The 55,619-nt window shown below is 75.6% G+C and carries 54 protein-coding genes and 1 tRNA gene; 25 read left to right on the forward strand and 30 right to left on the reverse strand.

The window, feature by feature from the left end:
• Window positions 1-173 precede the first annotated feature (173 nt).
• From Cph01nite_RS14160 to Cph01nite_RS14170, 3 genes are read left to right on the forward strand one after another with little or no spacing between them, the layout of a single operon-like run.
• Entirely contained in the window at window positions 174-1,520 is a 1,347-nt protein-coding gene (locus tag Cph01nite_RS14160) for a sensor histidine kinase (protein WP_203675271.1), read from the forward strand.
• Window positions 1,508-2,179 (forward strand): response regulator, encoded by a 672-nt coding sequence (locus Cph01nite_RS14165; protein ID WP_203675273.1) that lies wholly within the window; start codon window positions 1,508-1,510, stop codon window positions 2,177-2,179. Before Cph01nite_RS14160 ends, Cph01nite_RS14165 begins: the two co-directional genes overlap by 13 nt.
• Entirely contained in the window at window positions 2,176-3,147 is a 972-nt protein-coding gene (locus Cph01nite_RS14170; protein ID WP_203675275.1) for a DUF4097 family beta strand repeat-containing protein, read from the forward strand. Before Cph01nite_RS14165 ends, Cph01nite_RS14170 begins: the two co-directional genes overlap by 4 nt.
• 72 nt (window positions 3,148-3,219) lie before the next feature.
• On the opposite strand, the gene Cph01nite_RS14175 is transcribed toward Cph01nite_RS14170, so the two are convergent.
• The 3 genes from Cph01nite_RS14175 to Cph01nite_RS14185 form a co-directional block, all read right to left on the reverse strand.
• Window positions 3,220-3,293 (reverse strand) — tRNA-Pro (locus tag Cph01nite_RS14175).
• A gap of 47 nt (window positions 3,294-3,340) precedes the next feature.
• Window positions 3,341-4,327: a metallophosphoesterase gene (locus tag Cph01nite_RS14180; protein ID WP_239069272.1), complete on the reverse strand. Its 987-nt coding sequence runs from the start codon at window positions 4,325-4,327 to the stop codon at window positions 3,341-3,343.
• Window positions 4,324-6,828, reverse strand: coding sequence for a penicillin-binding protein (locus tag Cph01nite_RS14185; protein WP_203675277.1), 2,505 nt, complete (start codon window positions 6,826-6,828; stop codon window positions 4,324-4,326). The genes Cph01nite_RS14180 and Cph01nite_RS14185 overlap by 4 nt, the downstream gene beginning before the upstream one ends.
• Before the next feature lie 235 nt (window positions 6,829-7,063).
• On the opposite strand from Cph01nite_RS14185, the gene Cph01nite_RS14190 reads away from it, so the two are divergent.
• The 3 genes from Cph01nite_RS14190 to Cph01nite_RS14200 are packed head-to-tail and all read left to right on the forward strand — an operon-like array spanning window position 7,064 to window position 8,038.
• Window positions 7,064-7,336, forward strand: a complete 273-nt coding sequence (locus Cph01nite_RS14190) for a WhiB family transcriptional regulator (RefSeq protein ID WP_203675390.1) — start codon at window positions 7,064-7,066, stop codon at window positions 7,334-7,336.
• A 37-nt stretch (window positions 7,337-7,373) separates the two neighbouring features.
• A complete protein-coding gene (gene sp36 / locus Cph01nite_RS14195) occupies window positions 7,374-7,532 on the forward strand; it encodes a Sp36 family protein (RefSeq protein ID WP_203675279.1) in 159 nt (52 codons plus the stop codon).
• Entirely contained in the window at window positions 7,532-8,038 is a 507-nt protein-coding gene (locus Cph01nite_RS14200) for a RidA family protein (protein WP_203675281.1), read from the forward strand. Before sp36 ends, Cph01nite_RS14200 begins: the two co-directional genes overlap by 1 nt.
• A gap of 8 nt (window positions 8,039-8,046) precedes the next feature.
• Here Cph01nite_RS14200 and Cph01nite_RS14205 read toward each other — a convergent pair whose 3' ends face one another.
• The gene (locus tag Cph01nite_RS14205) at window positions 8,047-8,724 is read right to left on the reverse strand and encodes a Crp/Fnr family transcriptional regulator (protein ID WP_275407406.1); all 678 of its coding nucleotides are present in this window, start codon (window positions 8,722-8,724) and stop codon (window positions 8,047-8,049) included.
• Between the two features lie 173 nt (window positions 8,725-8,897).
• A complete protein-coding gene (locus Cph01nite_RS14210) occupies window positions 8,898-9,311 on the reverse strand; it encodes a hypothetical protein (protein ID WP_203675283.1) in 414 nt (137 codons plus the stop codon).
• Window positions 9,312-9,439: 128 nt separating this feature from the next.
• Here Cph01nite_RS14210 and nth point away from each other — a divergent pair, with 128 nt between their 5' ends.
• Window positions 9,440-10,138, forward strand: a complete 699-nt coding sequence (nth, locus tag Cph01nite_RS14215; RefSeq protein WP_239069273.1) for an endonuclease III — start codon at window positions 9,440-9,442, stop codon at window positions 10,136-10,138.
• Here nth and Cph01nite_RS14220 read toward each other — a convergent pair.
• The 3 genes from Cph01nite_RS14220 to Cph01nite_RS14230 form a co-directional block, all read right to left on the reverse strand.
• Window positions 10,128-11,057, reverse strand: a complete 930-nt coding sequence (locus tag Cph01nite_RS14220; RefSeq protein WP_203675285.1) for an alpha/beta fold hydrolase — start codon at window positions 11,055-11,057, stop codon at window positions 10,128-10,130. The two genes, nth and Cph01nite_RS14220, sit on opposite strands and share 11 nt — an antisense overlap.
• Before the next feature lie 10 nt (window positions 11,058-11,067).
• Window positions 11,068-12,474: a Na+/H+ antiporter NhaA gene (gene nhaA / locus Cph01nite_RS14225; RefSeq protein ID WP_203675287.1), complete on the reverse strand. Its 1,407-nt coding sequence runs from the start codon at window positions 12,472-12,474 to the stop codon at window positions 11,068-11,070.
• Window positions 12,475-12,564: 90 nt separating this feature from the next.
• Complete coding sequence (locus tag Cph01nite_RS14230) at window positions 12,565-13,290, reverse strand: winged helix-turn-helix transcriptional regulator (RefSeq protein ID WP_203675289.1); 726 nt, start codon at window positions 13,288-13,290, stop codon at window positions 12,565-12,567.
• Window positions 13,291-13,496: 206 nt separating this feature from the next.
• Between Cph01nite_RS14230 and Cph01nite_RS14235 the strand changes: the two genes are divergently transcribed.
• From Cph01nite_RS14235 to Cph01nite_RS14270, 8 genes are all read left to right on the forward strand, one after another.
• Window positions 13,497-14,231: a hypothetical protein gene (locus Cph01nite_RS14235; RefSeq protein ID WP_203675291.1), complete on the forward strand. Its 735-nt coding sequence runs from the start codon at window positions 13,497-13,499 to the stop codon at window positions 14,229-14,231.
• Between the two features lie 257 nt (window positions 14,232-14,488).
• A complete protein-coding gene (locus Cph01nite_RS14240) occupies window positions 14,489-15,088 on the forward strand; it encodes a heme-binding beta-barrel domain-containing protein (protein WP_203675293.1) in 600 nt (199 codons plus the stop codon).
• A 1-nt stretch (window position 15,089) separates the two neighbouring features.
• The gene (gene ygfZ / locus Cph01nite_RS14245; protein WP_203675295.1) at window positions 15,090-16,292 is read left to right on the forward strand and encodes a CAF17-like 4Fe-4S cluster assembly/insertion protein YgfZ; all 1,203 of its coding nucleotides are present in this window, start codon (window positions 15,090-15,092) and stop codon (window positions 16,290-16,292) included.
• Between the two features lie 19 nt (window positions 16,293-16,311).
• Entirely contained in the window at window positions 16,312-17,427 is a 1,116-nt protein-coding gene (locus tag Cph01nite_RS14250; protein ID WP_239069274.1) for an FUSC family protein, read from the forward strand.
• A gap of 61 nt (window positions 17,428-17,488) precedes the next feature.
• Entirely contained in the window at window positions 17,489-17,830 is a 342-nt protein-coding gene (locus Cph01nite_RS14255) for a DUF2516 family protein (protein ID WP_203675312.1), read from the forward strand.
• Window positions 17,827-18,810 carry an asparaginase gene (locus Cph01nite_RS14260; RefSeq protein ID WP_203675314.1) on the forward strand — a complete coding sequence of 328 codons (984 nt, stop codon included), beginning with the start codon at window positions 17,827-17,829 and terminating at the stop codon, window positions 18,808-18,810. Before Cph01nite_RS14255 ends, Cph01nite_RS14260 begins: the two co-directional genes overlap by 4 nt.
• A gap of 13 nt (window positions 18,811-18,823) precedes the next feature.
• On the forward strand, window positions 18,824-19,261 hold the full coding sequence (gene dtd, locus Cph01nite_RS14265) for a D-aminoacyl-tRNA deacylase (RefSeq protein ID WP_203675316.1): 438 nt from the start codon (window positions 18,824-18,826) through the stop codon (window positions 19,259-19,261).
• Window positions 19,262-19,603: 342 nt separating this feature from the next.
• Window positions 19,604-20,365 (forward strand): PIG-L deacetylase family protein, encoded by a 762-nt coding sequence (locus tag Cph01nite_RS14270; RefSeq protein WP_203675318.1) that lies wholly within the window; start codon window positions 19,604-19,606, stop codon window positions 20,363-20,365.
• Between the two features lie 27 nt (window positions 20,366-20,392).
• On the opposite strand, the gene Cph01nite_RS14275 is transcribed toward Cph01nite_RS14270, so the two are convergent.
• On the reverse strand, window positions 20,393-21,226 hold the full coding sequence (locus tag Cph01nite_RS14275) for a Cof-type HAD-IIB family hydrolase (protein WP_275407407.1): 834 nt from the start codon (window positions 21,224-21,226) through the stop codon (window positions 20,393-20,395).
• Between the two features lie 136 nt (window positions 21,227-21,362).
• Here Cph01nite_RS14275 and Cph01nite_RS14280 point away from each other — a divergent pair, with 136 nt between their 5' ends.
• Complete coding sequence (locus Cph01nite_RS14280) at window positions 21,363-21,932, forward strand: alpha/beta hydrolase family protein (protein ID WP_203675320.1); 570 nt, start codon at window positions 21,363-21,365, stop codon at window positions 21,930-21,932.
• 30 nt (window positions 21,933-21,962) lie between these two features.
• Here Cph01nite_RS14280 and Cph01nite_RS14285 read toward each other — a convergent pair whose 3' ends face one another.
• From Cph01nite_RS14285 to Cph01nite_RS14295, 3 genes are all read right to left on the reverse strand, one after another.
• Complete coding sequence (locus tag Cph01nite_RS14285; RefSeq protein WP_203675322.1) at window positions 21,963-22,421, reverse strand: VOC family protein; 459 nt, start codon at window positions 22,419-22,421, stop codon at window positions 21,963-21,965.
• A 21-nt stretch (window positions 22,422-22,442) separates the two neighbouring features.
• Window positions 22,443-23,183, reverse strand: coding sequence for an SIR2 family NAD-dependent protein deacylase (locus tag Cph01nite_RS14290; protein WP_239069275.1), 741 nt, complete (start codon window positions 23,181-23,183; stop codon window positions 22,443-22,445).
• 86 nt (window positions 23,184-23,269) lie between these two features.
• Window positions 23,270-24,352 (reverse strand): aminotransferase class V-fold PLP-dependent enzyme, encoded by a 1,083-nt coding sequence (locus Cph01nite_RS14295; RefSeq protein ID WP_203675324.1) that lies wholly within the window; start codon window positions 24,350-24,352, stop codon window positions 23,270-23,272.
• A gap of 82 nt (window positions 24,353-24,434) precedes the next feature.
• Here Cph01nite_RS14295 and Cph01nite_RS14300 point away from each other — a divergent pair, with 82 nt between their 5' ends.
• Window positions 24,435-25,469, forward strand: coding sequence for a LysR family transcriptional regulator (locus tag Cph01nite_RS14300; RefSeq protein ID WP_239069276.1), 1,035 nt, complete (start codon window positions 24,435-24,437; stop codon window positions 25,467-25,469).
• A 53-nt stretch (window positions 25,470-25,522) separates the two neighbouring features.
• Window positions 25,523-26,008: an acyl-CoA thioesterase gene (locus tag Cph01nite_RS14305; RefSeq protein WP_203675326.1), complete on the forward strand. Its 486-nt coding sequence runs from the start codon at window positions 25,523-25,525 to the stop codon at window positions 26,006-26,008.
• 116 nt (window positions 26,009-26,124) lie between these two features.
• Here Cph01nite_RS14305 and Cph01nite_RS14310 read toward each other — a convergent pair whose 3' ends face one another.
• Both Cph01nite_RS14310 and Cph01nite_RS14315 read right to left on the reverse strand, forming a co-directional pair.
• A complete protein-coding gene (locus Cph01nite_RS14310) occupies window positions 26,125-26,907 on the reverse strand; it encodes an aspartate/glutamate racemase family protein (protein WP_239069277.1) in 783 nt (260 codons plus the stop codon).
• Window positions 26,904-28,562 carry an NCS1 family nucleobase:cation symporter-1 gene (locus Cph01nite_RS14315; RefSeq protein ID WP_203675328.1) on the reverse strand — a complete coding sequence of 553 codons (1,659 nt, stop codon included), beginning with the start codon at window positions 28,560-28,562 and terminating at the stop codon, window positions 26,904-26,906. The genes Cph01nite_RS14310 and Cph01nite_RS14315 overlap by 4 nt, the downstream gene beginning before the upstream one ends.
• Before the next feature lie 257 nt (window positions 28,563-28,819).
• Between Cph01nite_RS14315 and Cph01nite_RS14320 the strand changes: the two genes are divergently transcribed.
• Window positions 28,820-29,452 carry a helix-turn-helix domain-containing protein gene (locus Cph01nite_RS14320; protein WP_203675330.1) on the forward strand — a complete coding sequence of 211 codons (633 nt, stop codon included), beginning with the start codon at window positions 28,820-28,822 and terminating at the stop codon, window positions 29,450-29,452.
• 28 nt (window positions 29,453-29,480) lie between these two features.
• On the opposite strand, the gene Cph01nite_RS14325 is transcribed toward Cph01nite_RS14320, so the two are convergent.
• The gene (locus Cph01nite_RS14325; protein ID WP_203675332.1) at window positions 29,481-29,963 is read right to left on the reverse strand and encodes a PPOX class F420-dependent oxidoreductase; all 483 of its coding nucleotides are present in this window, start codon (window positions 29,961-29,963) and stop codon (window positions 29,481-29,483) included.
• Window positions 29,964-30,162: 199 nt separating this feature from the next.
• Between Cph01nite_RS14325 and Cph01nite_RS14330 the strand changes: the two genes are divergently transcribed.
• Window positions 30,163-32,115, forward strand: coding sequence for a S16 family serine protease (locus tag Cph01nite_RS14330; RefSeq protein WP_203675334.1), 1,953 nt, complete (start codon window positions 30,163-30,165; stop codon window positions 32,113-32,115).
• Here Cph01nite_RS14330 and Cph01nite_RS14335 read toward each other — a convergent pair.
• The gene (locus tag Cph01nite_RS14335) at window positions 32,105-34,540 is read right to left on the reverse strand and encodes a tetratricopeptide repeat protein (protein WP_203675336.1); all 2,436 of its coding nucleotides are present in this window, start codon (window positions 34,538-34,540) and stop codon (window positions 32,105-32,107) included. The two genes, Cph01nite_RS14330 and Cph01nite_RS14335, sit on opposite strands and share 11 nt — an antisense overlap.
• A gap of 340 nt (window positions 34,541-34,880) precedes the next feature.
• Here Cph01nite_RS14335 and Cph01nite_RS14340 point away from each other — a divergent pair, with 340 nt between their 5' ends.
• Complete coding sequence (locus Cph01nite_RS14340; protein ID WP_203675338.1) at window positions 34,881-35,255, forward strand: VOC family protein; 375 nt, start codon at window positions 34,881-34,883, stop codon at window positions 35,253-35,255.
• A gap of 261 nt (window positions 35,256-35,516) precedes the next feature.
• Here Cph01nite_RS14340 and Cph01nite_RS14345 read toward each other — a convergent pair whose 3' ends face one another.
• Window positions 35,517-36,455, reverse strand: coding sequence for a hypothetical protein (locus Cph01nite_RS14345; RefSeq protein WP_239069278.1), 939 nt, complete (start codon window positions 36,453-36,455; stop codon window positions 35,517-35,519).
• Window positions 36,456-36,591: 136 nt separating this feature from the next.
• Between Cph01nite_RS14345 and Cph01nite_RS14350 the strand changes: the two genes are divergently transcribed.
• Window positions 36,592-37,170, forward strand: a complete 579-nt coding sequence (locus Cph01nite_RS14350) for a DUF4240 domain-containing protein (RefSeq protein ID WP_203675340.1) — start codon at window positions 36,592-36,594, stop codon at window positions 37,168-37,170.
• Window positions 37,171-37,202: 32 nt separating this feature from the next.
• Here the strand turns inward: Cph01nite_RS14350 and Cph01nite_RS14355 are convergent, their stop codons facing one another.
• The 12 genes from Cph01nite_RS14355 to map all read right to left on the reverse strand — a co-directional run bounded on the left by Cph01nite_RS14355 (window position 37,203) and on the right by map (window position 51,069).
• Window positions 37,203-37,808 carry a SanA/YdcF family protein gene (locus tag Cph01nite_RS14355; protein ID WP_239069279.1) on the reverse strand — a complete coding sequence of 202 codons (606 nt, stop codon included), beginning with the start codon at window positions 37,806-37,808 and terminating at the stop codon, window positions 37,203-37,205.
• A gap of 50 nt (window positions 37,809-37,858) precedes the next feature.
• Window positions 37,859-38,677 carry a double zinc ribbon and FHA domain-containing protein gene (locus tag Cph01nite_RS14360; RefSeq protein WP_203675343.1) on the reverse strand — a complete coding sequence of 273 codons (819 nt, stop codon included), beginning with the start codon at window positions 38,675-38,677 and terminating at the stop codon, window positions 37,859-37,861.
• Window positions 38,674-39,951: a VWA domain-containing protein gene (locus Cph01nite_RS14365; RefSeq protein WP_203675345.1), complete on the reverse strand. Its 1,278-nt coding sequence runs from the start codon at window positions 39,949-39,951 to the stop codon at window positions 38,674-38,676. The genes Cph01nite_RS14360 and Cph01nite_RS14365 overlap by 4 nt, the downstream gene beginning before the upstream one ends.
• Window positions 39,952-40,046: 95 nt before the next feature.
• Complete coding sequence (locus tag Cph01nite_RS14370; protein WP_239069280.1) at window positions 40,047-41,222, reverse strand: PP2C family protein-serine/threonine phosphatase; 1,176 nt, start codon at window positions 41,220-41,222, stop codon at window positions 40,047-40,049.
• The gene (locus tag Cph01nite_RS14375; protein WP_203675349.1) at window positions 41,219-43,576 is read right to left on the reverse strand and encodes a serine/threonine-protein kinase; all 2,358 of its coding nucleotides are present in this window, start codon (window positions 43,574-43,576) and stop codon (window positions 41,219-41,221) included. The genes Cph01nite_RS14370 and Cph01nite_RS14375 overlap by 4 nt, the downstream gene beginning before the upstream one ends.
• Window positions 43,573-44,706, reverse strand: a complete 1,134-nt coding sequence (locus Cph01nite_RS14380; protein WP_203675351.1) for a hypothetical protein — start codon at window positions 44,704-44,706, stop codon at window positions 43,573-43,575. The genes Cph01nite_RS14375 and Cph01nite_RS14380 overlap by 4 nt, the downstream gene beginning before the upstream one ends.
• Window positions 44,703-45,659 carry a glutamate ABC transporter substrate-binding protein gene (locus Cph01nite_RS14385; RefSeq protein WP_203675352.1) on the reverse strand — a complete coding sequence of 319 codons (957 nt, stop codon included), beginning with the start codon at window positions 45,657-45,659 and terminating at the stop codon, window positions 44,703-44,705. The genes Cph01nite_RS14380 and Cph01nite_RS14385 overlap by 4 nt, the downstream gene beginning before the upstream one ends.
• A complete protein-coding gene (locus Cph01nite_RS14390; RefSeq protein WP_203675354.1) occupies window positions 45,656-46,942 on the reverse strand; it encodes a GlnX family signal transduction membrane protein in 1,287 nt (428 codons plus the stop codon). The genes Cph01nite_RS14385 and Cph01nite_RS14390 overlap by 4 nt, the downstream gene beginning before the upstream one ends.
• Window positions 46,939-48,378, reverse strand: a complete 1,440-nt coding sequence (locus tag Cph01nite_RS14395; protein WP_203675356.1) for an AAA family ATPase — start codon at window positions 48,376-48,378, stop codon at window positions 46,939-46,941. Before Cph01nite_RS14395 ends, Cph01nite_RS14390 begins: the two co-directional genes overlap by 4 nt.
• On the reverse strand, window positions 48,375-48,890 hold the full coding sequence (locus Cph01nite_RS14400) for a hypothetical protein (RefSeq protein ID WP_203675358.1): 516 nt from the start codon (window positions 48,888-48,890) through the stop codon (window positions 48,375-48,377). Before Cph01nite_RS14400 ends, Cph01nite_RS14395 begins: the two co-directional genes overlap by 4 nt.
• Window positions 48,891-48,930: 40 nt before the next feature.
• On the reverse strand, window positions 48,931-50,148 hold the full coding sequence (locus Cph01nite_RS14405) for a toxic anion resistance protein (RefSeq protein WP_203675360.1): 1,218 nt from the start codon (window positions 50,146-50,148) through the stop codon (window positions 48,931-48,933).
• Window positions 50,149-50,298: 150 nt separating this feature from the next.
• Entirely contained in the window at window positions 50,299-51,069 is a 771-nt protein-coding gene (gene map, locus Cph01nite_RS14410; RefSeq protein ID WP_203675399.1) for a type I methionyl aminopeptidase, read from the reverse strand.
• Window positions 51,070-51,226: 157 nt separating this feature from the next.
• On the opposite strand from map, the gene Cph01nite_RS19255 reads away from it, so the two are divergent.
• Complete coding sequence (locus tag Cph01nite_RS19255) at window positions 51,227-51,349, forward strand: hypothetical protein (RefSeq protein ID WP_275407408.1); 123 nt, start codon at window positions 51,227-51,229, stop codon at window positions 51,347-51,349.
• Entirely contained in the window at window positions 51,346-52,224 is an 879-nt protein-coding gene (locus tag Cph01nite_RS14415; protein ID WP_203675362.1) for a potassium channel family protein, read from the forward strand. The genes Cph01nite_RS19255 and Cph01nite_RS14415 overlap by 4 nt, the downstream gene beginning before the upstream one ends.
• A gap of 76 nt (window positions 52,225-52,300) precedes the next feature.
• Here the strand turns inward: Cph01nite_RS14415 and Cph01nite_RS14420 are convergent, their stop codons facing one another.
• Entirely contained in the window at window positions 52,301-52,519 is a 219-nt protein-coding gene (locus tag Cph01nite_RS14420; protein ID WP_203675364.1) for a hypothetical protein, read from the reverse strand.
• 326 nt (window positions 52,520-52,845) lie between these two features.
• Between Cph01nite_RS14420 and Cph01nite_RS14425 the strand changes: the two genes are divergently transcribed.
• Window positions 52,846-55,425, forward strand: coding sequence for an ATP-dependent Clp protease ATP-binding subunit (locus Cph01nite_RS14425; protein ID WP_203675366.1), 2,580 nt, complete (start codon window positions 52,846-52,848; stop codon window positions 55,423-55,425).
• Window positions 55,426-55,619: the final 194 nt, after the last annotated feature.

Genomic DNA, 55,619 nt, shown 5'->3' on the forward strand with positions numbered 1-55,619 from the left:
ATCGGCTGACAGGTCGACCCATCCCGTCGTGACCCCATGCGCGACGGGTGAGGGGCCGGTTTCGGGCACCTGCCCGGGGCCGGCCCCTCGTCGTGGGGGTAGGGCCACCCCCACCCCCGCGACGTGGGCACGCACCGCTGCGGGCGGCCTCGCGCGCGCCCTACCGTCGAGGCATGACCTCACCACCCCTGGACGTCCCGCTGACGGACCCGCACGACGTGCCGCTGGCCGTCGACGTGCGGCACGTCGCACCTGCTCTGACCGGCGGACGCGCCCTCGCGCTGGCGCCCGTCTCGGCCGCGACGTGGACCGCGGTCGGGCAGCTCGCGATCGCCGCGGTGGCCGGCCTCGCCGCGGCCGTCGTCCTGATGACCGGCGTCGCGCTCGGCGCGGGCCTGCTCGTGGTCGTCGTCGGCGTGCCCGTCCTCGTGCTCACCCTCGCCCTCGCCCGCGGCTACGGGACGGGGGAGAGGTCGCGCCTGGACGCCCAGCTCGGGGTCGTCGTGCCGCCCCCGGCGCCCGGCCCCGGCCCGGTGTACCGGCCCTCGACGTGGTGGGCGTGGCTGCGCGACGGCCGGGCGTGGGCCGCGGTCGCGCACGCCCTCGTCACGTGGCTGCTCACGTGGACGGCCGCGTCGGTCGCGCTGTCGCTCGCCGTGGGGGCGCTCGTGGTGCCCGTGGCGCCGCTCACCGGTCGCGTCTCGTGGCCGCACCTCGCGATCCTCGCGCCGGTCGCGGTGCTCGCGGTGTGGCTCGCGGCGGTCCTGCTGCAGCTCGCCTGCCTGGCCCAGGTGCGCCTGGGCCGGGTGCTGCTCGGCGGTCGGTCACGTGCCGAGGCGGAGCGCGCGGCCCGTGCCGCGGAGCAGCGGGCGTCGGTCGCCGAGGGGCGCGCCGAGCACCTGCACGAGACGCGGACGGCGGCCGTGGTGGCCGCCGACGAGGAGCGCCGCCGGATCGAGCGGGACCTGCACGACGGCGCCCAGCAGCGTCTGGTCGCCCTCGGGGTCGAGCTCGGCGTGGCCCGACGCGCCGCGGCCCAGGACCCCGCCGTCGCGGTCGCGGCCGTCGACGCCGCGCACGGCGAGATCAAGGAGGTGCTGGCCGAGCTGCGCGACCTCGTCCGGGGCGTCCACCCGGCCGTCCTCACCGACCGCGGCCTGGACGCCGCGCTCTCCGCGCTCGCCGCCCGCAGCCCGGTCCCGGTCGACGTCGAGGCCGACGGTCTCGGGGCGGACGTCGGTGCGCAGGCGCAGGCCGCCGCGTACTTCGTCGTCGCCGAGGCGCTCACCAACGTCGCCAAGCACGCCACCGCCACCCGGGCGACCGTGCGCGCGGGCGTCCACGGCGACCGGCTGCGGATCGAGGTGGCCGACGACGGCGCGGGTGCCGCGCACGCCGCACCCGGGGGCGGGCTCGACGGCCTGCGCCGCCGCGTCGAGGCGCTCGACGGCACGTTCGACCTCGTCAGCCCCGCCGGTCGGGGCACCGTGCTCACCGTGGAGGTGCCATGCGCATCGTGATCGCCGAGGACTCCGTCCTCCTGCTCGACGGGCTCACCCGTCTGCTCACCGCCGAGGGGCACACCGTCACCGGGTACCGCACGGCCGACGAGCTCGTCGCCGTCCTCGGCGACCCGGCCGCGGACCTGCCCGACGTCCTCGTCACCGACGTCCGCATGCCCCCCACGCACACCGACGAGGGCCTGCGCGCCGCCGTCCACCTGCGGGGCCTGCACCCGGGCCTGCCCGTGCTCGTGCTCTCGCAGTACGTCGAGCAGCGCTACGCCCGCGAGCTGTTCGCCTCCGACGCCCGCGGCCTGGGGTACGTGCTCAAGGACCGGGTGGCCGACGTCGACGACTTCCTCGCCGCGCTCGCCCGCGTCGCCACCGGCGGCACCGCCCTGGACCCCGAGGTCGTCGCCCAGGTGCTCGCCCGGTCCCGGCGCAGCCTGTCCGACGTGCTCTCGCCCCGGGAGCGCGAGGTCATCGCGCTCATGGCCGAGGGACGCTCCAACGCGGCGATCGCCGACCGGCTCGTCGTCGGCGCCGCCGCCGTCGAGAAGCACGTGACGTCGATCCTCACCAAGCTCGACCTGCCCCCCGACTCCGACGACCACCGCCGCGTCCTCGCGGTCCTGCGGTGGCTCGAGGACACCCCGACGAACGGAGCACGACCGTGACCGCCACCCAGCCCCTCCCGCCGCAGGTGACCACGCCGCCCGTGGCGCGGCGACCGCGCAGCACCGCGGGGCGCGCCCTGACGGTCGTCGGCGTGACCCTGGCGGTGCTCGTGCTGCTGCAGGGCGCCGTCCAGCTGCTCGGGCGGCTGTCTGTGACGACGTCGTCCGCGTCCGCGACGCTGGCCGCCACCGACGTGGTCGAGCTGGTCGCCGACGGCGGGGTCGAGGTCGTGGCGGCCGACGTCGACGAGGTCGTCGTCGACCGCAGCGCCACGTACGCCTGGGCGGGCCCGCGCTACGACGTCACGACGACGCAGGGGCGCACGGTCGTCCGGTACGAGTGCCGGGTGCTGCCCGTGTCGCTGCCCTGCTCGGCGAGCCTGACGGCCGAGGTCCCGCAGGGCACGCACGTCGTGGTCCGCGCGAGCGACGGGACGGTCCGCGTGCAGGGTGCGGTCGGCGACGTCGAGCTGCGGGCCGGAGACGGCGACGTGCACGTCGACGGGGTCGCCGGCGACGTGCGGCTGCGCACCTCCGACGGCCGCGTGGTCGTGGACGGCGTGGGCGGTGACCTGGACGTCGAGGTCACCGACGGTGAGCTGCGCGTCACCGACGTGGTCGGGGACGTGCGGGTCGGTACCCGGGACGGTGCGACCACCGTCGCGGGCGTGGGCGGCGACGTCGACGTGCGCACGTCGGACGGGCGCCTGGAGGTGCGCGACGTGCGGGGCACGCTGACCGCACGCGCCTCCGACGGCGACGTGCGGGTCGCCGCGGTGCGGGGCGACGTCGAGGTCCGCACGGTCGACGCCGGCATCACCGTGCACGGGCGCGGCGAGCCGGTCGCGCTGACGGTGCGGACGGACGGGCGCCAGCGCATCGAGGCCCCGACGGACCCGGGCGCCCGCGTCCGTGTCGAGCTGGTCGCCGTCGACGGCGACATCGCGTACCTGGGCCCGGAGGGCTGAGGCCGCACCCGACGCCTCGACCTGCCGGCACGACGAAGGCCCCTGATCAGCAGATCAGGGGCCTTCTCGCTGTCGGGGTGGCGGGATTCGAACCCACGACCTCTTCGTCCCGAACGAAGCGCGCTACCAAGCTGCGCCACACCCCGTGGAGCCTGGCAAGGATAGCGGACGAGGCACCCGGAGACGAAATGCGTCAGGGCGCGACGAGTGTGAGGAGCGTCGCCTCCGGGCGGCACGCGAAGCGCACGGGCGCGTACGGCGACGTGCCCAGCCCGGCGGACACGTGCAGCCAGGACGAGCCCGCGCCGGCGGCGCGGTCGGGGCGCGCACCGGGCCAGCCGTGCAGGCCCTTCGCACGGCGCAGGTCCAGGTCGCAGTTGGTGGTCAGGGCGCCCCAGCCGGGAACGGCGAGCTGACCGCCGTGGGTGTGCCCGGCGATCGTCAGGTCGACGCCGTCGGCGTGCATCGCGTCCAGCACCCGCCGGTACGGGGCGTGCGTGACGCCCAGGTGCAGGTCCACGGCGGGGGAGCGGCCGTCGGACGTCCGCACGTCGTCGGGGCCGCCGGCCGCGGGCATCTCGTCGCGGTCGAGGTGGGCGTCGTCGGTGCCGACCAGGGACAGTCGGCGGCCGTCGACCTCGAGGGCGTCGCGGCGGTTCGACAGGTCCACCCACCCGGCGGACGTCAGGCGGGTCACCAGCTCGCGCCAGGGCAGCTCCACCGGCGGCGCGGCCGGCACGTGCCGGGCGTCCGGCAGCAGGTAGCGGGCCGGGTTCTTGAAGGCCGGCGCGAGGTAGTCGTTGGACCCCAGGACGAACGCTCCCGGCACGGTCAGCAGCGGCTCGAGGGCGTGCAGGAGGTCCGGCATCGCGTCCAGGTGCGCCCAGTTGTCGCCCGTGTCGACGACCAGGTGGGGGTCGAGCGTCGCCAGGTCCCGCACCCAGTCGACCTTGCGGCGCTGCCCGGGGGTCAGGTGCAGGTCCGACACGTGCAGGATCCGCAGCGGCTCCTGGCCCGCGGGCAGCACCGGGACGGTCACCTCGCGCAGCGCGTACCAGCGCACCTCGACGAGCGACGCCCAGGCGAGGGCCGCGGCGCCCGCGAGCGCCAGGCCGCCGACGGCGCGCAGGGCCGTGCCGCCGGCACCGGCAGGGCCGGTACCGGCGTGGTGGTGCGTCACCCGCGGCCCTGCCCCGGCCCCGGCGCCGGCTGGTTGCCGCCGCCCGGGCCGCCGGGACCGCCGCCCTGGCCCGGGAACCCGGGGTTGGCGGCGGGCTGCCCGCTCGACATCGTCAGGGTGATCGACGCACCACGGGTCGCGCTCGTCGCGGACTGGGAGGCCACGGTCTCCGCCGGGTACGACGAGGGCACGCGCTCACCGGACACCGACACCCGGAACCCCGCGCCCTCGAGGATCTCGCGGGCACGCTGCTCGCTCTGACCGACGACCGACGGGACGCCGACACGCTCGCCGTAGACCTCACGGTCGGTCGGCGCGGTGAAGCCGGGGTTGTCGACGCCGGCGAGGACCTGCGTCATGAAGTCCTTCCAGGTCGGCGCGGCGATCGAGGAGCCGTAGGGGCCGGACCGGTAGTACGTGCCGTTGATCGTCTCGCGGTTCATCGACCGCAGGCTCTCGCTGTACCCGACCCACACCGCCGTGGACCGCAGCGGGGTGTAGCCGACGAACCAGTTGTGCTCGTTCGAGCTCGTCGTCCCGGTCTTGCCGGCGGCGGGGAACGGCGGCTGGCCGACGCGGCTCGCCGTGCCCGTCCAGACGTTGCTGAGCGCGAAGTTCATCGCGGCGGCGTACTTGGGGTCGATCGCGCCCGGCGTGCAGTCCGCCGGCGGCACCGGCAGCGAGGTGCCGGTCGCGTCGACCACGCTGGTGATCGCGATCGGCTTGCAGTAGGTGCCGCCCGAGGCGAACGTGGCGTAGGCGGCCGCCATCTGCAGCGGCGACGTCGACTGCGAGCCGAGCACGTTGCCGGGCAGCGGGTCGAACGGGACGTCACCGGCGGGCGTGCCGATCGTGGGGTCGGTCGCGTTGGGGTTGCCCGCCTTGGTCACGCCGAGGGCCGCGGCGCCGTTCATGATGTCGCACAGGTCGAGCTGGGTGGACATCGCGACGTAGGCGGAGTTGACCGAGTTCTTGGTCGCGTCGAGGACGCTCTGCTGGATGGCCCGGCCGCCCTCGGAGTTGCCGAACTTGTACGGGGCGCCCGTGAGGCGCCCGACGCACGAGGCCGTGAACTCGTTCATGTTGTACTGCAGCCGGGTGCCGTTGACCGACGACTGCAGCGCGTTGCCGCGCTTGAGCCACTCGAGCAGCGTGAAGACCTTGAACGTCGAGCCGGGCGGGAAGCCGGCCGAGCCGCCGTACCGGAACGTCGTGTTGAAGTTGACCGACGTCTCCCCGGGGTTCTGGACCTCGAGGGCCGAGTAGATGCGGTTCTGCGCCATCGCGGTGATCTGCCCGGTGCCCGGCTGGACGGACACGATCGCGCTCGCGACACCCGACGGGTCGTCGACCGGGACGCCGTCCTTGACCTCGGCGTCGGCGATGGCCTGCTCGCCGGGCTGCAGCGTCGTGGTGATCGTCAGGCCGCCCTTGTAGAGGATGTTGGTGCGGTCGCGGGCCGTCTCGCCGAACGCGGGGTCGTTGGCGATGACCTTGGTGACGTAGTCGCAGAAGAAGCCCGACCCGGGGACCGTGGCGTCGGCGCTCATGCAGCCCTGGCTCAGCGGGGAGACGTTGAGCGTGGCCTCCACGGGCGTCGCGAGCCCGGCGTCGCGCTCCTCGAGGGTGATGAAGCCCTCCTTGTACATGTCGCGCAGCACCTTGTCGCGGCGCTTCTGCGAGTCGGCGTACCGCTCGGCGTCCTGCTCGGGCGTCTCGTTGGCGGGGCCGACGGGGTCCCACGCGCTGGGGGACTGGGTGATGCCGGCGATGGTCGCGGCCTCGAGGTAGTTGACGTCCATCGCGGACTTGCTGAAGAAGTACCGCGATGCCGACTCCACGCCGTACACCGACGCCCCGAAGGCCGCGATGTTGAGGTACTTCTCGAGGATCTCGTCCTTGGTCATCGTCTTCTCGAGGGTGATGGCGATCTTCGCCTCGCGCAGCTTGCGGGCGATGCCCTCGGGGCCCTTGCTGACCTTGGCCTCGGCGCGCAGCCGCGCACGCTCCTGCGGGTCCTCCACGCGCTCGGCCGCGTCGAGGAAGACGTTCTTCACGTACTGCTGCGTCAGCGTCGACGCCCCCTGGGTGTCACCGCCGGCCGACGCCACCGCGGCGCGGAGCATGCCCGCGGGGTCGATGCCGGAGTGCTCGTAGAACCGCCGGTCCTCGACCGCGATGACGGCCTGCTGCATGATCGGCGCGATCTCGGACAGCGGCACGACGATGCGGTTCTGGTCGTAGAACGTGGCGAGCAGCGTGCCGTCGGCCGCGAGGATCTCGGACTTCTCCGGCAGCGGCTTCTGCTCGAGCTCGCTGGGCAGGTCGTCGAACGCCGTCACGGACATCCCCGTGATGCCGTTCGCCACGGCGACGCCGGGCAGCACCAGGCCGGCGGCGAGGACGCCGCCGATACCGGCGACGAGGCAGAAGGAGAGCAGCAGGGCCAGCGCCTGCACGGCGCTGACCTTGCGTCCGCGCGCGCGGGCAGTGTTCGGCATGCCCGCCAGGCTACCCGGGGCGTCCGACGGCCGGGGAGGTCCACGGCGCTCCGTACGTCTCCTCCACGCGACCTGCACACGCCCGGAGGGCTGTCCGAGCGAAAAGACCCGTCCGGGGTCTCGTCAGGACCCGCCGTCTGCCGATACGGTCACGGCGGCGACACGCAGGGAGCGACACGCGGAGGATCACGTGGCAGGGCTGGGGGCACAGGAGTACGAGGGTCACTGGACGGCGATGGCGTCGTGCGGTCAGGGCAAGCACGCGCCCGACGCGCTCTTCGTCGAGGGTGCCGCCCAGCGGGAGGCGCGGGCCGTGTGCCAGGGGTGCCCGGTGCGTCTGGACTGCCTCGCCGACGCCCTGGACAGCCGCGCGGACTTCGGGGTGTGGGGCGGCATGACCGAGCGTGAGCGGCGCGCGCTGCTGCGCCGCCGGCCCGACGTCGCCTCGTGGCGCACCGAGCTCGTCGGCAACGAGCCCTCGCTGGTCGCGCTCGCCGGTCTGGTGTGAGCGCTACCACCGACCGCCGCCGCACTAGGGTGGGCCCATGGCGACCCAGTGGGAGTACGTGACCGTTCCGCTCATCATCCACGCCACCAAGGCGATCCTCGACCAGTGGGGAGCCGACGGCTGGGAGCTCGTGACCGTCATCCAGGGCCCCGACGCCGGGCTGGTGGCCTACCTCAAGCGACCCAAGGCCGTCTGATGGCGGACGCCTCCCCGGGGCGTGTGGCCGCGCGGCTGGCCGAGCTCGGCCTGCACCTGCCGGCGGTCGCGGCACCCGTCGCGGCCTACGTGCCCGCCGTGCGCAGCGGGGCGCACGTGTGGACCTCCGGGCAGCTGCCGTTCGTCGACGGTGCGCTGCCGGTCACGGGCAAGGTCGGCGCCGCGGTCGACGTCGAGACGGCGACCGCGCTCGCGCGCACCGCCGCCCTCAACGCGCTGGCGGCCGTCGGTGCGCTCCTGGCCACCGAGTCCGCGGACGGCGACCCCGTCCGCGCCCTCGACCGGGTGCGGCGCGTGGTCAAGGTCGTCGGCTTCGTGGCCAGCGACCCGGGCTTCACCGGGCAGCCGGCCGTCGTCAACGGCGCGAGCCTGCTGCTGCACGACGTGCTCGGCGCGGCGGGTGTCCACGCGCGCTCGGCCGTCGGGGTCACGGTCCTGCCGCTCGACGCGCCCGTCGAGGTCGAGGTCGTCGTCGAGACGGACTGACGGCCGGCTCAGCGGGCCCGGCGCTCCAGGCGGTCCACGTCGAGCAGCACGACCGCGCGGCCCTCGCGGCGCACCCAGCCGCGCGCGGCGAAGTCGGCGAGCGCCTTGTTGACCGTCTCGCGCGACGCGCCCACAAGCTGGGCGAGCTCCTCCTGCGTGAGGTCGTGCGCGACCCGGATGCCCTCGTCGACGGGCTGGCCGAACCGCGTGGACAGGTCGAGCAGCGCCTTGGCGACGCGGCCCGGCACGTCGGAGAACACCAGGTCGGCCAGCGCCTCGTTGGTGCGGCGCAGCCGGCGCGCGAGCGCCTGCAGCAGGTGCTCGGCGACCGTGGGCTTGTCGACGAGCCACGTGATGAGGTCGTGGTGCCCCAGCTCGAGGATCACGGCGTCGGCCACGACCGTCGCGGTCGCGGTGCGCGGGCCGGGGTCGAAGAGCGACAGCTCGCCGAACATCTCGCCCGGGCCGAGGACCGCGAGGAGGTTCTCGCGCCCGTCGTTCGAGCGGCGCCCCAGCTTGATCTTGCCGTCGCGCACCAGGAAGAGCCGGTCGCCCGGCTCGCCCTCGTGGAACAGCACGTCACCGCGCGCGGCGTCGAGCACCTTCATCGAGTCGATGAGTGCCCGGGACGAGTCCTCGTCCATGCCCGCGAACAGCGGCGCCGTCAGCACGATGTCCTCCGCCACGGCGGTTCCTTCCCCTCTTCCCGCGATCCAGCGCGGGCGTGCGTCGTGTCCGGCAGCAGGGCCGGACGCCCGCCTGCCAGTCTGCCCCATCTCGGCGTCGGCGCGCGTCGGGTCGGCGCGCCGGGCGCACCCACCCGCGGCCCGGCGGCCCCATGGCCGCTCGCCGTGGAGGCTCACATGCCGTCGGCGACCGCGTTCCGGGACCGCAGGACGGCGGTCGGGTCGTCGGCCAGGCGCTCGACGAGCCGGCCCGTGGCGCGCTCCAGCGCCTCCACGACGCCGTCCTCGTAGCGGGCGAGGCGCTCGTCGAGGGCGCGCAGCGCCGGCAGGAGGCCGACCTCGCGGCCCGCGTCGCCGTGGGGCAGCGCCTCGTGCAGCTCGCCGGCCCGCGGCACCTGCAGGCACACGTCGAGCGGCAGGACGAAGGCCACGTCCTCGCCGAGCGCGCCGGGCGCCGCCGCGCCGGCGACCGCGAGGTCCATCCGTGCGCGCACGACGCGTCGCCACCAGCCGACCCGGTCACGCTCGGCGCGCAGCGCGCGTCGCTCGAGGCGCAGGTCGTGCAGGGGTTCGTCGGGCGACGTCACACGGGGTGGTTCGGCCGGGTGCGGCCCGGACTTGACCGTTCCGCGGCGATGCGCACGATCTGTTCACCCGCCAGGAGCAACCGGGCACCCGGGCGGTGGGTGTGGGCGGCGCCACGTACGCTCGCCCGGTGGACGCAACCCTGCAGGAGAGCCCGCTGGCCCGGACCCGGCGGGCTCGCCGTGTCGACCGGGCGCTGACCGGGCGCTACCCCGACGCGCGCTGCGAGCTGGACTTCCGCAACCCGCTCGAGCTGCTCATCGCCACCGTGCTCTCGGCGCAGACCACGGACGTGCGCGTCAACGCCACGACGCCCGAGCTCTTCGACCGGTGGCCGGACGCGGCGGCCATGGCGGCCGCGGACGTGCGGGACCTGGAGGACGTGCTGCGCCCGACCGGGTTCTACCGGGCCAAGGCGCAGTCCGTCGTCGGGATCGGCGCCGCCCTCGTCGAGCGCTTCGGCGGTCAGGTGCCGCGCCGCATCGAGGACCTCGTGACGCTGCCCGGCGTGGGCCGCAAGACGGCGAACGTCGTGCTCGGCAACGCGTTCGGCGTGCCCGGGATCACCGTCGACACGCACGTGCAGCGGCTGTCGCAGCGCCTCGGCTACACGACGAGCGAGGACCCGGTCGTCATCGAGGCCGAGCTCGGGGCGCTGCTGGAGCGCCGGGAGTGGACCATGGCGTCGCACCGGCTGATCTTCCACGGGCGGCGCACCTGCTTCGCCCGGCGGCCCGCGTGCGGTGCCTGCCCGGTCGCCGCCCTGTGCCCGTCAGCGGGCATCGGCGAGAACGACCCGGAGCTGGCGGCGGCGATGCTCAAGGGCTGACCGCGTCCACCTCGGCCAGCCAGTCGACGAGCAGCTCACCGACCAGGCCGGGGGCCTGGTCGGTCGGGTAGTGCCCGGCGCCGTGCAGCAGCTCGAAGCGGTACGGCCGCGCCAGCCGCTGCGTGCCCGGGCGCAGCGCCGCCGTCGACGCGGGCCGCAGGCCGTCACGCAGCCCGTGGACCTGCAGGACCGGCAGGGGACGGGCCTCGCGGAGCGTCGCGCGGTACCGGCGGCCGTCGGGGCGGGGGGTCGCGCGCACGAGCCAGCGCACGAGCTCGAGCTGGCTGTGGGCGGCGAAGGGCACGCGCACGGCGCGGCGGTAGGTGCCGACCGCGTCGCGCCCCGGCAGCCCGGGGACGCCTCCCCAGTGGGTGAGCATGCGGTCGACGAGGTCGCCGCGGACCATGGCGCGCTCCGGGAGCGAGGGCAGCTGCGCGAACGCCAGCACGGCGGCCGCGGCCGGGCCCGGCGGGGTCCGCGGCAGCGCCAGGGCGTCCAGCGGGTGGGGGGCCCCGACGACGCCCAGCGCTCGCACGACGTCCGGGTGGTAGGCGGCCGTCGCCCAGGCGACGTCACCCCCGGTCCCCGCACCGACGACGACCGCGCTGCCGGCGCCGAGCGAGCGGACCACGCCGGCGACGTCGTCCGCGAGCGTCGGCACGTCGTAGCCCTGCGGCGGCTTGTCCGACGCGCCGGTGCCCCGCAGGTCCATCGCGGCGACCCGGTAGCCGGCGGCGGCGAGCACGGGCAGCTGGTGGCGCCACGCCCACCACAGCTGCGGGACCCCGTGCAGCAGCAGCACGAGGGGGGCGTCGGCGGCCCCCGCCAGCGCGACGTGGAACCGTGCACCGTTCGCGGTCACGAAGCGGTGCTGCCAGGGCCCCTCGATGAGGAGCGACGCGGAGTCGACGGGGGTCATCGGGTGCAACCTACCGGGTCGTCCCTGGCGCGTCGCCGTCGGTCCCGCACGGTGCCGGCACGGTCGTGTCCTCGACGGCCGACGGCGCCCGCACGTCCGCGCCCCGCTGCAGCGCGCGGACGGCGGCGTCGATCGCGGGGACGGCGGCGGCCCGCGCGGCGTGCAGGCGCCCGCGCCAGGAGAGCACCGCGCCGCCGGTCAGCGCGGCCAGCAGGGACGCGAGCAGGACGCCGACGACGACGTGGTCGCCCAGGACGGTCCCCGTCCCGAACGCGAGCCGGCCGACCAGCAGCGACACCGTGAACCCGATCCCCGCGAGCAGGCCCACGCCCACCACGTCCCACCACCCCAGGCCGGGCGCGAGGCGTGCCCGCGTGAACCGCGCGACGAGGAACGTCGCCAGCGTGATGCCCAGCGGCTTGCCGAGCACCAGCCCGAGGACCACGCCCAGCCCGACGGGCTCGGCGAAGGTCGCGCCGATCGTCGCGAGCTCGACGGTGACCCCCGCCGCGAACAGGGCGAACACGGGCACCGCGAACCCGGCCGACACCGGGCGCCACAGGTGCTCGTAGTGCTCGGCCAGGGAGTGGTCCGCGTCGTCGGTGGGCCTCGCGCCCCGCACGGCCGAGCCCGGCAGGGCGGGCACGGCGAACCCGAGCAGGACGCCGGCGATCGTGGCGTGCACGCCCGACGCGTGCAGCAGCGCCCACGCCGCGAGCGCGAGCGGGACCAGGAGGAGCGGCGTGCGCACACCGCGGCGCAGCGCGAGACCGAAGGCGGCGACGCATCCCAGCGAGCCGAGCATCAGCCCGAGGGTGACGGTGTCGGTGTAGCCGACGGCGATGATGACGATCGCGAGCAGGTCGTCTACGACCGCGAGGGTCAGCAGGAACGCGCGCAGCGCGACGGGCACCCCGCGCCCGACGATCGCGAGCACGCCCACGGCGAACGCGATGTCCGTCGCGGTGGGCACCGCCCAGCCCTGGGGTGCGCCGCCGGCCGTCGTCGTGTTGACGACGAGGTAGATGGCGGCCGGCACCAGCATGCCGCCCACGGCCGCGGCCGCGGGCAGCACCGCGGTGGCCAGGTGCCGCAGCTCGCCCACGACGATCTCGCGCTTGAGCTCGAGCCCGACGACGAAGAAGAAGATCGCGAGCAGGAAGTCGGCGGCCCAGTGGGCCAGGTCGAGGTCCAGGTGCAGCGCCGCCGGGCCGATGACGAAGCCGCTGACCGCGCGGTAGGAGTCGGGTGCGAGGTTGGCCCACAGCAGGGCGGCGACCGCACCCGCGAGCAGGAGCAGGCCACCGGTGCGCTCGTCGCGCAGGGTGTCCGCGAGGTTGCGCCGCCCGCCCGGGGTGAGGGCGGAGAAGAGCGGGCGCGGTGCGGGTTCCGGCGTGCCGGACGGGTGCGTGGACACGGGTGTCCCTCTCGGAGGTCGTTCCTGTCGTGGCCGACGGCGTCCCGGCGCGCGGGCTCGTGCCGTCAGGGGTGGTGGCGCGTGGTCGCCTCAGGCGCCCGCGGGCTCCGGCACGTCGGTGCGGTCGTCGGCGGCGCGGCGGTCCTTGGGCGGGTCGAACCGGTAGCCCACGTTGCGCACGGTGCCGATGAGCTGCTCGTGCTCGGGGCCGAGCTTGGCGCGCAGCCGGCGCACGTGGACGTCGACGGTCCGGGTGCCCCCGTAGTAGTCGTAGCCCCAGACCTCCTGCAGCAGCTGGGCGCGGGTGAACACGCGCCCCGGGTGCTGCACGAGGTACTTGAGGAGCTCGAACTCCTTGTACGTCAGGTCGAGCGGGCGACCGCGCAGCCGGGCGGTGTACCCGCCGGCGTCGATCGTCAGCTCGCCCGACGAGATCTCCTGCGGCGCGTCGTCGTACGACGAGGACGCCGCGTGCTCCATGACCAGCCGGAACCGCGTCTCGACCTCGGCCGGCGTCGCGTGCTCGAGGATGATGTCGTTGGCGCCCCACTCGGCGGTGACGACCGTCAGGCCGCCCTCGGTGAGGACGAGCACCAGCGGGACGGTCAGTCCGGTGGCGCGCAGCAGCCGGCACGTGGTGCGCGCGGTGACGAGGTCACGGCGCGCGTCGAGCACGACGATGTCCGCGTCCGGTGCGTCCACGAGGGCGGACGGTTCGACGGGGAGCACCCGGACCCGGTGGGACAGGAGCCCCAACGCGGGTAGCACCTGTGCCGAACCCCCGGACGCAGGCGTGAGCAGCAGCAGATCCGCCACCTGTCACCTCCTGGCTGCGAGGGAGCACACGTTACCGCGTGGTCAGGCGGCACCGTGCCGCCGCCCACGCGCGCCACCCGTCCGGGCGGCGGTCGGGCGTCCCGCGCCACGTCTGCGAGAATCGCCCGCGTGCTTGACGACGACCGTCCCACCGCCCGGCGCCACGACCGGTCCGTGAGGCGACGGCCCGGCCGGCGGGGTCCGCGATGAGCGTCGAGACGCGTGCGGTCCTCACGGCTGTCCTCGCGGCCGTCGCCGCCGTCGCCGGCTACCTCGGGGTGCTGCCGCTCGCCGGTGTCAGCGCGGCCCTCGTGCTGGTGCTCGCGATCGGCTGGCCCGGGCTCGCCGGCCTGCCGTTCACCCCGGGCGCGGGAGCGGTGGTCGCCCTGGGCGGTCTCGGTGCGGTCGCGGCGGTGACGTTCACCGCCGAGCAGCCGTACCTGCAGCACATGGCACTGGTGTTCGCCGGTGCCGTGGTGCTCGCGTTCGTCAACGAGCTGCTGCGCCGCGACGGCCGGCTGCGCATGGTGGAGTCCGTGTCCGGCACCGTCGCGGGCACGGTGCTGGCGGTGTGCGTCACCGGGTGGGTCGCGACGGCGCGGCTCGACGGCGGCAAGGAGCTGGTGGTCGCGGGCGCCGTCGCGCTCGCGCTGGGGTCGGCGGCCGTCGCGCTGCGCGGGCGCACCTGGCTCGTCTACCTGGTCACCGTCGCCGCGGCCACCGCGGGCGGGACCCTCGTGGGCTGGGCCCTGCCGGCCGTGCAGCTGCTCGCGGGTGCGGTGCTCGGGCTCGGGGTGGGGGTGCTCGTCGCCGCCATGCACGCGCTGTTCGACCGCTTCCCGGCGCTGGCGCGGCGCCTGCCGTCGCTCGCCGTGGTGGTGCTCCCCGTGACCGTCAGCGGGGTGCTCGTGTACGTCGCCGGCCGGGTCCTGGCCGGCTGAGCGGGCCCTCGGGACGATCCGACGGCCGCACGTCGTTAGGATCGGTGCATGACTGCGCTCGAGGGGTTCTTCATCGGTCTGCTCGTGCTGGCCACGTTGACCATCACGTGGTTCGCCGGGTTCGTCGCCTACCGCCTGTACAAGGGCCAGCGCTGAGCCCTCGGCGCGGACCTGCGCCCACCCGGGCGGCCCGCGGGCCGTCCGCCGCCCGTGCACGTCGGTGTGCCACCGACGCACGACCGAACCGAGGAGGCACCGTGCCGTTCGTGCTGCCCGAGGGCCTGGCTCCCGAGGTCTACCCGCTCGCCTGGTTGGTGGGCCGCTGGCGCGGCGAGGGCGTCGTCGGCTACCCCGGTGTCGAGGAGAGCGCCTTCACGCAGGAGCTCGAGATCACGCACGACGGGGGCCCGTACCTGGCCTACCGGACCACCGTCCGGCTCGTCGTCGCCCCCGACGACGTCGCGGCGATCGACCCCGACGCACCCGCTGCCGTCGACCCGGACGCGCCCCCGGAGCTGCCGGCCGACGCCGAGGGCCCCGTGTGGTCCACCGAGTCGGGCTACTGGCGCGTCCCGCCGGAGCGCCCGGACGACCTGGCGCCCGACCAGCACCCCGTCGAGCTGCTGATCGCCGACCCGGCCGGGTACGTGGCCGTCTACGTCGGGGCCGTCGGCAACGGGCGCGTCGACCTCGCGTCGGACCTCATCGCGCACACGGCCACCGGTGCCGCGGTCAACGCCGGCAAGCGCCTGTACGGCCTGGTCGAGGGCGACCTCATGTGGGCGCACGACCTCGCCGCGTTCGGCGAGCCGATGCAGTCGTACGCCTCCGCGCGGCTCACCCGCGTGGACGGCTGACGTGACCGCGGAGGGCGCCGCGACGCCCGTCGTCGCCCCGCCCCGGCACCGCAGCCCGCTCCTGGCCGAGCGCGGCGCCGTGCCCGCCGCGGGCGCGGACGCGGGGGTCGCGTGGCACTATGGCGACCCGACGGCCGAGCAGCGCGCCCTGGCGCGCGGCGGGGCCGTCGTCGACCAGTCGCACCTGGGCGTCGTGACCGTCACCGGCCCCGACCGGCTCACCTGGCTGCACTCGCTGACCTCGCAGGACGTCGCGGCCCTGCCGCCGCGCACGTCGGCCGAGCTGCTCGTGCTCGACCCGCACGGGCACGTCGAGCACGCCGTCGGCCTCGTCGACGACGGCACCACCGCGTGGCTGCTGACCGAGACGGCCCCCGCCCTGGCCGCGTGGCTCGACCGCATGCGCTTCACGCTGCGCGTCGAGGTCGCGGACGTGACGGACGCCTGGGCGGCGCTCGCCGAGCCCGTCGACGCCGAGGGGGCGCCGGGGGAGCCCGTGACGTGGCGCGACCCGTGGCCGCGCACCGTGCCCGGCGGCACCCGCTACGGCGTCGCCGACGACGCGCACCCCGGCGCGGACCGGCGCTGGCGCGTCGTCCTCGTGCCGCGCGACCGGCTCGTCGCGGAGGTGCGCACCCGCACGGCCGCCGGGTGGCCGCTCGTCGGCACGTGGGCGTCGGAGGCGCTGCGCGTCGAGGCGTGGCGGCCGCGCGCGTCCCACGAGGTGGACGACCGCACGATCCCGCACGAGCTCGACTGGCTGCGCACCGCCGTCCACCTGCACAAGGGGTGCTACCGCGGGCAGGAGACGGTCGCGCGCGTGCACAACCTGGGACGCCCGCCCCGGCGCCTGGTCATGCTGCACCTCGACGGGTCGGGGCACCTGGTCCCGGAGGTCGGCGCACCCGTGCGGCTCCCCGGTGCGGCCGCGCCCACCGCGGGCGGCGCCGAGACGGCCGAGCAGGGCCGGCAGGTCGGCCGCGTGACGTCCGTCGCCCGGCACCACGAGCTCGGGCCGATCGCGCTGGCCGTGGTCAAGCGCTCCGTGCCCACCGACGCCGTCCTGCTGGTCGACTGCGACGGCGGTGCCGTCGCCGCCGGGCAGGAGGTCGTCGTGGACGGCGAGGGCGTCACGCCCGACCGTCCCGCCGCCCGCGGACCGCTGACCCGCGGGCTGGGGCAGCACCCGATGCTCGGGTCGTGAGCCCGGTGGGCGCCCGGCCGTGAGCGTGCGGGGCGAGGCGCGCGCGCTCACGTCGCAGGCGCTGCTGCGGCTGCACCTGGGCTCGCGCGTGCGGGCCGGGTGGGCGCGGGTGCGCGCGTCGTGGGCGCTGATCCTGCAGGCGTCGCTCGCCGCCGGCATCGCCTACGGCATCGGCCAGCACGTGTTCGGCCACGAGATGCCGTTCTTCGCCCCCGTCGCGGCGTGGCTCGCGCTCGGCTTCTCGCGCGACCGGTCGATGCGGCGCGTGGCCGAGCTGGCCGGGGGCGTCGCGATCGGGGTCGCCGCGGGTGACCTCGTCGTCCACGTCATCGGCTCCGGGCTGTGGCAGATGTCGCTGGTCCTGGCCGGCTCGGCGCTCGTCGGCCGGTTCCTGGACCGGGGGGCGCTGCTCACCACGCAGGCCGGGGTGCAGGCCATCGTCATCGTCGGGCTGCCGCAGATCGGCGGCGGGCCGTTCGGCCGCTGGATCGACGCCGTCATCGGGGGTCTGGTCGCGCTGGCGTTCGCCCTGCTGACCCCCACGGACCCGCGCCGGCACCCGCGGACGCTCGCACGGGCCGCGGTGCAGGAGCTGGCGACCGTGCTGCACGGCCTCGCGCGCGGGCTGCGCAGCGGGTCGGTCGAGGACGTCGAGGCCGCGCTGCTCACGGGCCGTGCGTCGCAGCCCGCCCTGGACGAGTGGCGCGACTCCGCCCGCTCGGCGGCCGAGCTCGTGCGCCTGGCGCCCGCGCACCGGCGGCACCGCGCGGAGCTCGACCGGTCGGTCGACGAGGCCGTGCTGCTCGACCGTGCGATGCGCAACGCCCGCGTGCTGGTGCGCCGCTCGGTCGCGGCCGTCGACGAGGGCCACGTCGCGCCGGCGCTCGGCGACGCCGTCGCGTCCGCCGCCCGCGCGACCGACGACCTGGCGGCCGCGCTGGGCGCCGGGCACGACCCGCGGGCGGCCCGCGACGCCCTGCACGCGCTCGCGGCCACCCTCGACCCGCACGTGCTGGTCCCCGACGACTGGAAGTCCCAGTCGCTGGTGCTGCTGCTGCGCTCGCTCGTCGTCGACCTGCTCGAGGCGGCCCGCGCCACGCCCGCCGAGGCGCGCACCGCCCTCCCCGAGCTGTAGGCCCGCGGCCGGTGGGGCCGTCACGTCACCGGGGAGCCCGCGGTCTCGTACGCTCGACGCCGTGAGCATCATCTGGTCCGCGCAGGTCTTCCTGTACTTCGTCTTCTACGCCGTGATCTTCGTGCTGTCCGTGTGGGCGCTCGTCGACTGCCTGCGCCGCCCCGCCGCCGCGTTCACCACCGCGGGCAAGCGGACGCGGACCTTCTGGACGTGGGTCCTGGTGGCCGCGACGGCCGTCGCGTTCATCTCGATCCCCCCGCCCTTCGGGGTCGGGCTGCCCTTCCCGGCGTTCCTCGCCCTGGGCAGCGCGGCCGCCGCGATCGTCTACCTCGTCGACGTGCGCCCGGCCGTCGCCCCGTACTCGGGCCGCCGGGGCGGCGGACCCTCGCGGGGCGGGTGGTGACGGCCCCCGACGTCGCGTCCGCCGCGGTCCCGCTCGCGCGGGTGCACCGCGGGGACCTCGTGGAGTCGGTCCACCTGGGCCACGTCGTGGTGCTCGCACCCGACGGCTCGGTGGCCCACGCCGCGGGCGACCCGGACGTCGTGATCTGGCCGCGGTCCTCGCTCAAGCCCGTGCAGGCGGTCGCCATGCTGCGGCACGGGCTCGACGTCGACGGGGCGGACCTGGCCCTGGTGTGCGCGAGCCACTCGGGCGAGCCCGGCCACCTGGAGGTCGTGACCGGGCTGCTCGCGGCCCACGGCCTGACCGAGGCGGACCTCGGCAACACGCCGGACTGGCCGTTGGCGCCGGACGCGGCCTGGCAGCGCCGGGCCGCGGGGCACGGCCCCGCGCCGCTGACCCAGAACTGCTCCGGCAAGCACGCGGGCATGCTCGCGACGTGCCGGGCGGCGGGCTGGCCGACGGACGGGTACCTGGACCCCGGGCACCCGCTGCAGCGGGCCGTCGTCGCGGTGACCGGCGAGCTGACCGGTGCGCCCGTCGAGCACGTCACGGTCGACGGCTGCGGAGCGCCCCTGCTGTCGACGACCCTCACGGGCCTCGCGCGGGCCTTCGCGACGATCGCGACGGCCGCCGCCCGCGACGACGGCTCGGCGCCCGCGCGCGTCGGACGGGCGATGGCGGCGCACCCCTGGCACGTCGGCGGGACGGGACGTGACGTCACGGCCTTCCTGACGGCCGTGCCCGGGCTCGTCGCCAAGGACGGGGCCGACGGGGTGTACGCGGCCGGGCTGCCGGGCGGCGGCGCCGTCGCGTTCAAGGTGCTCGACGGCGGCGGGCGTCCGCGCCCCGTCGTGCTGGCCGCCGCGCTGGCGCTCGCGGGCGTCGACCCGGCGCTCCTGGCGGACGCCGCTCGCACGCCGGTGCTGGGGCACGGGCAGCCGGTCGGTGCGGTGCGCGCGACGTTCGGCCCCGACGCGTGAGCCGGCGGCCACGGTGAGGGCGGTCGTGCAGCGCGTCACGCGCGCGGCGGTGCGGGTCGAGGGGGAGGTCGTCGGCGCGATCGACCGGCCCGGGCTGCTCGCGCTCGTCGGCGTGACGCCCGGGGACGGCCCGGAGCAGGTCGAGCTGGTCGCCCGCAAGATCGCCGAGCTGCGGATCCTGCGTGACGAGCGCTCCGCCGTCGAGGTCGGCGCCCCCGTGCTCGTCGTCAGCCAGTTCACGCTGTACGCCGACGTGCGCAAGGGCCGGCGTCCTACGTGGAACGCCGCCGCCCCCGGGGCGGTGGCCGAGCCGCTGGTGGACGCCGTGGTCGTGGCGCTGCGGGCGCGCGGGCTCGAGGTCGCGACCGGGCGGTTCGGCGCCGACATGGCCGTCGAGCTCGTCAACGACGGACCGGTGACGATCCTCGTGGCGTCCGAGCCGACCGGCTGAGGCGCCGTCCACAGGTTGCACGGTCCGGTGCGACGCGCGGCACCCGCCCGGCCGGCGCCGCGTCGGGCGCCGCTCCGGCAGTCCGACGGGTGCCCCGTTGCCGAGCGTTCCTGCAGGTGAGAGCCGTGCGCGGCGGCACCCACCCCGTGCTTAGCCCTGCCCTGCCCGCGCCGCAAGGGCCTGGGGGACCGTTTCTCGTCCACACCCTGTGTCCACAGCCGCGTCCACAGGGTGACCAGCCAACTCACCCGTGAGCCACAGGGCTGTGGACGCAGGGTGTGGACACGCGGACCAGGTTCACCCGGTCGCGCGCCGGGACGGCGCCCGGCCTAGCGTGGGCCCATGACCGACCGGACGACGCTGCCGCTGCTGCCCGACGACGCGCTCACGCGCGTCCTGTGCGTCGTCGCGCACCCCGACGACCTCGAGTACGGCACGTCCGCCGCGGTCGCCGCGTGGACGGCCCGCGGCGTCGAGGTCGCGTACCTGCTGCTCACGCGCGGCGAGGCGGGCATGGACGCCCTCGAGCCCGCGCAGGCCGCCGAGCTCCGGGTCCGCGAGCAGGTGGCCGGCTCGCACGCGGTCGGCGTCACGCAGGTCGAGTTCCTCGAGCACCCGGACGGCGTGCTGCAGTACGGGCTCGGGCTGCGCCGCGACGTCGCCGCCGCGATCCGCCGCACCCGCCCCGACGCGGTGCTCACCACCTCGTGGGCCGAGGAGACGCCCGTGGGCCTCAACCAGGCCGACCACCGCGCCGCGGGGCTCGCCGTGGCCGACGCCGTACGCGACGCCGGCAACCGGTGGGTGTTCCCCGAGCTGCTCGCCGAGGGCCTCGAGCCGTGCCCCGTGCGCTGGCTGCTCGTGGCCGGGGACCCGCACCCCACCCACGGCGTCGACGTCACCGGTGAGCCGCTGCGACGCGGGATCGCGTCCCTCGAGGCGCACCGCGAGTACCTCGCGCTGCTGCCGTGGCACCCGGCCCCGGCCGAGCTGATCCCGGCGGTCACGGCCGAGCAGGGCCGGCACGTCGGCGTCGAGCACGCCGTGACGCTGCGCGCGATCGACCTGCAGGCGCCGCCCCCCGTGCTGCGGAGCACGTCCTGACCGGCACGACGCCCGCGGCCGTCCTCCTCAGCCCAGCCGCAGCAGCGCCCGCAGCGTGCGGACCACGCCGTTGTCGTTGTTGGACGGCGCGACGAACCGCGCACGGGCCCGCACGTCGGGGTGCGCGTTGTCCATCGCGAACGACCAGTGCGCGGCCTCGAGCATGCCGATGTCGTTGAAGTAGTCGCCGAACGCCACGGTCTGGTCCGGGCCGACCCCCAGCGCGCGCTGCACGTCGCGCAGCGCGTGGCCCTTGTCGGCGTCGGGGCTCATGACGTCGACCCAGTGCTCGCCGCTGACCAGGACGCGCGCCACCCCGCCGAACCGGGTCAGGGCCGGGCCCGCGCCGGTGTCCGCCGGGCCGAAGTCGTAGACCGCCACCTTGAGGACGGTGTCCTCGACGGCCGTCAGGTCGGGCACCTGCTCGAGCAGGGCGTAGTACGGCTCGCACTGCGCCAGGAACGGCGCGTCGGTGCGCTCGACGTACGCGCTGCGCAGCCCGCACAGCACGACGCCCAGGTCGGCGCCGGCTGTGGTCAGCCGACGGACCCGGCGCACGACGTCCCGTGCGACGCGGGCCTCGAGCCCGTGGACCGCCAGCGCGGCGCCGTCCCGCACCACGTGCGCACCGTTCTCCGCCACGTACACCAGGTCGTCGCGGCCCATCTGCCGGCGCAGCGTCGCGTACTGACGACCGCTCGCGGGGCAGACGGTCACGCCGCGCGCGACGAGCGTGTCGAGCAGCGGCCAGAAGGACGGGTCGATGCGCTTGGCGTCGTCGAGCAGCGAGCCGTCCATGTCGACGGCGACGAGACGCACGTCGGGGACGACGGCGAGGCGGGGCAGATCGATCGGGGGCACCGGATGATCCTCGCACCGGCTCACCGGTTGCGGCGCCCGCCGCCACCGCCCGCTCGCGGACCCCGCCCCCGACCGGGCGACCCGGGCCGCGCGACCCGGGCTGGATCGCCCTCCCGAGGGCCGCGAGGATGGGCGGATGACGGGAGACGACCGGCGGGTGCTGCGGGCGGGGCCGGGACCCCTCGACGTCGCGGGCGTGCTGCTGACGCCGGGCGCCGGGGCGACGCGCGAGCACCGCACGCTCGTCGCGCTCGACGAGGCCCTGACGGCGCTCGGCGTCGCGGTGCGTCGGGTGGACCTGCCGCGCGGCGCGCGGGCCGCGCCGGCGCGCGTGCGCGAGGAGGCGGACGCGTTCGCGGCGGACCTGGGGGTGCCGACGGAGCGGCTCGTGGTCGGCGGGCGGTCGTTCGGTGGGCGGATGTGCTCGGCCGCCGTCGCGGACGGGCTGCCCGTGGCCGGCCTGCTGCTGCTGTCCTACCCGCTGCACCCGCCGGGCCGGCCCGGGACGCTGCGCGTCGAGCACCTGCCGCGGATCACCGTGCCGGTCCTGGCCGTCAGCGGCGCCACCGACCCGTTCGGCACACCCGACGAGCTCGCGACGCACCTGGCGACGGTGGCCGGCCCGACGACGCTCGTCGTCGTCCGTGGCCCGCACAGCCCCGCGGACCCGCCGGTCGTCGCGGCCGTGCGCGCGTGGCTCACCTGAGCCGGTCCCCGCGGGGGAGCAGCGCGGCGCTCAGGGCCGCTCGTCGTCGCTCGCGAACCCCGGCCGGGCGGCTCGCTCCGCCGGGGACTCGAGCTCCTGGAAGAAGGTGATCTCGAGCGACCCGGGCGCGCGCAGACGCGAGTTGAGGGACTGCCACGGCGTCCGCACGGGCGGTGCCAGCAGCTCGGCGCCGCCCGCCGTCGCGGCGTCCGTCGCGGCTGCCGCGTCGTCGACCTCGAACGCCACGCGCAGCGGCGCGCCGACCAGGCCGTCGGTCTCCACCTCGTCGATGACGCGCTTGTGCGCCGGGCTGGCGATCTCCAGGGTGGCGCGCCCGACGTCGAGGATGGCGACGCGGTCGTCACCGCCCTCGGCGAAGGCCGCGATCTCCGTCAGGCCGAGCAGGTCGCGGTAGAACGCGACGGCCCGGTCGTAGTCCTGCGCCTCGACGACGAGGCGGAGCTGCGTGATGCGGGGTGAGCTCGTCATGGACCCATCATGGGCCGGTCGTCAGGGGGCGGCGAGCAGCCTCGCGACGAGCTCCGGCAGGGCCGCGTCGATCGGGTCGCGGAGGATCTCGTCGGCCAGGTGGTCGTACGCGGTCGGCTCGGCGTTGACGACGACGAGCCGTGCGCCCGCGTCGACGGCCAGCGGCACGAGCCCGGCGACGGGGTGCACGGTCAGCGTCGTGCCGACGGCGACGAACGTGTGCGCGTCGCCCGCCGCGGCGGCCGCGCGCTCGAGCGCGTCCTCATCCAGGCGCTCACCGAAGTACACGACGTCCGGCTTGAGGACCCCGCCGCACGTGGTGCAGCGCGGGTCCGGCTCGGCGTCCAGGCGCGCGAGCACGTCGCGCGTCGGCACCGTCGCGCGGCAGCGCAGGCAGGACGTGGTGGCGAGCGTCCCGTGCAGCTCGACCACCCGGTCCGGGGCGCTGCCCGCCGCCTGGTGCAGGCCGTCGAAGTTCTGCGTGAGCACCGCGAGGAGCGCGCCGGCACGCTCGAGGTCGACGAGCGCGCGGTGCGCCGCCGTCGGGCGCGCGTGCCACGCGGGGTGCTCCGCCCACGCCCGCCAGCCGCGCGCGCGGACGTCCGCGTCGCGCGCGTACGGGCCGATGTCGAGCAGGTCCGCCGCGGCCGGGTCGCGCGTCCACACGCCCTGCGGCCCGCGGAAGTCGGGGATGCCCGACGCGGTCGAGATGCCCGCACCCGTCAGCACGGTCACGGTCGGCGGGTCGTCGGCGTGCGGCACGGGCGCGTCCTCGTCGTCGGGGCCCGGGCGGCCCCGGGCTCCCGGCGAGCGTAGGACGCGCACGGCGTCAGGGCGTGCGGACGGCGTCAGGTCGTCAGGGCGGCGACGACGCGCTCGACGTCCGACGCGTCGTTCCACACGTGGAAGGCGAGCCGCACGCCGCCGCCGCGGCCGGCGACCCGCAGCCCCGCGGCGGTCAGGCGGGCGCGCACGGTGCCCGCGTCGTCGTCCGGCAGCGACACGATCGCCGACCCCGCGGCCGGCAGGCCCAGCCGCGCGCGCAGGCCGTCGGCGAGCCCGACGTCGTGGGCGTGCACCTCGGCGACGTCCACCCGGGCGAACGCCTCGAGCGCGGGCGCGGCGCCCACCCACGCCAGCCACGCCGGCGAGGTGTCGAACCGGCGCGCCCCCGGCGCGAGCCGCATGTCGGTCCCGTAGACCGACGTCCACGGGTCGGCACCCGCGTACCAGCCGGCCGCGAGCGGCCGCAGGCGCGCGTCGGCCTCGGGCGTCGTGGTGAGGAACGCGGTGCCGCGCGGTGCGCACAGCCACTTGTACGCCGAGCAGACGGTGACCTCGGGGCCGTGCGTGGCGGGGTCCAGCGGGTACCAGCCGGCGGCCTGGGTGACGTCGAGCACCCGCAGCGCGCCCACGTCGGACGCCGCGGCCCGCACCGCCGCGAGGTCGACGACGCGCCCGTCGCGGGACTGCACGAGCGACGTCGCGACGGCGTCGCACCCGTCGGCGACCGCGTCGGCCAGGTGCTCGAGCGGCACGGCGCGCACCCGCACGCCGCGGTCCGCGTGCGCGAGGAACGGGTAGGTCACGGACGTGAAGTCACCGTCGGGCACGACGACCCGCGCACCGTCGGGGAGCGCCGCCGCGACCAGTCCGACGAGCGGCGAGGACTGGGCGGCGATCGCGACCCGGTCCACGTCGACGCCCGCGATGCGCGCGTACGCGCTGCGGGACGCGGCGACGGCGAGGTCGTACGTCGCCGGGGTGGCGTGCCCGGCGGCCCACGCGTCGAGGGCGTCGCGCAGCGCGGCGGTCGTCGTCGTCAGCGGCAGGCCGGACGTCGCCGCGTCGAGGTACCCGGGGACGGGGGCGACGCGGGCACGCAGGTCGGCGAGGGGGAGCGTGGACGTGGCGGGGGAGGGGGCGGCCATGACGTCCACTGTGGCGAGGCCGAAGTCATCACACAACGACGACTTCAAGGGGGAACACATCACGCGGCGTTATGGTCGTCGGGTGGCCCGCCATCACCGTCCGGAGCCGGCCCTGCCGTCTCCCGCCGCACCGCCCGACCCCACCCCCCGCGTCCCTCCCGGCCTCACGCCCGGCGTCCTGCCCGGCGCCCCGCCCGGCGGCACGGCCCCCGCCGGGCTCGGCGCGCTCGACGTCGGTGCGCTGCGCATGGTCCAGGCCGTCGCCGAGCACGGCACCCTGACCGCCGCCGCCGCGTCCCTCGGCGTCGGCCAGCCGGCGGTGTCCCAGCACCTGCGACGCCTCGAGCGGCGGCTGGGGACCGCGCTGCTCGACAGGTCGGGGCGCAGCGTGCGCCTCACCGAGGCGGGGCGCGTGCTCGCCCGCCACGGCGCCACCGTCACGGCCGCCCTGCACGCCGCCGTCGCCGAGGTCGGGGCGCTCGCCGGGCTGCGCGCCGGCGTCGTGCGCCTCGTCGCGTTCCCCTCCGCGTGCGCGTCGCTCGTCCCGCGTGCGCTCGCGGACCTGCGCCGCCACCACCCCGGGCTGTCCGTCACCCTCGTCGAGGCCGAGCCGCCGGAGTCCGTCGGCCTGCTCGCGTCGGGCGACGCCGACGTGGTCCTCACGTTCACGTACGAGCCCGGCGGGCTGCCCGACGACGACCGCCTCGCCCACCGCCACCTGCTCGACGACCCGACGCTCGTCGCGCTGCCCGCCGAGCACCCCGCGGCCGGCGCGCGCACGCTCACGCTCGGCGACCTCGCCGACGAGACCTGGATCGCGGGGTGCCCCCGCTGCCGCGGGCACCTCCTCGCCGCCGGCCGGGCCGCCGGGTTCGAGCCGCGCGTCGCGTACGCGACCGACGACTACCCGGCCGTGCTCGGCCTCGTCGCGGCCGGCCTGGGGGTCGCGGTGCTGCCCGGCCTGGTGCGCGGGACGGCGGCCGGCGTGCCCGGTGTGGTGCTGCGGCCCGCGGCCGGCACCTCGCACCGGCGCGTGCACGCCGTGTCGACCCCCGACCTGCTGCGCGTCCCCGCCGTCGCTGCGGTCGTGGACGCGCTGGCGCGCGCAGCGGGGTGATGCCCGCAGGCGCGGTGCGCCGGGGCCCCGCCCGCGCGACGTAGCGTGAGGGCATGGACCCGACCACCGGCCCCACCACGGCGCCCGGGCTGCCGCGCCCGGGCCGCGGCCGTGTCGTCATGCAGGTGCGCTGGTCCGACGTCGACCTGTTCGGTCACGTCAACAACGCCGCGTTCCTGCGGTACCTGGACGACGCGCGCTTCACGCTGTTCCCGCGCATGGGCGTCGACGAGGTCGGCGCGATGACGGCGTCGCTGCTGGTCGTCGTCAAGCACGAGATCGACTACCTCGCACCGATCCGGTTCCGGCAGGAGCCGGTCGTCGTCGAGGTGTGGGTGCCGCGGCTCGGGCGCTCCTCGGTGGACTTCGCGTACGAGGTCCTCGACGGCGCGGCGCCCGGGGCTGCCGTGGCGCTACGCGCCCGCTCGCGCATGGTGCAGCTCGACCGCGCGTCGCACACGCCGCGGGCCTTCACCGACGAGGAGCGGTCGACGTTCGCGGCCTTCCCGGGGGCGTCGCCGGACCTGCACCCCTGGTGACCTGTCCACGTCCCGAGACGCGCGCTGCGCGAGACCGGGCTGGTGTCGCTCACCCCGCGAGTGAGTGATCTGAGCCCGGTCTCGCAGCGGGCTCGTCCCACGACGTGGACCGGTGATCAGGCGAGGGTGACGGCCGTCAGCACGGGCGTCGGCGCGATCGCGAACCCGCCGAGCACGCCGGCGACGGGCTTGGACGGCGGCGGCGCGTACTCCGAGCGGGTCGACGTGCGCAGACCCGCGCGGACGAGCGCGGTCGCGAACGTCGTCGCCGCCGCCACGCCGTCGACGACCGGCACCCCGACCGCGGCGGAGATCCGGTCCGTGAACGCGGCCATGCCGGCGCACCCGAGCACCACGGCGTCCACGTCGTCGGCCTCGACGGCCGCGCGGCACGCCGCGGTGACGCGCTCGAGGGCGCCGGAGGCCGGGTCCTCCAGCGCCAGCACCGGGATGTCGCACGCGTGCACGGCGGCGCACGCCCCCGCGAACCCGTACCGGTCGAGCAGCTCGTGCGCCCGGCCGACCGTGCGGCCCAGCGTCGTCACGACGCTGAACCGCCGGGCGACCATCGTCGCCGCGTGGAACGCCGCCTCCGCGACGCCCAGCACCGGGCCGCGTGCGAGCTCACGGGCCGCGTCGAGCCCGGGGTCCCCGAAGCACGCGACGACGTACGCGTCGACCCCGTCGGCCTCGCCGAGCCGCACCTGCTCCAGGACGCCGACCGCGGCCAGCGCCTCCTCGTAGTGGCTCTCGATCGACGCCGGGCCCGTGGTGGGCTGCACGGCGTCGACGTGCACGCCGGGCCCCGCCACCGCCCGGGCGGACCGACCGACGAGGTCGGTCATCGCCCGGGTGGTGTTGGGGTTGACCACCCGGAGGCGGATCGTGCCGTCGGTCACGGCGTGCCCGCGGAGCCCGTCGGCCGGGCGTGCTGGCCGACGACCGCGGAGACGTCCTGGGTGCCGTCGGACACGTGCGGGTCGGACGCGTCGAGCACCGGGATCTGCGGGTTGCGGCGCTCGAGGAAGACGAAGACGGCGAACCCGAGCCCGCAGCCGACGAACCACGAGTACGACGCGATCCAGGTGACGTCGAACAGGCCGAGCGACGCCGCGAGCTTGGGCAGGACGGCGGTCGAGATCGCGACCAGACCGGCCCCGACGACGGTCGCCAGCGCGTTGCGGTTGTAGCCGCGGGTGTACCAGTAGCGGCCGGTGGGGGCCATGGAGAACATGTCGTCGACGTGGATGCGCTGCTTGCCGATGACGTAGTACGCGGCGATGAGGATGCCGAAGAGCGGGCCGATGAGAGCGCCGAGGACGCCGAGCGTGTAGTGGATCGCCTCGGCGTTGTTGTACCAGTTCCAGGGCGTGAGGAGCACGGAGCCGACGGCGGCGATCATGCCGCCGGTACGCCACGAGATCCGCTGCGGCGCGACGTTGGAGAAGTCGAACGCGGGGGCGATGAAGTTGGCGACGATGTTGATGCCGACGGTCGCGATGACGAACGTCAGGCCGCCGAGCAGGATCGCGAACTCCGTGTCGATGGCCTCGACGGTCTCGATCGGGTCCGTCAGCAGCTCCCCGAACACCGGCACGGTGGCCGACGCGCACACGACGGTCAGCAGCGAGAAGAACAGGAAGTTGACCGGCAGGCCGAGGAAGTTGCCGCGCTTGACCGCCTCGAAGGACCGCCCGTAGCGCGAGAAGTCGCCGAAGTTGAGCATCGGGCCGGAGAAGTACGACACCACCAGCGCGATGGCCGAGAACATGACGGGGATCGACGCGGCGAACGTCAGGGGCGGGCCGGAGGACAGGTTCAGCGAGATGTTCTCCCAGCCGGCCTCGGAGACGAGGTAGATCGCCAGGACGATCATGACGACGTACACGGCCGGGCCCGCCCAGTCGATGAACTTGCGGATCGACTCCATGCCGTTCCAGAACACCGCGGCCTGCGCGACCCACAGGATCGCGAAGGAGATCCAGCCGAGCGTCGACAGCCCGAGGAACGAGGTCTCGAGCAGCCGCGCCGAGCTCGGGACGAACTTGAGGAAGATGATGTTGAGCGCCGCCGACGCGAGGTACGTCTGGACGCCGTACCAGGCCACCGCGATGAGGCCGCGGATGACGGCGGGGATGTTGGCGCCGAGCACGCCGAACACCGCCCGGTTGATGACCGGGTAGGGCACCCCGGTCCTCTGGCTGGGCTTGGCGACGAGGTTGCAGAACACCTGGACGATGACGATGCCGACGACGAGCGACACGAGCACCTGCCAGGACGCGATGCCGAGCGCGAACAGCGAGCCGGCGGTCACGTAGCCGCCGACGCTGTGCACGTCGGACATCCAGAACGCGAAGATGTTGTACGACGACCACGTCTGCTTCTTCAGCGGGGCGAGGTCCTCGTTGGTGAGCCGCGGATCGTACGTCGCCTTGATCTCCACGGCGTCGCCGGGCGTGCCCGCCGGCTGGAGGACGTCGTGCGGGCTGGGGGCGTCGGCGGTGGCGACGGGCCCGTCCGTAGGGACGGCAGGGGTGTCCTGGGGAGCTGTCATGGCGGTCCTCGCACTCGGGACGTCGGGGAGGGGGAGAGGTGCGTGGTGCGGGCACTCGGGTGCGTGGTCGGTGCGGCCCGACCGGGCGGGACCACCCTTGGCCGAGGGTGGCGGATCACGTACCGTGAACGGTCCTGAAGCAGGGGCTCCCGGACTGTGCTGCGGCGTGAATCTATGGCTTCACAAGAGGCGACGGGTTTCACCTGTGTGAACTTCCTGCTTCACGCCTGATGGACGCTCGACCAGGGAGGGATGCCGTGAGCACCGCGCCGGACACCGGGAGCCTGCTGGCGTCCTTCGACGCGGAGCAGCTCGGGGCGCGGCTGCGCGGGCTCCGCGAGGACCGCGGTCTCACGCTGCGCGAGGTCGGCGGCCGCCTCGGCATCTCGGCCAGCGCCGTCTCCCAGATCGAGCGCGGCGTCCTGCGGCCGTCCGTCAACCGCCTGTTCGAGCTGGTCACCGCCATGGACGCGACGCTCGTCGACGTCTTCGGCGGCACCTCCGGCACGCCGGACCTGGAGCTGTCGACACCCGTGCCCGACGGGTACGTCGTGCGGCGCGCGGTCGAGGTGGAGTCGGTCACCCTCGAGGGCGGGGTCGTCTACCGGCGCCTGTCGCCCGGCATCTCGCACGACGTCGACTTCTTCGAGTCGACGTACCCGCCGCACACCGTCGCCGGCCGTGCGCACGAGCTCGTGACGCACGTCGGGTACGAGATCGGGACCGTGCTGCACGGTGAGCTGACCGTCGACTTCAGCGACGAGCGGGTCGTCCTGCGCGCCGGCGACACCATCTCGTACGCGTGCTCGACACCGCACCGCCTGAGCAACCGCTCCGACGGGACCACGGTGGCGACCTGGCTCATCGTCCACCCGGGCGCCGCGCGCTGACGCCCGCCGGGCGCCCGCGCCCGGGGGGTCAGGGGGTGGCGTCCAGGCGGGCCGCGACGTCGGGCGGGAACCCGCCCGTCGCGAGCGGGCCCCAGCGCTCGGGGGTCACGCGGATCAGGCTCTTGCCCTGCAGCCGCATCGCCGCGCGGTACTCGTCCCAGTCGGGGTGCTCGCCCGCGATGCAGCGGTAGTAGTCGACGAGCGCGTCCTCGGCCTCGGGCAGGTGCAGCACCTCGGCACGCCCGTCGACCTGCACCCACGGGCCGTCCCACTCGTCCGACAGCACGCAGACGCTCACGCGCGGGTCGCGCTGCGCGTTGCGGGCCTTGGCGCGGTCCGGGTACGTCGAGACGACGATGCGGCCCGCGTCGTCGACGCCACCGCTCACCGGGGACACCTGCGGGCGCCCGTCCGTCCGCGTCGTCACCAGGAGCAGGTGGTGCCGCGGGCGGACGAACTCCAGGAGCCCGGCCAGGTCGACGGTCGTGGTCGTCGCGATGCTGCGTGCCATGCCCCGACCCTACGACCGGGCCCGGCGGCCCGGCGGCCCGGACCGGCGCCGGGGTGTCCGGACTGTGCGGGATCGTCCGGAGCGGACCCCGGCGCGTGACCCGGCGGCACCGCGTGCGTGAGCATCACCACCGGAGGGTGCGGTCCACGCACCGGCACGACCCGCGGCCCGCCGCGGCAGCACAACCTGGAGGACGCTCATGGGACCGATCCGACGCCTGGCGGCCGGGGCCGTCGTCGTCGCGCTGCTCGCGGCAGGGTGCACGGCCGCCGCCGACGAGCCGGAGCAGACCGCGACGCCCGCACCGTCGCCCACCGCCGACGCCGGGCCGGGGAGCCTGACGATCCGCTGGCTCGCGTACTCGCCGGGCGGCGAGGGGTCGGTCGGCGAGACCGAGCTGACCCGCACGCCGCTGGACGACGGCGACTTCCGCGTCGAGTTCTCCGAGAACGAGGTCGGTGGCATCGGGCCGTCGGCGCAGGCGGGCGCGTGGAACGCGGCGATCGTGTCCACGCTGCTGCTCGGCATGCCGCTCAGCGGCGAGTTCCGGTTCGCGACCAGCGGCAAGGTCGACGGTCCGAGCGCCGGTGCGCTGACCACCGCCGGGCTGATCGCGCTGCAGCGCGGCGACGAGATCCTCGACGACGTCACGATGACCGGCACCATCAACCCGACCGGCACGATCGGCCCCGTCGGCGGCATCCCCGAGAAGGTCCGGGCCGCCGCGGCCGAGGGCTTCACGAGGGTCCTGGTGCCGCTCGGCCAGCGCAACTCCCCGGACCAGGCCGGCGAGGTCGTCGACGTCGTGCGGCTGGGGGAGAGCGAGGGCGTGGACGTCATCGAGGTCGGCGACGTCTACGAGGCGTACGGGCACCTCACCGGCAGCCCGCTGGGCGCTCCGCAGCTCGGCGCGGACCCGCGCCTGTCCAACGTGTCCTACGACAAGGTGGCCGCGCAGGTCACCACGACCCTCGCGCGCTACGACACGGCGTTCCGCCGGTTCGAGGCGCTGCCGGGACCCGTGCGGAACATGCTGGTCGGCACCGGGCTGCTCGACGTGGCCACGTCCGCGGCCGTCGAGGCGCGGGACCTCGCCCAGCAGGGCCAGCAGGCGGGCGCGTTCCTCTCCGCGCAGGAGGCCGCGATGATGGCCGAGACGCTGGTCGGCGCCGGCGAGTGGCTCAACCCGCTGTACACCCAGGGCCTGCCGGGCCTGACCCTGCTGTTCCAGGCGGCGCTCGACGTGAGCCCGACCACGGCACGCGTCACCGGGTTCCTCGACCAGCTGTCCACGTACTCCCCGCGCTCGGTGACCGACGTCGAGGGCCTGGTCAACGCCTACTCCGGGGCGTTCGACGCCTACGTGCTGCTCGTGTTCGCCCACGAGCGGATCGCCGCCGTGGCGGCGCAGAACGAGGCCGGCGGGTACCTCGACTTCGAGACGCTCTTCACCGACCTCGCCCAGCCCCTGCTGTACGCGCGGCTGGCCGAGACGATGGTGACCTCGACGCAGGCGACCTTCGAGCTGGGGCGCGACAACCCGGGCGTGCCCGTGGACGAGGACGTCGACCTGGAGTCGGTCGGCGACTTCTTCCGCCGGGGGGCCGACGCCAACCACACCGCGTTCCGCGAGATCTTCGTCGTCCCGCTCGCGCAGCAGTACGGCACGACGGAGGAGGACGTCCTGGCCCGGCTCGCGGGCAACGACATGGCCGTCGCGTTCGCGACCGTCGAGCGCAACCTGCTGCCCGTGATCGAGCAGTACATCGGTGAGGGCAAGCCCAACGCGCACTACGCCGCGCTCGCCTACGGCGTGACCAACTACGTGCGCAACGCCGGCCTCATCGACAAGTACTACAACAACGCCGAGCTCGGGCCGGACCTCACGATCGTCGGCGTGCGGTGGCAGGCGGCGCTGAACCGGGCGCTCGACCTGGGCCGCCAGCAGCTGGGCAGCGAGATCACCGCGCTGCGGGACGACGACATCGACCCCGTCCTGAGCGTCGGCTCCTACGAGGCTGCCGGCGTCATGCGCAACGGCACCGACGCCGACCGGTTCGGGGCCGTCCGGCAGTACAGCACCGGGTTCGTCACCGCCCGCGTCGTGTCCTACCTGGCCGGGCGGGACGTCGCGGCGGACGTCACGGGCTGAGCGCGCCGGCCGGGTCCGCGGCGAGCACGTCCGCGGGCCCGGCCAGCGCCGCCAGACCGGCCCGTGCACGGCCCCCCTCGTGCGGGTCCTGCAGCGACGTGGCCAGCACGTCGGCGGCGCGGTACCCGGCCACCGCCAGGTCGTGCGCGCCGAGGTCGCGGTGCGCGTCGGCCAGGTTGTTCAGCACCGACGCCTCCAGGTGCGGGTCGCCGACGGACCGGGCCAGCGCCAGGGCCTCGCGGTGGTGCTCGACCGCGCGCGCCTGGTCGCCCGTGGCGCCCAGCGCCAGCCCCACGTTGGTGACGGCGTAGGCCATCGTCCGCTCGTCGTCCTGCGCGACGGCCAGCCGGTGCCCGTCGCGGGCGGCGACGAGCGCCTCGTCCGGGCGCCCGAGCTCGATGAGCACGTCGGACAGGTTCACCAGCGCGCGGGACTGGTCGTCGCCGTGCCCCACGGACGCGCTCTCCGCGGCCGCGAGCCGGTGCGCGTCGGCGGCCTCCGTCAGCCGGCCGGCGCGCCGCAGGACGATCCCCAGGTTGTCGCGCGTCATGCTCGCGCGGTGCACGCGCCCGGTCGCGAGGAAGTCGTCGACGAGGTCCGCGAACAGCTGCGCCGCCTCGTCGAGCCGTCCCGTCTGGGCGGCGACCACCCCGAGGGCCTGCACGCACTCCTCGACGTGCGCCCGCTCGCCGAGGGCCTCGAACCCGCGTCGCGCGGACGTCAGCAGGGCCGTCGCGTCGTCCCACTCGCCGCGCCACGCGGCCATGCGGCCCAGCGCGAGCGTCGCGCGCAGCACCCCCGCCTCGTCGCCCGTGGCGCGTGCGACGGCGCGCGCCCGCGTGTGCAGCACGTGCGCGGGCCGCCAGCGGGAGAAGTAGTTGAACGCCCAGGTCAGCGCCTCGGAGAGCTCGACGACCTGCTCCGGGTCGGGGTGCGTCCCGGGGTCGACCAGCAGCACCGCGTCGACCGTGAGCCGGTCCAGCCACGCGCGCGCCTCCGCCGGGCCCGGTGTCGGCCAGCCCTGCCGCGTGCGGCTGGTGTGCACGGCCTTGTCCTGCCCGAGGACGTGGTGCACGGCCCACGCGCGCTGCACCCACAGCTCGCGCAGCCGCGCGACGGCCTCCGTGCGCGCCGACGGCGGGTCCTCGTCCTGCCCGACCCCGGCGGCGAACGCCCGCACCAGGTCGTGCAGCCGGATCCCGCCGGCGGTGTCGCGCTGCACGAGGTGCACGGCCTCGAGCGCCGCCACGTCCCGCTCCGCGACGCCGTCCGTGCTGCCCGTGAGCGCCGCGACCTCCGGCACCGTCAGCGCGGCGCACGGCTGCGCCGCGAGCAGCCGCAGCGTGCGCGCCGGGCGCGGCTCCAGGTCGACGTACGACAGGTGGAACGCGGCCCGCACGCCCTCCTCCACGCGGGCCGTGCGCCGGCGTGCCGCGACGTGCTCCGCGTGGTCGGCGAGCGACCACGTGGGCGTCGCGGCGACGCGCCGTGCGGTGAGGTCCAGCGCGAGCGGCAGCCCGCCCAGCTCCTCGACGATCCGGGCGGCGCCGGTCGGGTCGGCGTCGACGCGCGCCTGCCCGGCGACCTGCCGCAGCAGCTCGTGCGCCGCGCGCCGGCCCAGCGGGCGCAGCCGCACGCGCTCGTGCGGGACCCCGGCCGGCAGGGTCAGCCGGCGGCGCGACGTCACGACGAGGCGCAGGCCGTCGGTCCCGGCGAGGGCGACGACGTGGTCGGCCGCGGGCACGTCGTCGAGGATCAGCAGCACCCGGCCGCCCGCCAGGTGCGCGGCCAGCGCGGCGCGCGCGGTGGCCACGTCGGCCGTCGGGGGCAGGCGCACATCCAGGTGGCGGGCCGCGGCCGCGACCACCGCCATCGGCCCGGCCGGGCGGCGCGAGGCCGACGACCCGTCGACGTCCAGGTGCAGGACGCGCTCGGCCGCGCCCGCCGCCACGAGGTCCTGGCCGACGTGCCGGGCGAGGGTCGACTTGCCGACGCCCGCCATGCCCTCGACGAGCACCACCGGCACGTCGCGCTCGCGCACCGCCCGCCGGACGACCTCGAGCTCGCGCTGACGCCCGACGAGCAGGCCCGGAGCCTCGGTCCGCAGCCCGCTGCCGTGCGCGGCCTCGGTCCAGCGCCCCTGCGCGCCGTGCAGGCCGACCCCCGCCAGCCACGCCGCGGACTCCTCCGCGGTGAGCCCCAGGGCCGCGACGATGTCACCGACGAGCGTGACGTCGACCCGCCGCCGTCCGGGGCGGAAGCAGTCGTACACGGTGCTGCGGGCCGGTACGTCGCCGGGCTCGCCGCGCGCCGCCCGGCGGGCGCCGATGCGCTGGGCGATCTCCGCGAACGACGGCGAGCCGACCTGCCGACGCAGGGCGCCGAGCTGCTCCGCGACGACGTCGAGCTCGTCGGGTCGAGCCATCGGCGACCTCCCGCGTACCCGTGCTGGACAGGCGGCCCACCCTAGTGACCGGGTCCGCGTCCGGGCGTCGCTGACCACGGCTTTCACCCGCCCCGTCCGCCCGGGCCCGTCCGCCCGCCCGGCGGCCCGCGGCTGGCGGCCGCGGCTGGACACCCGGCCGGGTCACCACCGTCCGGGGGTCCAGCCCCGGGACAGTCGGCCGTCGAGACCGGGCTGGGTGGCCGGTACGGGTCGAGAACGCGACCCGGCCCGGTGTCGACGTCGTCGTGTCCTGCCATCCGAGACGGCGACGACGCCGTGCCCCGGGGGGCTGTCGGTGGTGCGTGCCACGATGCGGGGTATGTCCGAAGCCGAGCACACGCACCACGCGATCGACTACATCGAGCTCGCGGCGAGCGACCTCCTCGCGGCGAAGGCGTTCTACGGCGCCGCCTTCGGGTGGACCTTCACGGACTACGGTCCCGGCCCCGCCTACGTCGGGATCCACCGTTCCGGCGGCGGCCCGGCCGAGGCGGGGGGCTTCCGCCTGGACGACGAGGTGCGCCCCGGTGGCCCGCTCGTCCTGCTGTACTCGTCCGACCTCGACGCGAGCGCGCAGGCCGTCCGCGCCGCGGGGGGCACGGTCACCGAGGGCCCGTACGACTTCCCCGGCGGTCGCCGCTTCCACTTCCGCGACCCGAGCGGCAACGAGCTCGGGGTGTGGGCCGCGGGGTGAGCGGCAGCGGCGGCCGTACCCCGCGCGGGACGTGCTCCACGAGGACGGAGCCCCGGGCGCGCTGACGATCACGTCGACCACTCCGTGGACCGGCCGCTCCCGGTGGCCGTGAGGCCCGCCATGGGGCCGTGACGGGTACCGCGACCACGACGACGAGCCACCCGTGTGACGTGCCACCGGTGCGGCGTGCCACCGGCGCGGCGGTGGTGACCGGTTGCGCACCGCAGCGCGTGCGCGGGTAGGTGGAGCGCCGGGCGGGTGTCAGCCGGCGGAGGTGGCGGCGTCCTGCAGGCTGCGCCACGTGCGGTAGTGCTGCACGGCGACGCCCTCGTAGCCGGGTGTCCCGGCCAGGGCGTCGCGGACCAGGGCCGTCTCGGTGAGCAGGGCCGCGAGCCCGTCGTCCCCGAACGTCCACTCGGCGCCCCCGGCGACGGCCGGGGTGTCCGTCTCGACACCCACCGTGAACGGCAGGCCGGCTGCCACGGCGGCGGCCACCGCGTCGGCGGAGAGCGCCAGGATCCCATCCGGGCCGTGCGCGTGGTCGACGAACGCGACGATCTCGACGCGGTCGGCGCGTGCCATGGCGGCGTCGGCCACCGTGCCGGTGCCCCACGGCTCCCACGCCAGCCAGTAGGGGACGTCGACGCCCAGCCCGACGCCCGGCGGCAGCGCGGCCCGCACGGTGTCGAGCACCGCCAGCCAGCGCGTCACCGAGCCCGCGCGGTCCGTGAACCACTCCGGTCGCGTCCACGGCTCGACGTTCAGCTGGACGTGGTCGACCGCACGGCCGTGCGTCGCCGCCTGCATCCACTGCACCGCCAGCGCCGGCTGCCCGAGCCACGGCGCGTCGCCCCCCAGCACGCCGACGGTCGCGCCCTCGGCGCGCACCGCGGCGACCGTGTCCGTGAGCCAGGCCGCCACAGGCCCCTCGTCCGACGCCCACGGGGCCGAGACGTGCACCGTCGTCAGGCCGTGCTCGCGCACGAACGCGGCGAGCGTCGCGGTGTCCGCCGGCGCGTAGCCCGTGCCGCGCACGTCCACGGCGTGGTCGAGCGGGTTGTCCCAGACCCACATCGCGCTGATCGCCGGGGCGTCGGCGTGCGCGGCGGTCGCGGCGCCGGGGACCGCGGCGAGCAGCACGGCGGCGGCCAGCGCGGCGCCCAGCACGGGAGAGGTCGTGCGTCGACGGGACGGGTTCATGGCGGCGGTCCGTTCGTCGGCGGTCGGGCACCCCATGATGCGCCGCGCGGCGCCGACCGTGCGCCCGACGGAGGTCCCCGCGGCCGAGGATCACCCGGTGGTCCCGCGCGTCGGTGGTGCCTGCCACCATGGGCCCATGGACACCGACACGTACTGGCAGCTGGTCGAGGACGCCCGCGCGCGGGCACGCGGCACGCAGGCGCCCGAGGTCCCGCTCGACGCGGACGACGTCGCGGCGGCGCTCACGGACCTGCTGGTCGAGCGGGGTCCGGAGGTGACGCTGGAGGCCGACGCGGCCTACGACCAGGTCGTGGCGGGCGCGTACGGCAACCGCCTGTGGGGCGCGGCCTACCTCATCGGCGGCGGGTGCTCCGACGACGGGTTCGACTACTTCCTCGGGTGGCTCGTCGCGCAGGGGCGGGCCGTCCTCGAGGCCGCCGTCGCCGACCCCGACTCCCTGGCGGACGTGGTCGACGCGGACACCGAGGCGGAGTCCGAGGACATGCTGGCGGCCGCGTGGGACGCGTACGAGCGGCTCACCGGCGAGGAGCCCCCGACCGCCGAGGAGGACCCGACCGACGACGACCCGACGTCCGCGGGTGCCGCGGCGCCCGAGGACCCCGACACCCCCGCCGACGACGAGTGGGACTTCGACGACGACGACGAGATGCGCGCGCGCTACCCGCGCCTGGCGGCCCTGTTCCTCGACGCCTGAGCCCGACCGGGGCGTCGAGCGGCGTCCCCGCGTCACCCGGTCAGGGCGTCGAGGACGGCCTTCGCTGCGGCCGGGACCTCCCGCACGTGCCACCAGGCGGCCCGCACCGGGCGCACGCTCTGCGCGGAGACACCGACCCCCACGGCGTCGACCCCTGCGGCCCGGCACGAGAACAGGGCCCGGCGCAGGTGGTAGTCCTGCGTGACGACGACCGCGGCGTCGACGTCGAACAGGTCGTGCGCCCGGACGCAGCTGGCGTGGGTGTCGACGCCCGCGTCGTCCTGCAGGATCGCGCCGGACGGGACACCGTGGGCGATCAGGTGGTCCCGCATGGCCCCGGGCTCGTCGTAGTGGGGACCGGAGCGGTCGCCGCTGACGAGGACCGCCTGCACCACGCCCCGCTCGTACAGGTCGACGGCCGCGTCGAGCCGTCGCCGCAGGTACGGCGACGGGGTGCCCGCCGAGGTGAGGCCTGCCCCCAGGACCAGTGCGACGGGCCGGTCGGGCACGCGCACCGGGTCGGGCACCACGTGCGCCTGCCCGACGCCCTGCACGACGAGGAACGGTCCCAGCACGACGGCGACGGTGAGCACCGTCAGGACGGCGGCGGTGCGACGGGTGCGCAGCGGGTGGGGCACGCCGTCACCGTAGTGGGACGCCGGGTGGCCGGTGCCGTGTCGGTGCCGCCCTACACCTCGCCGGGCAGCGCCCTGCGCACCACGAGCCGCGTCCACGACCCGAGGTACAGCCGGTCGCCGTCCTGCAGCTCGTGCCGCTGACCGGCGGGGATCGGGTCGTCCGGCAGGGCCTCGCCGACGCGTGCGACGAAGGTGCCGTTGGACGACTGCAGGTCCTCGACCCACCACCGGTGACCGTCGGTGTTGAGCTGGCAGTGCCGCCGGGACACCCCGCTGTCCGCGCCGGCGTCGACCTGCGGGCGGATGTTGCGGGACGCCGACGGGCGCCCGACGAGCACGCTGCGCTCCCGCAGCGGGATGAGCACCGGCAGCCCGACCGACGGCATCGGGTCCTCCGCCTGCTGCGCGGCGTACCAGTCCGGGTCGACCCACAGCTCGGCCACCCAGGCGTCCGCACCGGGCGGGGGCGGGGCCAGGGGCCCGGTCGTGTCCGCACCGGCGGTCGACGGCGCACCGGGCACGGGTGCGGCCACCGCGGCCGGCGCCTCGAGCGGGTCCGGTGACGGGTCGTGCGGGTCGGTGGACGGCACGGGGAGGGGGGCGACGCCGCTGCCGAGGTCGAGGGACGCCGCCCGGGGCGCCGCCACCGGGGTGGCCCCGGTCGTGAAGTCGTACCCGCAGTTCTCGCAGAACAGCGCGGCCTGCGCGGCGGGCGACCCGCAGTGGGGGCAGGTGCTCGGCGTCGGGACCGCCGCGGTCGACGGGCCGGTGGAGGCCCCGCCCGCCGCCGACGAGCCGATCGGTGCACCGCACACGTCGCAGTAGTCGGTCGAGGCGCTCGCGTGCCCGTCGGGGCAGACGACGCTCATCGCCGCACCCGCGAGGTCTTGGTCGAGGCCGTGTCCAGGGCCATCTCGTCCAGCCGGGACGCGCCGCGCTTGAGCCGCACCGTGCCGTGCTCCTCGTCGTCGATCTCGACGACGCGCCGCAGCTTGGACGTCGCCTCGTCGTTGCCGGTCTCGGCCGCCAGCTGCACCGCGCGGCCCAGCTTGACGGTCGCGGTCGCCTCGTCGCCGGCGGCCTTGGCGGCCAGCCCCTCCTGGATGACGGAGGCGAGCTCGGCCTGCCCGGTGTAGTGCGCGACCTCGGGGCTGATGCGCGCCGTCAGCGACGCGTCGTCCGACCAGGCGGCCTTCACCAGGCCCGACGCGACGACCTCGTCCGCGACGGCGACCTGCACGCGCGCCGCCAGCTGCTCGGCCCCCACGTTCTTCGACGGCACCCGGACCGCGACGTGGTAGTCGCGGGACTCGTCGGCCCACGCCCCGGTCGGGTACGCGCCGATCAGCGGCGTCACGGCGGTGCGCCGGGACGTGAGGTCCTCGACCGTCGGGGCGACCTGCCGGACGAACAGGACCTGCCCGCCCTGCGGCGTCCACACGCGCAGCTGGGCGTCGGCGACCCCGCGGGACAGCGACGTGCGCAGCAGCGACTGGAAGTCCCGCGCGATGTCCGCCGGGTCGGCGATGAGCTCGACGGTGCCGAGCAGGGCCGTCGCGATCTCGCGCAGCTCGTCGACCTGCCACCGCTCCCCGACGCCGCGGGCGTCGCACTGGAACCGCCCGGTGACGGCCTGGATCGTCGACGTCAGCTGGGCGCGCGGCTCGGACTCGTTCTTGCCGTCGGTCAGCAGGATCGCGTGCCGCTGCGTCGCGGCGGGCTGGGTGGCGAAGATCTGGTCGGCCAGGCGCAGCCACGTGCTCATCGCGGTGCCGCCCTGCGCCCCGAGCCGGGACACCGCGCGCTTGGCCTCCTCGCGCGCGGCGGGCTCCATCTGCACGATCGCGACGGGCGCGTTCGGGTAGGGGAAGACGCGCTGGGCGACGTGGCTGCCGGACACGATGGCGAACCACGTGCCGTCGGGGATGTGGTCGACCGCGACCTGCGCGGCGTGCTTGGCCGCTGCCAGCATCGGGCCGGTCATGGACCCCGAGGTGTCGATCATGATGATCTCGGCGACGCCGCCGCCCGTCGTGGCCGCCCCGCCGACGCCCTCGGCGCTGACCGTGACGATCGCGTGGACGTCGGTCCCGCCGTCGGGCAGGAACTCGTTCTGGAAGACCTCGGCACGGAACGTGGCCACGCTTGGCTCCTCGGCGGTGCGGTGCTGTGGGGCGTCGGACGGGTGGTGCGGCTGGGCGGTCGATCGGGTCGGTCGGGTCGTCGGTCGGAAACCGGTCAGGGTGCCGGCGCGTCCGGCTCTCCCGGGAGGCTACCGGCAGGTCGCCGGCGGGTCGTGGGCGTGGTCCCGGCGTCGGCGACGTGCGTGTCGGGCGCGGGCGCCGGGCCGGCTGCGGGCGGTCCGGCGACGCGCGCGAGCGCGACGGTGACGTTGTCGTGCCCGCCGCTCGCGTTCGACCACGCGACGAGGTCGCGCGCGAGCGCCACGGGGTCCGCGCCGACGCGCCCCTCGGCGTCGCGCAGCAGGTCGGCGACGACCTCGGGCGCCGAGGCGTAGTTCCACAGGCCGTCGGAGCACGCGAGCACCCAGCCGGGGCCGTCGGGGCGGGCCGCGACCGTGCGTGCGGTGGTCTCCTCGGCGTCGGCACCCAGCCAGCGGGTGATCGCGTGCGCCTCGGGGGAGCGTTCCGCCGCGGCGCGGGACATGCCGCCGGCCATGAGCTCGGCGGCGACCGAGTCGTCCTCCGTGAGCTGCTCGGGGGTGCCCGCGTCGGGCAGCCAGTAGACGCGCGAGTCGCCCAGCCAGCCCGCGACGAGCAGCTGCGGGCTGACGACGGCGGCGACGAACGTGCACGACGGCGGGTCGGTGCGCGCGACGGCGTCGTCGACGGCCGTGCGGGCGGCGTCGTCGGCGCGGTGGCCGGACTCCACCAGCAGGCGCGACCACGCGGCGGCGTCGCCCGGCGCGACGGTGGCCGCACCCGCGACGAGCACGTCACGGGCGGCGGTCGCCGCGGCCTGGCTCGCGATGTCGGAGTCGGGTGCGGAGGCCACGCCGTCGCAGACGACGAGCACGCTGACGTCGCCGACCACCCCGAGGGCCATCGAGTCCTCGTTGCGGCGGCGGCGCACGCCCACGTCCGTGACGCCCGCGACGTGCGGGGCGGGCTGCTCCTCCTCGTGGTCGTGCGGCGCGGGCGCGCGGGCGCCGCACTGCTCGCAGTAGCCGTCGGCCGCCACGACGCCGCCGCACGCCCGGCAGCCGCCCGCGGCGGCGGTGGCGGCGGGGGAGGTGGCCGCTGCCGGCCCGTCCGGTGCCGCGGACCCCGCGCCCGCGCCCTCGTCCGTGGGCGTCGCGCCCGGGGACGTGAGCGGGGTGCCGCAGGACTCGCAGAAGCGCGCGCCGTCGGCCGCGGGCTCCCCGCAGGCCGGGCACACCGGGGCCGCTGTCACCACGCCGACCACCGCCGCACCTCGTTGGCGCGGTCGACGAGGGCCACGCGCGTCGCGCGGTCCTCGGTGAGTGCCGCCTGCTCGCGGTATGCCGCCTCGAGCGCGTCGGTGATCCCCACGCGCGTCGCCGGCGTGCCGTCGAGCGTGACGCCCGGTGCGGCGGTGCCCGTCCCCACGGCGTCGAGCGCGCTGGTGAGCACGTCCACCCGCAGCCCGGCACGGTCCGCCGGGTCGAGCGACACCGTGCGCACGGAGTCGAGCGCCGCGGCCAGCGACGTCAGGTCGTGGCGGGAGCGGGCGAGCACGCGCGCCCGCATGAGCCGCGCCTCGGGATAGGAGCTGCGCGTGGGCGTCACGAGGTCGAGCGCCGCCAGCGCGTCGTCGACGTGCAGCGACGCCATGCGCAGCCGGGCGAGGCCGAACGCGGCGGGTGCCGTGTAGTTCGCGTCGGCGTACGCGCAGGTCGCGTAGAGCTGCTCGGCGATGCCCGGCTCGTTCGACAGCTCGCAGGCGACCGCGAGCGCGAGCTTGGGTGCCAGCTCGCCCGGCACCTGCCCGTAGACGGCGTTGAACGACGCGCGTGCGGCCACGGCGTCGCCCGCGGCGAGCTGCGCCAGGCCCTGCGTCCACACGGCCCGCCACTCCCACGGGTCCTCGGCGAGGATCGCCTCGACCGCGGACGTCACCACCTCGGGTCGGCCCGCCTCGATCGCGGTGGTCGCGCGCAGCAGCCGCACCTCGACGGTCTCGTCCGGGGCGTCCGCGAGCGCGACGAGCCGCTGCTCGGGGTCGGTCACGTTGACGCCGGACAACCACCCCGCCGCCGGGTCGTCGGGGTCGACCTTGAGCGCCGGCAGCTCGTCCCACGCGAGGGGGCGCTCGACCTGGTCGGTCACGGGCGGCTCGAACAGCACGGACGCCGCGCTCGTCAGCGGCGGGTCGCCCGCGCCGCGGTCGGCGGCGACGACCTCGCGCAGCACCCCCAGCACCTGCGCGCGCATCTCGTCGACGGACCCGAACCGGTCCGACGGGTCCGGGGCGCACGCCTTGGCCAGCAGCCGGTAGAACGAGTCGTACCGCGCAAACACCGGCGTCTCGTCGACGGGCGGCAGCGCGGCGACGTACGTCGTGGTGTTCCCGCGGAAGTCCAGGACGAGCGTGGCCAGGGTCCGGCCGATCGTGTAGACGTCGGACGCGACCGACGGGCCGTCGGCCGGCACCTCGGGCGCCTGGTAGCCGACGGTGCCGTAGATCGCGGAGTGGTCGTCGTCGACGCGCCGCACGCCGCCCAGGTCGATGAGCTTGAGCGCGTCGCCGGCCTGGATGACGTTGTCGGGCTTGAAGTCGCAGTACAGCAGGCCGACGTCGTGCAGGTACGCGAACGCCGGCAGGACCTCGAGCACGAACGCGAGGGCCTGGTCGACGGGCAGCGGGTCGACGTGCCCGGCGGCCTCGCGGCGGTCGACGAGCAGCTCGCGCAGCGACCGCCCGCCGACGAACTCCATGACGGTGTACCCGTCGCCCTCGTGCTGGACGAAGTTGTAGATCTCGACGATCAGCGGGTGCTCCACGCGGGCGAGGAACTGCCGCTCGGAGATCGCGGCGGCCACCGCGTCCGGGTCGCCGCTGTTGAGCAGGCCCTTGAGCACCACCCACCGGCCGGAGACGTTGCGGTCGCGGGCCAGGTAGATCCAGCCCATGCCACCGTGCGCGAGGCACCCGGCGACCTCGTACTGCCCGCCGACGAGCGTGCCGGGCGTCAGGCGCGGGTCGAAGTCGAAGCGCGCGCCGCACGACGGGCAGAAGCCCTGCGTCCGGGCGGGCACGCCGTCGCGCCCGCGCCCCACGGGCTCGCCGCAGGCGGCGCAGAACCGCTTGCGCTCCGGGACCTGCGGGTCCGTCATGACGGCCTGCAGCGGGTCCTCCACGGGGGCGGGGGGCACCGACGTCAGTCCCGCACCGAGGCGGGCGCGGCGCAGCCGCGTCGAGGACGTACCGAGGCGGCGCGTCGCGCGCGAGCCCGTCGCCTGGGTGCGCGCCGACCCGAGCGCCGCCGTGGGCAGGCGCGTCGAGCTGGTGCGCCCGGTGCGGGTGGAGCCGGCGGGCTCCAGGTCGCCGCCGCCGGCGCCCGGGGTCGGCACCCCGGGGGCGATGCCCGTGCCGAGCATCGCGGACGGCGTGCGGGCCGCCGTCGAGCCGGCGGCCCCCGTCGCCGTGGCGGTGCTGGGTGGCGTGGTCGTCCCGGTGGTCGTGGACGTCGCACCGGCGGGCGCGGGCGAGCCGCACACGTCGCACCAGCCGTCCTCGTAGGTGCCGGTGCAGCCGGGCTCGCGGCAGGCGGTCGCGCTGGTCATCGGGCTCCTCCAGGTCCGCCCGGCAGGGGCCGGGCGAGGTGCTCGTACTGCTCGACGAGGGCACGGGCCAGGCCCACGTCGCAGGGGGTCGTCTCGACGGCGTCGCGGGCCTCGTCGTGGCCGGCGCGCACCGTGGGGGACGCGTCGCGGCCGTTCGCCGCCGCGGCTGCCGCCGCCTGCCCGAGGCGGTAGCGCAGCTCGGCGCGCTCGCGCAGCGGGTTGCTGTACGCGTCCTGCGCGGCGTCGAGCGCCCGGCGGACCGCGTCGAGCCGCGCGACGAACGCGTCGAGCGCGTCGCGGTCCTCGGGGACGGCGCCGAGGCGGGACACGTCGGGCACCGCGAGGCGCGGCGGGTGGGCGATCTCGCGGCGGCAGCGCTCGGCGAGCCCGTGCAGCGCGGGCTCGCGCCGCTCGAGCGCGGCGGCGGTGTCGTGCGCGTCCGCTCGCGCCCGGGCCAGGGACCGGCGCTGGGAGACGGCGACCATGAGGTCGCGCTCGGCGTGCGCGGTGCGCGTCTCGAGCTCCGCCAGGGGGCCCGACACGTCGCCGCCGCGTGCGGCCTGCGCGGACAGGCGCTGCTCGTGCTCGCGCAGCGACGTGAGCCGCTCGCGCGCGGCCACGTCGGAGCCCGCGAGGTCCTCGGCCCGCACCAGCGACGCCCGCACGCCCCGCAGGCGGGCGACCACGTCGGCGGTGTCGGGGTCGAACGCGAGGCGCGTGCGCAGCGCCGACACCATCGCGTCGCACAGCGTCAGGGCCTCGGGCAGCGACACCGGCGCCGCACCGGCCCGCGTGTCGACGCGTCCCCACACGAGCTGCGACATGCGCTCGCGCTCGACCTCCGTGACGCGCCCGTCGTCCCACACCGCCAGGAGCTCGTCCGCCCGGCGCCGCACCGACTGCCACACGGTGAGCGCGAGCACGACGTCGGGGGTGTACCGCTCGGCGTCGGCCGTCGCCTGCGCGGCCGTGTCCAGCGCGTCGAGGCGGGCGCGGCGGTCGTCGAGCCACGTCAGCAGGCCGTCGAGGTACGTCAGGAGGTCGCGCGCGGGGATCGCCTCGCCCAGGTGCCCGGGCGCGACGGGCGCGACGACGTCGGCGGACGGGGCAGCCATGGCGGTCGTCGTCACGACCGTCCGTACACGGAGGCCGGCGGCGCGGGCGCCGGGCCCAGGGCCTCGCCCAGCCAGCGGTCGTAGACCTGCGCCCACGTGCCGTCGGCCTTCATGCCGTCGAGGACCGCGTTGACGAACCGCACGAGGTCGACCTGGTCCGCCGCGACACCCACGCCGTACGGCTCGGCGCTGAAGGCCTCGCCGACGACGCGCGCGTACGGGTCCTGCGCGACGAACCCGGCCAGCACGGTGTCGTCACCGGTGATCGCGTCGACGCGTCCCTGCTGGAACAGCGCGAGGCAGGCCGAGTGCGTGCGCGCGCCGACGGGCTCGACGTCGTACTGCTCGAGGCGCTCCAGGGTCGTCGTGCCGTCGGGTGCGCACACGCGCAGGCCCGAGAGCTCCTCGATGCCCTGCGCGTCGGACTCCGTGCTGACCAGCACCTTCTGGCCCGCGGTGAAGTACTCGGCGGAGAACGCGATGTCCTGCCAGCGCTCGCAGTTCATGGTGAACGCGCGGGTGACCAGGTCGACCTCGTGGTCCTGCAGCACGGGGATGCGGTCGCCGGCGGTGATGACGCGGAACCGGATGGCGTCGGGGTCGCCGAGGATCGCCTGGGCGACCTGCCGGGCGACGTCGATGTCGAAGCCCTCGATCTGCCCGGTGAACGGGTTGCGCGCGCCCATCCGCAGGGTGTCCGCGGAGACGCCGACGAGCAGGTAGCCGCGGTCGCGGATCGCGGCCATGGTCGAGCCCGGGGGGATCTCGGTGCCGGTCGTCGGCGCGTACGACGTGGTCGCGTCGTCGCACTCGACGGCCGCGGCTTGCGCGCCCGCTGCGGCCGCCGGTGCGGCGGCGGCGTCCGTGGCCGCGGTCGTCGCCTGCGTGGCGCAGCCTCCCAGGACGACGGCGAGCAGCGCGGCCACCGCCAGGGCGGTGCGCGTGCGGGTCGTGGTGCGTGAGCTCATCGGTACTCCTCCCGTCGTGCGCGCAGCCCCGTCCAGGCCAGCACCGCACCGATCGCGCCGAGCGCCGCGAGGAGCCACCCGACCCAGGCGCTGCTGGTGCGCAGGCCGTCGGCGACGTCCGCGCTGCCCGCGTCGACGGCGGCCGTGAGGCTCGCGGACAGGTCGGCGAACAGCGCCGGCGAGGCCGCCGGGTCGTCGCTGGTGACGCGCGCGACGGCGCCGTCCCAGTCCCCGGCGTCGTCGAGCGCCCGCACGTCCTCGTGCGCGCCCACCCACGCGTCCAGCCGGTCGACGAGGCTCGGGTCGAGCCGGCTGCCGTCCCCGGCGAGCGCCTCGCGCGCCGCGGTGACGTTCTCGACGAACGACTCCTCGTACGCCGCTCCCGATCCGCGCCGGATCAGCGTGAACGCCTCCATCGACCGGGCGTCGTTGACCAGGGCGTACGCCTGCGAGGCCGCGACGGTCGCCGCGTAGGGCCCGTCGTGCACGTCGCTCGTGCGCGACGACGCGCCCCCCAGGGTCGAGCCGCCGACGACCGCGACGGCCAGCACGGCGACCGTCGCCGCGACCAGGCCGCCGTTGCACGTCCGCCGCGTGCGGCGCGCGACCCACACCTGGACCGCCACCAGCGCCGCGAGCGCCAGCAGCACGGCGGCGACCAGCAGCGGCGCGGCCGTGCGCACCGCACCGAGCTCGCCGTCGACGCGGTCCTGCTCGGCGGCGACCAGCGCGTCGAGCGCGGGCACGATGTCCTCGCGCAGCACCGTCGACGCCTCCTCGAGGTACGCCGACCCGACGGGGAAGCCCTGCCGGTTGTTCGCGCGCGCCTGGGCGACCAGGCCCGTGTACGTGGTGAGGTCGGCCGACACCTCGGCGAGCCCGTCGGCGCCGTCGGGACCGGTCGCGGCGAGCCGCGTCAGGGCGTGCGCCCCGGCGTCCACGGCCGCGTCGTAGCTCGCCCGCAGGTCCGTGGGCTCCAGCCCACCGACGAGGAACGCGGTGGTCGCCGCCGCGTCGGCCGCGACGAGCTGGTTGCGGGCGTCCTGCAGGCCGACGAGCTGGGCGGCGGACTCGCGCACGCCGGTGACGGCGGCGCCCTGGCTCGTCGTGCCCGTGAGACCGAGCAGGCCGGTCAGCGCGGTGACGACGACCGCGACGGCGCCCCACAGGCGCAGCCCGCCGGGGGTCGAGCGCCAGCCGCTGGTGGGCCGGGCGGCCGCGGGCGCGGCGGCACCGGGCGGCTGCGGCCGGCTCGGTGGCGAGGACACGACGGTCGTGGTCACGCAGGCTCCTCGGGGCGCGGGGCGGGGTCGTCGGGGCGCGGGGCGGGGTCGTCGACGCCGGACGGGCCGGGCACCGGCAGGTCGGGTGCCACGTCCTCGACGTCCGTCGCGAGGTCCTCGGGCAGCAGCGTGCGCAGCTGCTCGACCGTCGGCGTCGGGACGTCCCGCAGGCGCCAGGCGTGCCGCAGCACGGCACGGTCGAGGAGGTTGCGGGCGAGGCGTCCGTTGCCGAACCCCTCGTGCCGGGGCTGCGCGGCGACGATCTGCTCGACGAGGTCCAGCGCCTCGGGCGACGGCTCGAAGTCCGCCTTGCGGGCGGCGAGCGCGAAGATGTCGCGCAGCTGGGCGTCGGTGTAGTCGTCGAACGCGATCGTCGTGGCGAACCGGCTCTCGAGGCCGGGGTTGGTGGAGATGAACCGGGCCATCGGCAGCGGGTACCCCGCGACGATGACGACGAGCTCGTCGCGGTGGTCCTCCATGTCCTTGACCAGGGTGTTCACGGCCTCGGCGCCGTACTGGTCCTCCGCCAGGGAGTACGCCTCGTCGATGAACAGCACCCCGCCGAGGGCCGTGGCGACGACCTCGGTGGTCTTGGGTGCGGTCTGCCCCAGGTAGCCGGCGACGAGCTCGGAGCGGTCGACCTCCACGAGGTGCCCGCTGCTCAGCAGCCCGAGCGCGCGGTACAGCCCGGCGACGAGCCGCGCGACGGTCGTCTTGCCGGTGCCGGGGTTGCCGACGAACACCAGGTGCCGCGTCAGGGACGGGCGGGTCAGCCCGGCGTCGGTGCGCAGCCGCTCGACGCGCAGCACCTCGGCCTGCTGGCGGATCTCGCGCTTGACGCGGTCGAGGCCGACGAGCGCGTCCAGCTCGGCCAGCAGCTCCTCGAACGTCTTCTCGGGCGGCGCCTCGGGCGCAGGTCCCGTACCGGATTGCTCTCTCACGCCCGGGGTGGGGGTGCTCGCCCCCGCCCTGGTGGTGAGAGTGCGATCCAGCCCTGCGGAGTGTGCCCCCGCCCCGGGCGTGAGAGGGCGATCCGGCTCGGCCGTGCCGGCGGCGGCGCGCTGCACGGCGGCCGTGACCGACGCGGCCGCGACGACCTGCAGGCTCGGCTCCCCGAGGTCGCAGGCCGCGGACGCGACGTGGGCGAGCGCGTCGGCGTAGGCGGTCGCGTGGGGCGAGCGCGCGGCGACCAGCGACGTCAGCAGGTCGGTCGGGGCGTGGCGCCACCGGCGCGCCGAGGCGGCCGCGGCGAAGAACCCCGTGAGGTCGTCGTCGGCGCGCCCGACCGCCGCCAGCCACGCCGGGCCCGCGCCCGTGACGGACTCGGCCACGGCGGCGGCCAGCCGCTCGCCCTCGTCGCGCACGTCCGCCGGGGGCAGACCGGCGGCGGTCCCGGCGGCGACGAGCGCGTCGAGGACGCCCGGCAGGCTGGTCACGGTGCTCCCGTCCCGGGCACGTCCAGCGACGACTGCCCGAACTTCTCGGCGAGGAACTGCCCGTGCGCCACCAGCGCCTGCGCGTCGGCGCGGTACACGGCGTCGGAGATCTTCTCCAGCGTCACGGCCAGCAGGTCCAGCTGGTCGCACAGCAGCATCAGCGACGTCTTGCCGCGGGACACCACGCGACGGTCCGCGAAGTCGCGCGGCAGCCGCAGGTAGCCCTCGACGGCCTCGGGCAGGTAGCTCGTGGCCGTCGCGACCACGGTGTACGCCTGCCGGTCGCCCACGCCGAAGCGGTCGAGGCGCGGCACCATGTCCTCCACCGTGCCGGTGATGCGGTGCACGCGCGCGGTGACCGCGGCGGGCACGCGCCCCTCGATGCTCGCCTCGACGTCCCGCACGGCCGTCGCGATCTGCTCGGCCGTGGGGACGGGGTCCTCCTCGAGGACGACGACGTGCCGCGGGGTGCGCCCGAGCAGGCGCGCGACGAGGTCGCCGAGTGCGCTCACCGGCCGCTCACCTCCCCACCCGCGCGTGACACCCGGGCCGTCAGCGCAGGCCCAGGTCGAGCGACCCGCTGGCGACCTCGGTGCGGTCCGAGCGCGAGACCCGGTCGAGGTACTGCTTGGCCTTCGCCGTCTCGGTCTCCAGGACCCCGACGGTCTGCGCCATCGAGTCCAGCGCCTGCACCTTGAACGTGTCGATCGAGTCCATCGCGGCGAAGATGTCGGAGAACGACTGCTGCAGCTGCGGCAGCCCGATCGTCGCGCTCGCGGCCTGCTGCTGGATGACGACCGACTGCTCGCGCAGCAGCTTGGACGTCGAGGCGATCATGTTCGACGTCGTGGTGTTGAGCGCCGTGATCTGGTCGAGCACGAGCTTCTGGTTGTTCAGCGCCTGGGCGACGAGCACCGCGGTGCGCAGCGCCGAGACCGTCGTCGTCGTCGCCCGGTCGACGCCCTTGATGAGCTCGATGTTGTTCTTGATGATGATGTCGATCGCCAGGTAGCCCTGGATCGACACCGCGAGCTGCGTGAGCAGGTCCTGGTGCTTCTGCCGGACGTAGAACAGGACGTCCTCGCGCAGCGCCCGCGCGCGCTCGGGCTCGGTGACCTCGAGCTGCGCGATCTTCGCGGACAGCTGCGTGTCCAGCGAGCTCGCCACGTAGATGTACTGGTTGAGCCGGCCCATCGTGTCCCAGAGGTTCTGCTTCTCCAGGTTGAGCGCGGCGTTGTCCTTGCGCAGCTCGTCCTGGCCCCGGTACAGCGCCTTGACGATCGCGTCGATCTGCTTCTGCGACGACTCGTAGCGGCGGAAGTAGTCGGTCAGCGAGTCGCCGAAGGGCAGGAGGCCGAACAGCTTCTTGCCCACCGTCTTCTCGGACGGGTCCAGGTCCTCCACCGTGCGGCGCAGGTCCAGCAGGGACTTGGAGACCTGCGACGTGCCGGACACGCCGCCCTCGCGCAGCTCGCGCACCGGCACCTGCAGCAGCCGGTTCGACGTGTCGGCCGCGGCGCGCACGTCGCTGTCGCCCATGAGGCGCACGTCGTCGGCCTTGGCGGCGAACTCGGGCGAGCCGGCCTGCACGCTGTCCAGCCCGGCCAGGAACGCGCCGACCTTCGCGTCCAGGCCCGGCAGCGCGGCCGGGTCGACGCGGGGTGCCATCGCCGGGGCGTCGTGGGCGGCCACGGGGGCGACCGGGGCGGGAGCCTCGAGGGCGAACGCGGAGGCGGGCGCGGGCGCCTGCAGGGGGGTGGGCTCGGTCATCTCTGGTCCTCCGGGGGTGCGCACTCGCGTGCCGCTGCGCCGCTGCTGACGACCCTGGTCACGCTACCGGAACCAGGCGCGGCACCTGCACGAACGTCCGGGTGCAGATCTCGGTTCCCCGCCGGTCGGCGGGCCGGCCCACCCGTCCGGTCAGCGGGGCAGCGTAAGGACCTCGGCGCCGTCGTCCGTGATCGCGATCGTGTGCTCGCTGTGCGCGGTCCGGCAGCCCGTCGCGCTGCGCAGCGTCCAGCCGTCGGCGTCGGTGACGAGCCGGTCCGTGTCCGCCATGACCCACGGCTCGAGCGCCAGGAGCAGGCCCGGCCGCAGCGGGTAGCCCCGCCCGGGGCGTCCGGTGTTCGCGACGTGCGGGTCCTGGTGCATGGTCGAGCCGATCCCGTGGCCGCCGAACTCCGTGTTGACCGGGTAGCCGGCGGCGGTGAGCACGGTGCCGATGGCGTGCGAGAGGTCACCGGTGCGCGCACCCGGGCGTGCGGCGGCTATCCCGGCGGCCAGGGCGCGTTCCGTCGTGTCGATCAGCGCGACGTCCGCGGGGTCACGCGTCGCACCGACGACGAAGCTGATCGCGGAGTCCGCGGCGATCCCGCGCAGCGACACCGCGAGGTCCAGGGTCAGCAGGTCGCCGTCGCGCAGCACGTAGTCGTGCGGCAGCCCGTGCAGGACCGCGTCGTTGACGGCCGTGCAGATGTAGTGGCCGAAGGGGCCCCGCCCGAAGGACGGTGCGTAGTCGACGTAGCAGGACTGCGCACCGGCGTCGAGGATCATGGCCTGCGCCCACCGGTCGATCTCCAGCAGGTTCGTGCCCACCGTGGCCCGGCGGCGCAGCGCCTGCAGGATCCCGCCGACCAGGGCGCCGGTGTCCCGGGCGCGGTCCACCTCGGCGGGGCTGAGGATCTCGATCACGTGGTGCGCCCTTCTCGTCGTGCCGCCGGTGCGGCGTCGCGGCTGCTGCCCGACGTGGTCGCCGACGTGCAGGGACATCCTCTCGCGCGACGAACCCCGCACCCGCCCCGCACCCCCCGGGCCGCGCCCGGGCGGGTCGCGTGGTAGGCAGGCAGGCATGTGGTGCGACGGCTGGTCCGACATCGTCCGCGGGCTGCTCGTCGGGACCGCGGCGTACGTGACCCTCGTCGTGCCCCTGCGCGTGCTCGGCGAGCCCACGCCGGCAGAGCTCCGCCCGTGAACGGGGCCCTCGCGGCGGGCTGCGCGGTGCTCGGTGCGCTGGTCGCGGGCGCCGCCCTGCGCGACGTGTTCCGCACCCTGTGGCACCCATCCGGCGAGGGGAGGCTCACCCGGTGGGTGAGCAGGGTGGTGTGGCGCTGCGCACGCCGCTGCGGCGGGGCGGTGCTGGACGTCGCGGGGCCGCTCGTCATGGTGGCGGTGATCGTCGCCTGGGTGGGGCTGGTGGTGCTGGGGTTCGCCCTGGTCCACCTCGGGTGGCTCGGCCGTGACGGCTACGCCTACGACGCAGGGCTCGATGCGGACGCCGGCGCCCCGGTCGTCGACGCGCTCTACCTGTCCGCTGTGGTGCTGAGCACGCTCGGGTTCGGTGACATCGTGCCCACCGACGGGTGGCTGCGGCTGCTCACCGCCGGCGAGGCGCTCATCGGGTTCACGCTCCTCACGGCCGTCATCACCTGGGTCACCCAGGTGCAGCAGGCGCTCGCGCGGCGCCGGAGCTGCGCGCGCTTCCTCGTGGCGCTGCGTCGCACGGACCGGGAACGCGTGGCCGTCGTCCCCGGCTACGGCCTGCTCGAGCAGGTGGCGCGGGACCTGGCCGGCGTGCAGGTCGACCTGCAGCACTCGACGACGTCCTACTACTTCCGGGAACGGGACCCGCACGCCTCCCTGGCCGTCGCGCTGGAGGGCGCGGCGGAGCTGGCCGAGCGGGGGAGCCACGCGCCCGATCCCGCGGTGCAGGGCGCCGCGGCGCTGCTGGGCACGGTCGTCGACGACCTGTGCGTGGCGCTCGGCACGACGTTCCTGCGCCCCCACGGCACCGAGCGGGAGGACGTCGTGGCCGCGTACCTCGCGGACCACCGGCAGGACGGGCTCTGAGCGGCGGTCCTCATCGAGGACGCACCTGCCCACCCACGTGCGGCGACGACGCCATGACCACGAACGGGAGGAGCCGTCACTTCTCGCTGCTGTCGTGGTGGCGGCCCAGGGAGATCAGCTTCGCACCCGCGACCGCCGATCCGAGTGACGCGGCGACCAGCACCGGCCGCCGTGCGCCCGCATCGTTCCAGAGGGGGCGCGCGACCATCAGGACGACGGCGCCGACGAGGAGCGCGACGCCGAGGGAGATGACGACCACCGGGCGCGCGAGCAGGGAGGTGTCGGGACGAGTCACATCATCGATGTCTACTCGACCCACGTGCGCGGATCAACCGGCTCCGTCGACCCCGGGACCGAGGCCCCCGTCGACACCGAGCGGGCGCCGGGTCGACGCACGTGCACGGGGGCGACGGCGGCCGACGTCTCGTCCGCTCCGCCCGTTCAGCCGCGGTGTCCGCGCGCCGATGCCTCAGCAGGCGCGTCGACCCTCTCCGCCTGCGGCGAACACGGGACGTCGAGGTGGTACCCCGCCGTTAGCATCGAAACACGCCGCTCTGTCGGCTCCGCGCGGAACCCCTGCCGCGTGGCGCAGCCGGGGCACGCCGCTCGTGAGGAGTGCACATGTTCGAGAGATTCACGGACCGAGCCCGTCGCGTGGTCGTCCTCGCCCAGGAAGAGGCGCGGATGCTCAACCACAACTACATCGGCACCGAGCACATCCTCCTGGGCCTGATCCACGAGGGTGAGGGTGTCGCGGCCAAGGCCCTGGAGTCGCTCGGCATCTCCCTGGAGGCCGTCCGCGCCCAGGTGCAGGAGATCATCGGTGAGGGCCAGCAGGCGCCGAGCGGGCACATCCCGTTCACGCCGCGTGCCAAGAAGGTCCTGGAGCTGTCGCTGCGCGAGGCGCTGCAGCTCGGCCACAACTACATCGGCACCGAGCACATCCTGCTCGGCCTGATCCGCGAGGGCGAGGGTGTCGCCGCGCAGGTCCTCAACAAGCTCGGCGCGGACCTCAACCGCGTGCGCCAGCAGGTCATCCAGCTCGTCTCGGGCTACCAGGGCAAGGAGCCCGTGGCGTCGGGCGGCCCCGCCGAGGGGCAGCCGTCGGGGTCGGCCGTGCTCGACCAGTTCGGCCGCAACCTCACGCAGGCGGCCCGCGACGGCAAGCTCGACCCGGTCATCGGGCGCGAGAAGGAGATCGAGCGGGTCATGCAGGTGCTGTCCCGCCGCACCAAGAACAACCCGGTCCTCATCGGGGAGCCCGGCGTCGGCAAGACGGCGGTCGTCGAGGGCCTCGCGCAGGACATCGTCCGCGGCGACGTGCCGGAGACCCTCAAGGACAAGCAGCTCTACACGCTCGACCTCGGCGCCCTGGTCGCCGGCTCGCGCTACCGCGGTGACTTCGAGGAGCGACTGAAGAAGGTCCTCAAGGAGATCCGCACCCGCGGCGACATCATCCTGTTCATCGACGAGATCCACACGCTCGTCGGGGCGGGCGCCGCCGAGGGCGCGATCGACGCGGCGTCGATCCTCAAGCCCATGCTCGCGCGCGGCGAGCTGCAGACCATCGGCGCCACCACGCTCGACGAGTACCGCAAGTACGTCGAGAAGGACCCGGCCCTGGAGCGGCGCTTCCAGCCCATCCAGGTCTCCGAGCCGAACCTGCAGCACGCGATCGAGATCCTCAAGGGACTGCGCGACCGCTACGAGGCGCACCACCGCGTGTCCATCACGGACTCCGCGCTGGTCGCCGCCGCGACGCTGGCCGACCGGTACGTCAACGACCGGTACCTGCCGGACAAGGCGATCGACCTGGTCGACGAGGCCGGCGCGCGCCTGCGCATCCGTCGCATGACGGCCCCGCCGGAGCTGCGCGAGCTCGACGAGCAGATCGCCGAGACGCGCCGCGACAAGGAGTCGGCGATCGACGAGCAGGACTTCGAGAAGGCCGCGCGGCTGCGCGACGAGGAGAAGCAGCTCGGGCTCAAGCGCATCGAGAAGGAGAAGGCCTGGAAGAACGGCGACATGGACGCCGTCGCCGAGGTCGACGAGGAGCTCATCGCCGAGGTGCTGGCGAACGCCACGGGCATCCCGGTGTTCAAGCTCACCGAGGAGGAGTCCAGCCGGCTGCTGCACATGGAGGACAACCTGCACAAGCGGGTCGTCGGCCAGAACGCGGCGATCAAGGCGCTCTCGCAGGCCATCCGCCGCACGCGGGCCGGCCTCAAGGACCCCAAGCGGCCCGGTGGCTCGTTCATCTTCGCCGGCCCCACGGGTGTCGGGAAGACGGAGCTGGCCAAGGCGCTCGCCGAGTTCCTCTTCGGGGACGAGGACGCGCTGATCCAGCTCGACATGTCGGAGTTCTCGGAGAAGCACACCGTCTCGCGGCTGTTCGGCTCGCCCCCCGGGTACGTCGGGTACGACGAGGGCGGCCAGCTCACCGAGAAGGTGCGGCGCAAGCCGTTCTCGGTCGTGCTGTTCGACGAGGTCGAGAAGGCCCACGCGGACATCTTCAACTCGCTGCTGCAGATCCTCGAGGACGGTCGCCTGACCGACTCCCAGGGTCGCGTCATCGACTTCAAGAACACCGTGATCATCATGACCACGAACCTCGGCACGCGGGACATCGCCAAGGGCGTCATGACGGGCTTCCAGGCCGGCGGCGAGCTCGCCACGGACTACGAGCGCATGAAGGCCAAGGTCAACGACGAGCTCAAGACGCACTTCCGTCCCGAGTTCCTCAACCGTGTCGACGACGTCGTGGTGTTCCCGCAGCTCTCGCAGCCGGAGATCTTCGCGATCGTCGACCTCATGGTCGCCAAGCTCGACAAGCGCCTGCGCGACAAGGACATGAGCATCGAGATCACCCCGGCGGCCAAGAAGCTGCTGTCCGAGAAGGGGTACGACCCGGTGCTCGGGGCGCGTCCGCTGCGTCGTGCGATCCAGCGCGACATCGAGGACGCCCTGTCCGAGAAGATCCTGTTCGGCGAGCTCAAGGCCGGGCAGACGGTCATCGTCGACGCCCAGGGCGAGGGCCTGCTCGGGGAGTTCCTGTTCCGGGGCGTCCCGCGCACCGCGGCGTCCAAGGAGCCGGTCCCCGTCGGCGCGTCCGTCGGCACGCCGGGCTCCGGCACCGACGTCCCGCCGGCCCCGACGTCGCCCGCGCGCGGCGACGGCGGCACGGGGCTCGCCCCCGCCTGACCCGCACCACCGACGGCCCCGGCCCCGCGAGGGACCGGGGCCGTCGTCGTGCCCGCAGCTTTTCCGTGACATAACCGGACAATGTGGCCAGCACGTTTTGCCCGAGGTTTGACGTTACATCTGACGTCCTGCGAGAGTCGGTCCCGGCCGCCACGGCAAGGGTGCGTCCGGCCGGTGTCCGATGACGTGACACC

Source organism: Cellulomonas phragmiteti (assembly GCF_016862775.1).
Taxonomy (GTDB): domain Bacteria; phylum Actinomycetota; class Actinomycetes; order Actinomycetales; family Cellulomonadaceae; genus Cellulomonas; species Cellulomonas phragmiteti.

Excerpts from the sequence above, each read along its gene's own strand:
- Cph01nite_RS14160 (WP_203675271.1), top strand. The coding sequence starts at position 174 with ATGACCTCACCACCCCTGGACGTCCCGCTGACGGACCCGCACGACGTG.
- Cph01nite_RS14165 (WP_203675273.1), top strand. The coding sequence starts at position 1,508 with ATGCGCATCGTGATCGCCGAGGACTCCGTCCTCCTGCTCGACGGGCTC.
- Cph01nite_RS14185 (WP_203675277.1), bottom strand. The coding sequence starts at position 6,828 with ATGCCGAACACTGCCCGCGCGCGCGGACGCAAGGTCAGCGCCGTGCAG.
- Cph01nite_RS14190 (WP_203675390.1), top strand. The coding sequence starts at position 7,064 with ATGGCGTCGTGCGGTCAGGGCAAGCACGCGCCCGACGCGCTCTTCGTC.
- sp36 (WP_203675279.1), top strand. The coding sequence starts at position 7,374 with ATGGCGACCCAGTGGGAGTACGTGACCGTTCCGCTCATCATCCACGCC.
- Cph01nite_RS14200 (WP_203675281.1), top strand. The coding sequence starts at position 7,532 with ATGGCGGACGCCTCCCCGGGGCGTGTGGCCGCGCGGCTGGCCGAGCTC.
- Cph01nite_RS14220 (WP_203675285.1), bottom strand. The coding sequence starts at position 11,057 with ATGACCCCCGTCGACTCCGCGTCGCTCCTCATCGAGGGGCCCTGGCAG.
- Cph01nite_RS14235 (WP_203675291.1), top strand. The coding sequence starts at position 13,497 with ATGAGCGTCGAGACGCGTGCGGTCCTCACGGCTGTCCTCGCGGCCGTC.
- Cph01nite_RS14270 (WP_203675318.1), top strand. The coding sequence starts at position 19,604 with ATGACCGACCGGACGACGCTGCCGCTGCTGCCCGACGACGCGCTCACG.
- Cph01nite_RS14280 (WP_203675320.1), top strand. The coding sequence starts at position 21,363 with ATGACGGGAGACGACCGGCGGGTGCTGCGGGCGGGGCCGGGACCCCTC.
- Cph01nite_RS14285 (WP_203675322.1), bottom strand. The coding sequence starts at position 22,421 with ATGACGAGCTCACCCCGCATCACGCAGCTCCGCCTCGTCGTCGAGGCG.
- Cph01nite_RS14295 (WP_203675324.1), bottom strand. The coding sequence starts at position 24,352 with ATGGCCGCCCCCTCCCCCGCCACGTCCACGCTCCCCCTCGCCGACCTG.
- Cph01nite_RS14305 (WP_203675326.1), top strand. The coding sequence starts at position 25,523 with ATGGACCCGACCACCGGCCCCACCACGGCGCCCGGGCTGCCGCGCCCG.
- Cph01nite_RS14315 (WP_203675328.1), bottom strand. The coding sequence starts at position 28,562 with ATGACAGCTCCCCAGGACACCCCTGCCGTCCCTACGGACGGGCCCGTC.
- Cph01nite_RS14325 (WP_203675332.1), bottom strand. The coding sequence starts at position 29,963 with ATGGCACGCAGCATCGCGACGACCACGACCGTCGACCTGGCCGGGCTC.
- Cph01nite_RS14330 (WP_203675334.1), top strand. The coding sequence starts at position 30,163 with ATGGGACCGATCCGACGCCTGGCGGCCGGGGCCGTCGTCGTCGCGCTG.
- Cph01nite_RS14335 (WP_203675336.1), bottom strand. The coding sequence starts at position 34,540 with ATGGCTCGACCCGACGAGCTCGACGTCGTCGCGGAGCAGCTCGGCGCC.
- Cph01nite_RS14340 (WP_203675338.1), top strand. The coding sequence starts at position 34,881 with ATGTCCGAAGCCGAGCACACGCACCACGCGATCGACTACATCGAGCTC.
- Cph01nite_RS14345 (WP_239069278.1), bottom strand. The coding sequence starts at position 36,455 with ATGAACCCGTCCCGTCGACGCACGACCTCTCCCGTGCTGGGCGCCGCG.
- Cph01nite_RS14350 (WP_203675340.1), top strand. The coding sequence starts at position 36,592 with ATGGACACCGACACGTACTGGCAGCTGGTCGAGGACGCCCGCGCGCGG.
- Cph01nite_RS14360 (WP_203675343.1), bottom strand. The coding sequence starts at position 38,677 with ATGAGCGTCGTCTGCCCCGACGGGCACGCGAGCGCCTCGACCGACTAC.
- Cph01nite_RS14375 (WP_203675349.1), bottom strand. The coding sequence starts at position 43,576 with ATGACCAGCGCGACCGCCTGCCGCGAGCCCGGCTGCACCGGCACCTAC.
- Cph01nite_RS14385 (WP_203675352.1), bottom strand. The coding sequence starts at position 45,659 with ATGAGCTCACGCACCACGACCCGCACGCGCACCGCCCTGGCGGTGGCC.
- Cph01nite_RS14405 (WP_203675360.1), bottom strand. The coding sequence starts at position 50,148 with ATGACCGAGCCCACCCCCCTGCAGGCGCCCGCGCCCGCCTCCGCGTTC.
- Cph01nite_RS19255 (WP_275407408.1), top strand. The coding sequence starts at position 51,227 with ATGTGGTGCGACGGCTGGTCCGACATCGTCCGCGGGCTGCTCGTCGGG.
- Cph01nite_RS14425 (WP_203675366.1), top strand. The coding sequence starts at position 52,846 with ATGTTCGAGAGATTCACGGACCGAGCCCGTCGCGTGGTCGTCCTCGCC.